The sequence below is a fragment of the Arthrobacter zhaoguopingii genome (assembly GCF_009828605.1).
Taxonomy (GTDB): domain Bacteria; phylum Actinomycetota; class Actinomycetes; order Actinomycetales; family Micrococcaceae; genus Arthrobacter_D; species Arthrobacter_D zhaoguopingii.
This window is the reverse complement of sequence record NZ_WIAE01000005.1, coordinates 167,605-223,095: the sequence shown is the minus strand read 5'-3', so window position 1 is coordinate 223,095 and position 55,491 is coordinate 167,605. Positions and strand designations below refer to the sequence as shown.

The window sequence follows — 55,491 nt, the reverse complement described above, 5'->3', positions numbered from 1 at the left end:
TGGGGTGACCTTCGTCGGACCCGACGTCGCCGAGCTGGTCCAGGCCGCGACCATGATCATCGTCGGCGAGGTCCCCCTTGACCGTCTCTGGCACGCAGTGCCGGCCTACCCGACGATCAGTGAGATCTGGCTGCGCCTGCTCGAAACCTACGGCCGCCCCCAGCCGGTCAAGGCTGGTTAGCAGACCCTTCCCGGTTGCCGGCTCCACCGGTCACCGCATCGCTGTCGGGGGCGGCCCTGTCAGGGTCGTCCCCGCGGCACCTGGTGTGTCGCACCCCGCGGCGCACCCCAATGTGCCGCCCCCGCGGCACCCCTCTATGGCGCCCCGCGGCGCACCCCGGCGCCCCTGCCGGGCCTACTAGGAGAACCCAATGGCGCTTTCGGAACATGAGCAGAAGCTGTTCGACCAGCTGGAGAAACAGCTCGAGGACGAGGACCCCAGGCTTGCAGCCACACTGGCCACGGCCGCGGCGCCCTCCCTTTCAACCCGGCGTATCGTTCTCGGTGTGCTCATCGATTTCGTCGGACTCCTCACCGTGTTCGTTGGAGTGATGCTCTCGGGCCTGGCGCCCAGTATCTTTGTCGGCGTCTTCGGCTTCGCCGTGATGGTCGCCGGCCTGCATGTCGCCCTGAGTGCAGCCGGATCGAAGCCGCCCACCCCTCAGTGGTTGCTCCCCGAACTAAGGAGTTGACCTTTCGACCGGTGCCCGGCTCCGCACTCAGTCGCTGAGCCGGTCCAGAATCGACGCCGCCGACCCCGCAACGCACCGGTTGAAGCCGGTGCCGGCCCACAGATTGATGCGGTGGGGGTCGTTCGCCGCCGCCGCGGCCGCCCGCAGCGGACTCGTCAGGTGATGGATCTCGGGATAGCCGAACGGCGCCACCGGGTCGTACCGCCTCATGAAGTCGTTGGAAAGGCCCCGGGCATACCGGCCCGAGAAGGCCCTGGTGACCGCGGTGGCTGGAAACGCGGGTGAGGCCAGCGCCGCCCGGTGCGCCGCCCGCGTTCCCGCCTCCTCGGCCCGCAGGAAGGCGGTTCCCGCCTGCACTGCCACGGCACCCCGGACCAGGGCCTCCTGAACATCGGCGCGCGTGGCGACGCCGCCCGCGGCGATCAGGGGAATTCCCACCCCGGCCAGGTCTTCGAGGAGCGCGTGAAGGGGCGTTGGATTGCCCGGTGCGGTGGCGTCGAAGGTCCCGCGGTGCCCGCCGGCTTCGGGCCCCTGAACGGAAAGGGAATCCGCCCCTGCCGCGGCGGCCTTCTCCGCTTCGGGCCGTGAGGTGACGGTGACCGTCACGGCCACTCCCCGGTCTTGGAGCGCTTCGATGAGGCCGGCCTCCGGTACGTCGAAGGTGAAGGATGCGACGGCCGGAGCGAGTTCGAGGAGGACACCGATCTTGTTCTCCCAGTCGTCGTCGTCGTATCTCGGCTCACCCGGGTCCACCCCGAGGCGTTCCGCTTCGGGGGCGAGGGCCCGCGCGTACTCGGCCACCTGGTCGGGACGGGCGACCGAGGGCTGGGGGACGAAGAGATTGACGCCGAACGGGGCGTCGGTCGCTTCCCTCACCGCGGTGATCTCGGCGCGCAGTGCGTTGGCCGTCTTGTACCCCGCGGCGAGGAATCCAAGTCCGCCCGCCCCGCTCACCGCGGCGGCCAGCCGCGGCGTGGACGGGCCGCCGGCCATGGGGGCCTGGACCACCGGCCGGGGAATGTGCGTGATAGCAAAACGGTTAGCTCTATTCGTGGAGGCGTTCACAATGCCGGCCCCTTTCGTACGGAAGTGCGTTTGGACGGCGGAGCCCGCGGATGCGGACACTCCGGTTCGCTTCCAGTAATTCACATTTCGTCAAAGTCGACCGCACGTCCGGTTTTTCAGGCCGGAGCCCGTCGACGACGAGCTGCACGGCCACCGTGCGGCGGTCAACATCACCTCGCGGTCAGCCGCGCCACCAGGAGACTCATTTGTCCACCACCCAGTCATCCTTCGACAGCTCAGCACCTGCTGCTCGTTCCCGCTTCACCCTTCCCGCCCCGGTAGCCTTCGTGGGAAGCGCGATCGCCTTCACCAGTCTGTACCTTGCGGCGGGAGCGCCGACACCCCTGCTGCCGCTCTACCAGGAGCAATGGAACTTCCCGGCGGTCGTCCTGACGGCGGCGTTCGCCGCCTACGCCGGAGGTTTCCTCGCGGCCCTCCTGACTGTGGGCTCCCTCTCCGACCATATCGGCCGCCGGCCCGTGCTCATCGGCGCCCTCCTGGTGCAGCTCGTCTCGACCATAATGTTCGTTCTCGCGCCCGACGCCGGCTGGGTGATCGCAGCGCGGGTTGTCCAGGGCATCGCCACGGGCGCCGCGACCAGCGCGTTCTCGGCCTCGCTCGCCGAACTCGCCCCGGCGAACCGCAAGAAGCTCGGGGCCATCCTCGGCAGCGTCGGCGTGACCGGCGGCCTCGCCCTGGGCGCCCTGCTCGCCGGGTTCGCCATCGAGTTCACCCCTTCCCCGAACGGCCTGATCTATACGGTCCTCGCCGTCATCGCGGTCCTGGGGATCATCGTCGTCGCCCTGACCCCCGAGAGTGCGACGCGCCGCCCCGGAGCGTGGCGTTCCCTGATCCCGCGCGTGGCCATCGCTGCCGCTGCCCGGAAGGAATTCGCCGCCGCCGCCCCCGTCATCGCCGCGACCTGGATGCTCGCCGGGCTCTCCCTCGGGCTTGCGCCGACGCTCGTGCGGAACGTCTTCGAGGTTGACAGCGCCCTGCTTAACGGCCTGGTCGGTTTCGTTGCGTCGGGCGCCTCGGCGGTCGCCGGCATCGTGTTCTCCCGCCTGGCCCCGCGCGCCGGAATAAAGCTCGGGATCTACGCCGCGGCCGTCGCTGCCACCGGCATCGTAGTGGGCGTGCTCACCGGGACCCTCGTTCTGATGGTCGCCAGCTTCGTGATCGGGGGCATCGGCTTCGGCAGCGCCTTCTCGGCATCCCTGCGTCTCATCGTGCCGCTGACCGACCCGCAGCACCGCGCGGGAACCATCGCCTCCGTCTTCGTCGTCGCGTACATCGCCTTCGGCCTGCCGGTCGTCCTGGTCGGCCTGCTCGCCGCGCCCCTGGGTCTGCCGACCACGGTTGTGGGATACGGAGCCGTAATCCTGCTCCTCGGGCTGATCGGCCTGATCGCCCAGTTCCGCGTCGCCCGCAAGGCCCGGGCCTAGCCTCGGCCGGCCAGTAACGGGCTCCTGCCGGTCCGCATTGGCCGCCCCGGCAACCCGGGGCAGCAGCTGAACGCACGACGAACGCGCCATCCGGTGAGAACCGGGTGGCGCGTTCTGCATGTGCCGGGCGCCGCACCGGGCCACAGGACAGGACGCCGGCCGGGGCCCTACCCGAAGGTGAAGCAGTAGACCCCCGCTCCCGGGTCGAGGAACTCGATCTCGGCGGTGCCCTCGGTCACGGGACCGCTGCGCCGAAGGAGCTGGTACAGGCCGGGCCCGGTGATCGTGCCGTAGCCGGCTTCATCGATGTCCAGGCCGGAATCGGCGCCGGGTTCCAAGCCGTCCAACAGGACCCGCAGGCGGACCGCCAAGCCCGGTGCGGCCGGAGCCGCAACCAGGTGGAGGTCGCGGGCGTGGAAGCGGCAGAGCAGACGGCCTCCCGGAGCCTCGGACACCGCCGCCTCAGCGCCGGCCGTCCAGGTGCCCGCCAGGGCCCACTGCCCGCGCCGCAGCCGTGAAGGCGCGGAATAGGCGTGCAGGCGGTCGAATGCCAGGCCGCCCGGGGAAGCGAACCCCGAGGTCCGCTGGTATCCCAGGTAGGTTTCGGCCGACCGGAGGGTGTTCCAGTCCGCGGCGGCCTCGATTCCCGCACCGGTGACCGGCCCCACCGCCGGACCGGGATCGGTTGTCCCCGCCTCGGCGAGCAGCCGCCGGAGCGCCGCCTCGGTTTCGTCGTAGTCACCCTCACCGAAGCTGGTATGGCGGAGGCGGCCGCGCGCGTCCAGGAGATACACGGCCGGCCAGTAATGGTTGTCGAAGGAGCGCCAGACCCGAAAGGAGTTATCGACAGCGACCGGATAGCCGATCGACAGGGCCTCCATAGCGGGCCGGACATTCCCGACGTCGTGCTCGAAGGAGAATTCGGGCGAGTGCACCCCGATCACCACCAGGCCGTGGCGCCGGTAGGCCTCCTCCCAGGCGCGCACATACGGCAGAGCCCGGAGCCAGTTGATGCACGTGTAGGTCCAGAAGTTGACCAGAACCACCCGGCTCCGCAGGGCAGCCCCGGTCAGTGGAGGCGAGTTGAGCCATCCGGTGGCACCGGCGAAGGAGAGCGGCTCATCCTCCGGCAGCCGGCCCCCGGGCTCGACGGCCGGGCTCTCGGCCGGACCGACGTCGTTCGACACGTTCTTTGGGAAGTCGTCATCGGAAATCATGATGGAGTTCCTTCGCTCGGTGCGGGCCCCAGTGGACCATTATGGGCACTCCGGACCATTTACCGCACCCGTCCAGCACCCCGTTCAGCCACCCGCCCCACCGCGCCTGCCACGTCGGCCTGCGCGCCCCGCGTTGCACCGCGGTACTGCAACCGGGGAAGGTGGAGGGGACATTTCCGATTGGAACAGTATGGGTCGGAGCAGGCGGGGCGGAAACTGGGTGGATCGTAACAGTGTGGGTCGGAACAGGAGAGAGCGGCATGGATGGTAACCGTGGGTGCACCGGAGTGGTGACGGACGGGGTCATGACAGACCGGTCAACGGGCGGAGGGACCCTGTGGCTTCGCTGATCGGACGCCTGCAGTCCTCCTGGACCGTCGCCGTCCCTGCGGTGGCACTGGTCGTGCTTGTCCTGTCCTGGCAGCGGAACCTGGGCGCCGTGGCGGTCGCCGTTGTCGCCGTCGTCCTGGTGGGGTCGATCCTGGCCGCAGTGCACCATGCCGAGGTGATCGCCCACCGGGTGGGGGAGCCCTTCGGGTCGCTTGTCCTCGCGGTGGCGGTGACGGTGATCGAGGTGGCGCTGATCGTGACGCTGATGATTTCCGGCGGCCCGGAGACCGCCTCCCTGGCGCGGGACACGGTGTTCGCCGCGGTGATGATCACTGTCAACGGGATCGTGGGGTTGTCGCTGCTCGTGGGCGCAGTGCGCTTCGGGACCGTTCGGTTCAATGTCGAGGGGTCTGGCGCCGCCCTTGGGGTGATTGCCATGCTCGCCACCATGACCCTGGTGCTGCCCAGCTTCACCTCCGCCCGCTCCGGGCCGGAATTCTCCCCGGCGCAGCTGGCCTTTGCCGGGATTTCCTCCCTTGCCCTGTATGCCGCCTTCGTCTCCACCCAGACAGTGCGGCACCGCGACTTCTTCCTGCCGGTGCCGGCACACGCGGGCCGGCGCGCTGCGGCCGCCGACGACGCCGAGGAGCACGCCGCACCTCCCACCACGCGCACGGCGCTGCTCAGTCTCGGCCTGCTGGCGGTCGCCCTGGTGGCTGTCGTCGGACTGGCGAAGGCCGTGTCACCCGCCATCGAGGCGGGGGTGAAGGCAGCCGGCATTCCCGAGTCGTTTGTCGGTGTAATCATTGCGCTGCTGGTGCTCACGCCGGAGGGCATCGCCGCCACCCGTGCGGCGCTGCGCGACAGGATTCAGACGAGCCTCAACCTCGGCTACGGCTCGGCGATTGCGAGCATCGGCCTAACCGTTCCCGTGATTGCCCTATCCACCCTCTGGCTTGAGGGCCCCCTGATCCTGGGTCTCGGCTCCACCCAGATCGTGCTGCTGACCCTGACGGTCGTCGTCAGCGTGCTCACGGTGGCGCCCGGCCGTGCGACCCGGCTCCAGGGAACCGTGCACCTCATCCTGTTTGCGGCCTTCATCTTCCTCGCCATCAATCCCTGACTCTCCCGGGAACCTCTAGTCCTTTATTAGGACTGCATGATATTCTTTGAGGACTCATTCCCCACAGAAGGTTTTCCATGCGCATTCAGGGCTCAACCGTTTTTGTCACCGGGGCCAATCGTGGCCTCGGCCGCCTCTTCGTCGAGGAACTCCTCGAGCGCGGAGCAGTGAAGGTCTACGCGGCCTCCCGGTCCGGCATCGAGGTCAGCCAGCCCGGCGTCGTGCCCGTGGCCCTCGACATCACCGACCCCGCCGCCGTCGCCGCGGCCGCCGCCGCCGCGCAGGACGTCAACATCCTGATCAACAATGCGGGCATCCTCACCCCCACCAGCCTCCTGAAGGGCTCCACGGCCGCGGTGCGGCAGGAGATGGAGACCAACTTCTTCGGCACCCTCGAGGTGACGCGGGCATTCGCGCCCATCATCGCCGCGAACGGCGGCGGAGCGATCCACAATGTGCTCTCCGTGTTGTCCTGGGCGCATTTCCCCGACGTCGGAGCGTACGGCGCCGCGAAGGCCGCCTCCTGGGCGATGACCAACGCCACCCGGCAGGAGCTCGCACCCCGGGGCATCGCCGTCTCCGCGCTGCACGTGGGCTGGATGGACACCGATATGGGCGCGCACATCCCGGCCGAGCAGAAGTCCGACCCCGCCGAGGTGGTTTCCGCAGCCCTTGACGCCGTCGAGGACGGCGAGCCGGAGGTGCTCTTCGGCGAGCTGACCCACAATGTGCGTGAGGCGCTCGCCGGCGACCTCTCGCAGCTTTACCCCGACATCACCGTCCGGGAGCTCCAGGTCAGCTAGCCGGCCGCTCCGTCCCGGACGGAGATTCCCTTGACCGAAGCAGCGGGGCCTCCGGCCATGGGGGCCCCGCTGCTTCAGTTAAGGGGCTGCTTCAGCCCCCTGAACGCTCCCAGTCCGGGCGCAGAATGGACATAAGGTCGGCGTCGATGTAGTCGCCGTCGAACTTGAATACCTCCCGCAGGGTTCCCTCCACGACGAAGCCTGCCTTCTCGTAGGCCCGGCGGGCGCGGGGGTTGAATGCGAAAACCTCGAGGGAGATCCGGTGGAGCCTTGTGGCGGTGAAGGCATGGCCGAGGAGAAGGCGGGTCGCCTCGGATCCGATGCCGCGGTCCCGTCCCGCCGGCCCAAGCAGGATGCGGAAGTTGCAGGCATCGTCGTCGGGCTGCCACTCATTGAGCACCGCTTCACCGACGCAGCCGCCAGTCCGGGAATCGACGACGGCAAGGTCCAGCCGGTCCCGCTGATGGGCCCGGGTCTGGTACCAGGTGCGCGTCCGCTCATCCAGCGTTCCAGTCCCAGCTTCCGCCTCGGCGGTGGAATGGACACTTCCGGTGAGGCGGAGCACCTCGGGATCGGCGAGGATGGGCCCCATCGCCTCGATGTCTCCGGAGGTGAAGGGACGAAGCGTGCACAGGGTTCCGTTGAGGGTGGGATGCTCGGAAAAGAGGACCTGTGAGGACATGGTCGAAGTGTAGGTTATCCGGCGGAACCCGGACCGCCGTTCAGCATCCTGGCCACCTTCGCCTCCAGGGAGGCGACCGCCGTGTCCGGCAGCACGATCAGTCCGTCGAGTTCCCGCCGCGCCCGCCGGTACGCGGTCTGCCGCTCGGCCGGGCTGGCAGCGTCGTCGAGCGCCAGGGCGAGCAGTTTCCGTGCCCGGGCCAGCCGCTGGCGTTCCGGTCCGGTGAAGGCCGAGTCCTTGAGCCGGCGTGCCTCCGCCTCGGCGATCTGGAAGGCGACGTCGTAGTCATTGACCGCCGAGCGGTACTCGGCAAATTCGGCGGCGCTCAGGGCCTCCGGTGCGGCCGGGCGGAGTGCGTCGGCCGCGCGCTTGGCGCGGAGGAAGGCGACCGTCAGGGGTTCACGCACGTCGGTCATCAGGGGGTAGTCGATCAGCTTCCCCACGTCGAGTTCGTAGTCCAGCCACTTCCGGTTGACGGCGTCATGGGCGGCGGTCACCGCTTCCACCTCGCCGATCCTCGCCTGCCGGACCTGCTCGCCCTGGTGCTTCAGTGTGTAGAGCTCCACCCTGCGCTGGTGCCTGCGCTCATTGGCCCGGGACCAGGACCGTCCCCAGGCAGCGAACACCCCGCTCAGCGGAAAGATGAGCCACCAGTAGCTGCCGGCGAATTCGAAGAGGGGCTCCACGGCATCATCGTAGTTCCGGTGCCCGCCCCGCGCACTGGAACCGGGCAGCGGAAGACCCGGTGCGGATGTGCCGCACCGGGTCTTTCTGCTGTCACCGTCGGGTGGTGCGGTTCAGCAGCTGCTCCAGGGCGATCGTCCCGTCGGTCTTGGGCAGCACCAGCCACAGCACCCCGTACATCGGAAGGCTCACCACCGGGAGCAGGAAGCTCAGGAGCATTGCGATCCGCACGTAGGACACCGGCCAGTTGAACTGCGCCGCGATCCCCGAGGCGATGCCCCCGAGGATGCCGCCGGGTGCGCGCTTGACGGGGGAGGAGCGGAGGATCCGGAAGAGGGTGTCCATGGTGAGCCTTTCGTTGAGAGGACGGAGTCAGAGGCTTGGGGTTTCAGTATGGCCGTTATCGTCATCGGGGTCGTCGCCCGCCGCGGATGACCGGCGCGTCATCGAGGAGATGCCGCCCACCACGAGGGCGATACCCGCGCCGATGAGCAGTCCCAGGAGCACTATTCCCAGGTCGAAACGGATGCCGGTAAGCAGTGAGACAAGGATCAGGGCCGCGACCGCCAGGATCACCGCTCCCCAGACGACGGTTCCCGTACGCACCCGGCGGGGTGCTGCTGACTTTTCGAAGGTACTCATTGGTCGAATCCATTCTCGTTTTGTGAAACGCTGACCTGGCTGACGGCGCCGCCGACCTCGAGGATGATCGACGGACCGTCGGCTGTTTCGTTCAGCTGGGTGGTTCCGGGCTGCCAGAACCCTTCGGAGACGGAGGCGTCGACGCCTTCGCCCGTGCGCACCGAGCCGAGGGCGACCTCGGAGCGGACCTCGACCGGCACGTCGCTCGGGACGAGGACGTCCACTTTGCTGGCCAGCACCCGCACCGGGACAACGACGTCGGACCTCAGGTTGTCGAGGCTGCGCAGGTCAAGCGTGCTGCGCCCGGCGACAACCGTGTAGCCCTCCTCCGCGGCCCGGACCGAGGATGCCGACAGCGGAGTCTCCCTGCCCACCACCGAGGCGCCGTCGTCGAAGTTGGCGGCTGCCACCGCCGACCCGATGAGGGCGGCGAAGACCATGGCGCCGGCAGCGAAACCGACGAACCCCGAGGACCGCCCGATCAGGCCAAGGATCACCACGGCGAGGCCAAGGACGGCGGCGCCGGAGGCGAGGGCCACGGGAAGCGCTGTCCGGCCGAGGTCGATCAGGGCCGCGTAGTCGAGGGCCAGGATGATGCCGACGGCGAGCACGGCCGCACCCAGGCTGAGTGCCACGCCGCTGCCGGTGGGTCCGGGGGTGCGGGGGCGCGGCGGCGGTACCGGGCGCAGGGCGTAGCTCGGAGGCAGCGACCCCGGGGGAAAGGACCCGCCGGAGAGGTAATCGGACGGCGTGTACCCGGTGGACGGGGAGTACCCGGATCCGGGGAAGTCGGACGGCAACGGGCCGGCCGGGCGGGGAGGGACAGCGCCCGTGCCCAGAGGCTCCGTCGACGGATACTGCTGGCCGGTGGGCGGAGATCCCGCCTGATAGCTCGTGGCCGGAAACTGCTGGGTCGCTCCGGGTGCGCCGTACGCACCCATCATCCCGGGTGCGCCGGCCGGCCTGCCGCCGGCTACCGGGCTGTTCCTGCTGCGCGCGGTCAGCGCCCAGTACACGGCATAGACGGCGGCGCCGACCCAGATCAGGGTCCACAGCAGCTGCCACCCGCCGCCCTCATCGCCGAGGAACGGCAGGTTCGGCCGCCAGAGCCCGGCGATGACCAGGAGCAGCGCCCCGGTCATTCCCGAGGTCCAGTTGCCGCGTCCGGCCGACTCGACGTGGATGCGTCCGTCCGGTTCGGGCAGGAGCGCCCACGCCAGGCCGTACAGCAGGACGCCGATGCCGCCGAAGACCGCCAGCACCACGACAATGCCCCGGACCAGGGCAACATCGAGCCCCGTGCGGTAGGCGATGCCTCCCGCCACCCCGCCGATCCAGCGGGCGGAGGTGCGGGTGATCTGCAGTGAGCGCATCCGGTCGAAGAAGGCGTTCGACGCCGCAGGGCGGGGCGGCGGGGCCGCCGTGGAGCCGGACCGGCTGGAATAGCCTCCGCCCGGGCCGGTGGAGAAACCGGCCGGGTCGGGGACGCCGCCCGGAGGGGCGTCGCCGGTGGGGCGTTCTGGAGGCAGCGGTTCAAGGGGCGGTTCGGAAGTCATAGTCCGATCCTTCCAGCGCTCTGCTGCACCAGCTATCGGGGGCTGCCCTGAATTCGCCCCTGAGGGAACCCCTGATTGTGCGCCCGGGGCATCCCCGAAGCCCGTCGGCGTGCTTGGATTGAGCTATGAAACCGCCCCTGCTGCGTTCGCCCGACGGCCTGGTCGCCGGCGTGTGCGGTGGACTTGCCCTCCACCTCGGCGTGCGGCTGCGCGTCGTGCGGGTCCTCATGGTCCTGCTGGCCCTGGCCGGCGGTGCGGGGGTCTTCCTCTACGCCTGGCTGTGGATCTTCGTGCCTATGGCCTCCGACCGCCTCGCCGCCCCGCTCCGGTTCGTTCCGCCCGCCCCCACCCTGAAGTCCCCTCCCGGTCCTGCGCTGTTCCTGCCGTCTGCCGCCCTGCCTTCCCAGGCCGCGCCCACGGAGCCCGGCAGCGCCGCTCCTCCGGCGGCCGGTGCGTTCGTGCGTCCGGCCCGGCGGACCGGCGGGCGCCTCCGTCCCGGTCGGAAGGAGCTGCTCCTGGGCGTGGCCCTGCTGCTCCTGGCCGGAGTCTTCACCGCGCAGGAGCTCGGCTTCGCCGTGAGCCTGAGACAGGTCCTCCCTGTCGCCGCGGCCGGGGTGGGCGCCGTGCTGGCGTGGAGCCAGCTCGATGAGGCGCGGCGGGAGGGCCTGAGGAATAAGGCAGGAGCCGACCGCGCCGCCGGACTGGCCCGGCTCCTGCTGGGCCTGGTGCTGGTCATGGTCGGCGTCTTGGTCATGGTCTCCGGGGCGATCTCCTGGGACCTGACGTGGGCCACCCTCCTGGCCACCGGGGCGGTCCTCGCCGGGGTGGCGCTGGTGCTCGCCCCCTGGGCGCTGCGGTTCTGGAAGGACTTCGAGGATGAGAGGGCCGGGCGGGTCCGGGAGGCCGCGCGGGCCGAAATCGCCGCCCACCTCCACGACTCGGTGCTGCAGACCCTCGCCCTGATCCAGAACCGCGCAGGCTCCGAACAGGACGTCGTGCGCCTGGCCCGGGCTCAGGAGCGGGAGCTGCGGCACTGGCTCTACGCCGATCCGGCCGGCCATTCCGGCAACCTCACCGAGCGACTCCGGGCCCTGGCCGGAGAGGTCGAGGACAGCTACGGGCATCCCGTCGAGGTGGTCGCCGTCGGGGACGCGCCCCTGACCGCCGGGCAGGAGGCGCTCGCCCAGGCGGCGCGCGAAGCGATCGTCAATGCTGCCAAGCATGCCGGGGGCACCGTCTCGGTCTACCTGGAGGCGGGGCCCTCCGGATCCGAGGCCTTCATCCGCGACCGGGGGCCCGGGTTCGACCCGCTTGCGGTGCCGGCCGACCGCCTCGGAATCCGCGAGTCCATCACTACGCGGATGCAGCGGCACGGGGGCGCCGCCACCATCCGCAGCGGTCCCGACGGGACCGAAGTCCATCTGAGAATGCCCGAGCAGGAGAACCGCAGCCATGACGGATGAGCCCGTACCGAACAATCCGCTTCCAGCGGTGTCCGTCGTCGTCGTCGACGACCACGCCATCTTCCGCTCCGGCCTCCGCTCGGACCTCGACAGCCGGATCCGGGTGGTGGGCGAGGCGGCCACCGTCGAGGAAGCGGTCGCCGTGGTCCGGGCCCGCCGGCCGGACGTCGTCCTGCTCGATGTCCACCTGCCCGGCGGCCGGGGCGGGGGAGGAGCCGAAGTGATCGCCGGCTGCGGCGACCTGGGCGCCTCGACGCGCTTCCTGGCCCTGAGCGTCTCCGATTCCGCCGAGGACGTCGTGGCGGTCATCCGCGCCGGTGCCCGGGGGTACGTCACGAAGACCATTTCCGGCGCGGGGATCTCCGATGCCGTCTTCCGGATCGCCTCAGGCGACGCGGTGTTTTCCCCACGGCTGGCCGGCTTCGTCCTTGACGCCTTCGGCACCGCCGCCGTCGCCTCCACCGGCACCGAGCTGGACCGGCTGTCCGCCCGCGAGCTCGAGGTGATGCGGCTGATCGCCCGCGGCTACAGCTACAAGGAGGTGGCCAAGGAGCTGTTCATCTCGGTCAAGACCGTTGAAACCCATGTGTCGGCGGTGCTGCGTAAGCTCCAGCTCTCCTCCCGCCACGAACTGACCCGGTGGGCCGCCGAACGGCGGCTGCTCTGAGCCGGGCCTACTTCGCGCCGGAGAGGAACTCCTGCAGCCGCGCCACTCCGGTGGCCAGGTCTTCATCGCCGAGGGCGTACGAGAGCCGGAGGAAGCCGCTCGGGCCGAAAGCCTCACCCGGGACCACGGCCACCTCGACCTGCTCCAGGATCAGGGTGGCCAGCTCGGCGGAGGTCCGCGGCGTGGTTCCGGCCAGGCTGCGCCCCAGCAGGCCGCGCACGTCGGCGTAGGCGTAGAACGCGCCGTGGGGCGTGGGGCACTCGACGCCGTCGATGGCGTTCAGCCCCGCCACCATGGCCCGGCGGCGCCGGTCGAAGGCGGTCTTCATCTCCTCGACCGCGGTGAGCGGGCCCGAGACAGCGGCCAGGGCGGCCATCTGCGACACGTTCGCCACGTTCGACGTCGCATGCGACTGGAGGTTCGTCGCCGCCTTGACGAGGTCCTGCGGGCCGACCATCCAGCCGACGCGCCAGCCCGTCATGGCATAGGTCTTCGCCACGCCGTTGACGATCACCACCCGGTCGCCCAGCGCGGGCGCCGCCGAGGCGATTGAGGTGAAGGGAACGCCGTCGTACGTCAGGTGCTCGTAGATCTCATCGGTGACCACCCAGAGTCCCTGGTCCGCGGCCCAGTTGCCGATCTCCCGCACCGCATCCGCCGGGTACACGGCGCCGGTGGGGTTGGACGGCGACACGAACAGCAGCACCTTGGTCCGAGGCGTCAGGGCCGCCTCGAGCTGCTCCACCGACACCAGGTAGCCCTGCTCCGGCCCGGCGAAAACCTCGACGGGAACCCCGCCGGCCAGACGGATGGCCTCCGGGTACGTGGTCCAGAACGGGGTGGGCACGAGCACCTCGTCGCCGGGATCGAGCAGTGAGGCGAAGGCCTCGTAGACGGCCTGCTTGCCGCCGTTGGTCACGAGCACCTGGGCGGGGTCGATGGCGTAGCCGGAGTCACGCTGGGTCTTCGCCGCGACGGCCTGCTTCAGCTCCGGCAGGCCCCCGGCAGGGGAGTAGCGGTGGAAGCGCGGCTGGCGGGCGGCTTCGACGGCCGCCTCGACGATGTAGTCCGGGGTGGGGAAATCGGGCTCGCCGACGCCGAAACCGATCACCGGACGGCCCGCGGCCTTCAGGGCCTTGGCCTTGGCATCGACGGCAAGCGTCGCCGATTCGGCGATCGAGGCGATCCTGCGGGAGACGCGCGGCAGGGAGTGACGGGTGGAAAGCTCGGTCATCGGGTCCCGTTTTCTCGTGAAGAAGTGTGGCAGTCCCAGCTTAGGCTGTTGGCCCGTCCCTGCGCCGATCCGTGACGCCGGAGCCCCCCGACCCCCGCCCCCAAGGCGCCGGTTCGACTCTCCGGCGGGTATTGCGTAGACTTGATCCTCGGTGTTGGATCACTCCAATGGTTCGTGCCCGCGAAACGTCCCCCAGGGATCGCAGCGGAGCGGATCGGACGGTGGTCCGGTTCCATAGGGTAGTGGCGCAATTGGTAGCGCAGCGGTCTCCAAAACCGCAGGTTGCAGGTTCGAGTCCTGTCTGCCCTGCGCGTAACCGTCGAGCAGGACGCGGCGGTGCGGCAGTAGAACATCACGAAGTTTCCGGTACAGGCACAGGACCTGCTCGGCATGACTTATGAGTAGTCGGAGCCGCGTGAACGCGGCCCGGCTGGAAACCCACACAGATTGATGAGGTTGAAGGTGACCGATACGGCCGCGAGCAGCTCCAAGGGTAGCCCCGCCAGCAAGGAGAACCCCAAGCGCGGGTTCTTCGGGCGGATCACTCTCTTTGTGCGGCAGGTCATCGCCGAACTGAGGAAGGTCGTCACCCCGACCCGTCAGGAACTGGTGAGGTTCACCATCACGGTGCTGGCGTTCGTGATCCTGATGATCCTTATCGTCACGGGTCTCGACTACGTCTTTGGAACCGGGGCGGTCTGGGTGTTCGGGGACAGCGGAAGCTGAACCGTCCAGCCGGCAGGTGACGTGATAGCCCAAGCAATACGAAGCTGAAGAAATCCAGAAAGCAGGCAGCTAGGTGTCCGAGCAAGAACTCGAACGGCAGATCACAATTGACGATGGTCTGGAGAACGAGGATCAGGCCGTCGAGGCAGGCGTCGCTGACGACTCCGCCGCCTCGAACGCGCCCGCGGAGACCGCCGCAGAGGATTCCGACGCAGACGGTTCCGGGGTTGAAGGCTCTGAGGTTGAGGCCTCCGAGGCTGAGGCTTCCGGCGAGGCCGGCGACGCCGAGGCCTCCGAATCCGGCGAGGCCGAGGCGCCCGCCGAGGAGGACCCCGTAGAGGCCTTCAAGGCCAAGCTGCGCCGGCAGGAGGGTGACTGGTACGTCATCCACTCCTACGCCGGGTACGAGAACCGGGTGAAGGCCAACCTCGAAACCCGCATCCAGACCCTCGACATGGAGGATTTCATCTTCGAAATCCAGGTCCCCATGGAAGAGGTCGTGGAGATCAAGAACACCACCCGCAAGATCGTGAACCGGGTCCGCATCCCGGGCTATGTGCTGGTGCGCATGGACCTGACCGACGAGTCGTGGGGCGCCGTCCGGCACACCCCGGGCGTCACCGCCTTCGTCGGCAACGCCCACAACCCGGTGCCGCTGAGCCTGGCCGAGGTGTTCTCCATGCTTGAGCACACCGTCGTCCACACGGACGCGGCCTCAGGCAAGCCGGTCAAGCAGCAGTCCACCCCGGTCACCGTCAACTTCGAGGTCGGCGAATCCGTCACCGTCAACGAAGGACCGTTCGAGACCCTGCCGGCCACCATTTCGGAGATCAAGCCCGAATCCCAGCAGCTGGTTGTGCTGGTGTCGATCTTCGAACGCGAAACCCCCGTCACGCTGTCCTTCAACCAGGTCACCAAGATCCAGTAGGACGGCGGCACCAAGCTTCGTTCTCCCCCGGCCCGCTTAGCCGGGGAGGACGGCCGGTCATCACGCCATGATGACCACCAACCCACGGGACGCTCCTGTCCCGGGGGACATAATGCAAGAAAAGGACCCTTTCATGGCCCCGAAGAAAAAGGTCACCGGCCTCATCAAGCTGCAGATCAATGCAGGCGCCGCCAACCCGGCTCCCCCCATTGGTCCCGCGCTCGGTCAGCACGGTGTCAACATCATGGAATTCTGCAAGGCGTACAACGCCGCGACGGAATCCCAGCGCGGAAACGTCATCCCCGTTGAAATCACCGTTTACGAAGACCGTTCGTTCACCTTCATCACCAAGACCCCTCCGGCAGCCGAGCTGATCAAGAAGGCAGCCGGCGTCCAGAAGGGCTCCGGTACGCCGCACACCGTCAAGGTTGCCAAGCTGACCCAGGCCCAGGTCGAGGAAATCGCCACCACGAAGATGGAGGACCTCAACGCCAACGATGTCCAGGCCGCGGCCAAGATCATCGCCGGTACCGCCCGCTCCATGGGCATCACGGTCGAGGGCTAACAGCTCCTCCACCCGGCAGACGCGGCACCCGCCGCCGAAACCACCATCAACCAAAACCGAAACCGTGCGCCCGGCGCGCGGTGGGAGTGTGGCAGGGCCCAGCGCGGTCCGCAGACCACAACTGCATAAGGAGAAAAAGCAGATGGCAAAGCGCAGCAAAGCATATAAGGGAGCTGTCGCCAAGATCGAGGCGGAGAAGCAGTACTCTCCGTTCGAGGCGGTAGTCCTCGCGAAGGACACCAACCCTTCCAAGTTCGACGCGACCGTTGAGGTTGCCTTCCGCCTCGGCGTCGACCCCCGCAAGGCCGACCAGATGGTCCGCGGCACCGTCAACCTGCCCCACGGCACCGGTAAGACCGCCCGCGTGCTCGTCTTCGCGACCGGCGAGAAGGCCGAAGCGGCCATCGCCGCCGGCGCCGACTTCGTTGGCTCGGACGACATGATCGAGAAGGTTTCCGGCGGCTGGGTGGACTTCGACGCCGCCGTTGCCACCCCGGACCTGATGGGCAAGGTCGGCCGCCTCGGCAAGATCCTCGGCCCGCGTAACCTCATGCCGAACCCGAAGACCGGTACCGTCACGGCCGACGTGGCCAAGGCTGTCACCGACATCAAGGGCGGAAAGATCGACTTCCGCGTCGACAAGCACTCCAACCTCCACTTCATCATCGGCAAGGTCTCCTTCGATGTTCAGAAGCTGGCGGAGAACTACGCCGCAGCCCTCGAAGAGGTCCTGCGCCTGAAGCCTTCGGCTTCGAAGGGCCGCTACATCCAGAAGGCCACCGTCTCCACGACCTTCGGCCCCGGCATCTCCGTCGACCCGAGCGTCACGAAGGTCCTCGCCGACGCATAGGCGTCCCGCAGCACCAGACCACCCGGCGGGGGTGGCCGCAGCCAAGGCTGCGGCCACCCCCGCTGCGTTTCATCCTGCCCACCGGCCGCTTCTGGTCGGTGGGCAGTTGTGTTGGGTCCATCGCCTGTGCCGCTTCCCCCACGGCTGGAGGGCGGTCCGTGCGCCGGGGCAAGGCGGAGTCCGCGGCCTACAATCGAGCATGAGCACCGAATCCCTGGAGATCGGGCCGGTACCCGTCCCGCCCGACCTCTCCCCGCCGGACGCCGCGGACTTCCTGGACGTCGTCGAACTGGGCAACCTCGTCCAGCGCGGCGTGTGGGGCAGCGACGACTTCCGCAGGGACGGCAGGCAGGAACACGCAGCATTTCAGTCCAACCCCTATGAAGAGCGGCTTATCCTGGCGGCGCGGCGGGGCGGACGCATCGTGGGCCGGGCCATCATCGACCTTCCGCTGACTGACAACCTCTCGGCCTGCTACCTCGATCTGTCAGTGCACCCCGAGGCACGCAGCGAGGGGGTCGGGGGCGCCCTCTACGCCGAGGCGGAGCGGCATGTCCGCAGCCGGGGCCGGTCCACCGTCATGGGCTGGAGCGAGGTGTCGCTGACAGCTGCCGGCCGCGGGGCAGGGGCGCCAGGCCGGGGGGAGGACCTGGTCCCCGCCACCGGCGCCGGGAGCTACCCTGCGGGGGACCCCGCGGCCCGGATGGCCCGCAGATGGGGGTTCGACCTCGCGCAGGTGGACCGCTGCAGCGTGCTCGATGTCGGCGGAGGGGGCGATGCCGCCGGTGATGCCTTCGCCGCCGCGGAGGCCGCCGCGGGCCCGGACTACGAAGTGCTCCGCTGGGAGGGGCGCTGCCCGGATGACCGCCTCGACCAGTACGCCCGGCTCCGCCAGGCGATGAGCACCGATGCGCCCCTCGGGGACCTGGACCTCGACGAGGAGGACTGGGACGCGGCGCGGGTGCGTGAGGCGGAGAACCGGCTGGAGCGCGGCGGCGGCCGCAGCCTCGTCGCGGCCGTGCTGCACCGGCCGACCGGCGAGCTGGCAGGTCATACCGTCCTGGAGCGGTACGAGGCGGCTCCGGCCGTCGCGAACCAGGAGGACACCCTGGTGCTCCGGGCGCACCGAGGCCACCGGCTGGGCATGCTGCTGAAGGCTGCGAACCTGCTGGCCCTGCAGTCCGCCTGGCCCGGCGTGGAACGGATCTACACCTGGAATGCGGAGGAGAACTCCTTCATGCTGGCGGTCAACGTCGAGCTGGGCTTCGTTCCGGCGGGGTGGGTGGCCGGCTGGCAGAAACGGCTTGACCCCTCCCTTCGGTAGCGGATTTGGAGGCCGCCGCCGCTTCACGTACCCTTGAACTACCAAAGACCGTCGGTCGATGTGCCTCCACCCTTTTCACCAGCAGCAATGCTGCGCGGCAAGGTAAGGAAGTCCATCTGAAAGTTCCCGTCAAGGGCGGCCAACGCAGGTGAACGAAGCTCCTCTCCGCGCAGCACCGAGTGCCGTGCGTCGAGAAAGCCCCGTGCATCTGCGCGGGGCGTTTTTTATTGGGGCTGACAAACCGGCTTTTATTCCCCGGAAGGAGGGTTATGGCAACGCCAACAAAGGTAGATGCGGTGGGAGAAATCACTAACGATTTCAAGGATTCCACCGCCGCTGTCCTGACCGAATACCGCGGGCTCACGGTCGCACAGCTCAAGGAACTGCGCCGTTCACTCGGTGCGGACACCAAGTTCGCTGTCGTCAAGAACACCTTGACGGGCATTGCAGCCAAGGAAGCCGGCATCGACGCGTTCGAAGGCCAGCTCGCCGGACCTACTGCAATCGCTTTCATCAAGGGTGACGCAATTGCTGCTGCTAAGAGCCTTACGGATTTCGCGAAGGCCAACCCGAAGCTCGTTATCAAGACTGGAATCTTCGAGGGTAAGGCCCTCAACGCCTCCGAGGTCGCTGCCCTGGCAGCCCTCGAGTCGCGCGAACTCCAGCTCTCCCGGGTTGCCGGTGTGCTTAAGGCACCCATGGCAGCCCTCGCCCGCACCATCGATGCCCTGCGCATCAAGCTCGACGAGGGCAATGGTGCTGCATCCGCAGACGCCGATGCTCCCGCCGCCGACGAGACCGCTGCTCCGGCAGAGGCTCCGGCCGAAGAAGCTGCGGCACCCGAAGAGAAGTAGTTCTCTTCACCCATTCATCTCGGTGCAGTGCACCACTCACGGAAGGACGCTTTAGCCATGGCGAAGCTTACCAACGAAGAGCTCATTGAAGCCTTCAAGGAACTGTCGATCATCGAACTCTCCGACTTCGTAAAGCTGTTTGAGGAGACCTTCGAGGTCACCGCAGCCGCTGTTGCAGTCGCAGGCCCCGCCGGCGGCGGCGCAGGCGAAGCAGCCGAGGAAGAGAAGGACTCCTTCGACGTTGTCCTCGAAGCTGCCGGCGACAAGAAGATTGCCGTCATCAAGGAGGTCCGCGCGCTGACCTCACTGGGTCTGAAGGAAGCCAAGGACGTTGTCGACAGCGCTCCGAAGGCTGTTCTCGAAGGCGCCACGAAGGAAGCTGCGGAGAAGGCGAAGGAAGCTCTCGAAGCTGCCGGCGCCACCGTTTCCCTCAAGTAGCAGATCCGGCAGCCGGGGGTCCGCCCCCGCTACCAGACAGGAAAGGCCCCGACCTCAGGTCGGGGCCTTCTCCGTTTAAGCCGTGCCGGGTGCTATTCGCGCCAGAGCAAAAGCGCCTCGCCCTGCCCGCCGCCGCCGCACAGCGACACAGCCGCCTTGCCTGAGCCCCGGCGGTGCAGTTCGAAGGCCGCGTGCAGCGCGAGCCGAGCCCCGGAGGCGCCGATGGGGTGTCCGAGCGCGATGGCCCCGCCGTGAAGGTTACACTTCTCGGCCGGGTAGTCGAGGTCCTTGAGGGACTGCACGGCCACCGAGCCGAAGGCCTCGTTGATCTCGATGAAGTCGAGCTCCGAGGCGGTCCAGCCGGCCCGCTTGAGCGCGTGGGTGATGGCATTGGAGGGCTGGGAATGCAGCGAATTGTCGGGCCCGGCAACCTGCCCGGGCTGCCCGGTGACGGCGAGGATCTTCAGGCCCAGCCGTTCGGCGGTGGCGCGGGAGGTCAGCACCAGCGCGGAGGCGCCGTCGGACAGGGGCGACGAGTTGCCCGCCGTGATGGTTCCCTCCTTGTCGAATGCCGGACGGAGCCCGGCCAGGGTGTCCACGGTGGTGGTCGGGCGGACCCCCTCGTCGGTGGTGAGGACGACGTCGTCGCCCCGGCGCTGCGGCACGGTGACCGGCACGATTTCCTCGGCGAAGATGCCCGACTCGATGGCCGCCGCCGCCCGCTGGTGGGACGCCGCCGCCACCTCGTCCTGGGCGGTCCGGTCGATGCCGAGTTTCCGGTTTCCCCGCTCGGTGGAGGCGCCCATCGATTCGTTGTCGAAGGAGTCGGTCAGCCCGTCGTGGGCGACCGAGTCGAGGGCGGAAATATTGCCGTAGGTCCAGCCCTGGCGGGAGCCCGGCAGCAGGTGCGGGCCGCGGGACATCGATTCCTGGCCGCCGGCGACGACGACGGAGGCCTCGCCGCTGCGGATCAGGCGGGCCGCGTCGATCACGGCGGTGAGGCCCGAGAGGCACACCTTGTTAACGGTCACAGCCGGGACGTCCCAGCCGACGCCCGCGCGGAGCGAGGCCTGGCGTGCCGGATTCTGGCCGCAGCCGGCCTGCACCACGTGGCCCATGATCACTGTGTCGACGGACTCGGGCGGCACTCCGGCGTTGGCCAGGGCGCCGGCGACGGCGAAGCCGCCGAGCTCAACGGCGCTGAAGGCCGACAGCTGGCCGTTCAGCTTGCCGGACGGGGTACGTGCGCCGCCGACGATGACTACGTCATCGGGCGCGGTGGTTGGAAGTGCCATGGCGGGGAGTGCTCGCTTTCGTCATTGAAATCCTGAAGAACTCCCCTTAAGGCTACCGCTCCCCGCCCATTTCAGCTAACGGTTATTAACTGGTTATCGGAGGGGTAGAGCAGCGGCAGCTGGAGCGTGAGCCAGGGGCTGAAGGCCCAGGGCGTGGCCTCCACGGCGTTGACCAGGCGGTCAGGCTCGACCCACTGGACGTCCATGACCTCCTCCGGTGACGGAGCGATCGGTCCATCGATCACCGCGGTGAAGACCGGGCAGATTTCATTTTCGACGATGCCCGAGGCATCGACGGCCCGGTAGCGGAAATCGGGTAGCGCAGGCGTGATCGAACGGACCGTCATGCCGAGCTCCTGACGCGCGCGGCGCACCACCGCCTCCTCCGGCGTCTCGCCGGGCCCCGGGTGTCCGCAGAAGGAGTTGGTCCACACGCCGGGCCAGGCCTTCTTGGTCAGCGCACGGCGCGTCACGAGGATCTGCCCGGCCTCGTTGAACACATGGGTGGAGAAGGCGAAGTGAAGGGGAGTGGCCTGGGTGTGCACGCTCGCCTTGTCCTGGGTGCCGATGGGCGTGCCGTCCTCGGCCAGCAGCACCACCAGTTCGGGGCCGGCGGGGTGCTCTTCAAGATGTCGCGCCATTGTCCTCATCCCGATCGTCTCCCGCAAGGATTCCGGAAGGTTTTCCCACGGCGGAGTGCTGCCCGGCCGTGCGGTGGTCCGCCTGGTTAGTTGAAGGCGGCTTGTCCGTGTTTACTTTACCTATGAACATCGACGATCTGTTGGTCGAGCCGGACGGGCTTGAGCAGGTCGAGGACGTGCTCCGGTGTTTCTTTGAGAGGTCCCGCCAGCGGGCCGCAGCGGTGGGCCCCGGCTACCTGGGGCTGTGGGAAACGCTTGAGACGTGCACCGCCGGCGGCAAACGCTTCCGTCCCCGCCTGGTTCTGTCCGCCTACTCCCTGCTGGGTGGAACGGACCTGGCCAGCGCCGCCCTGGTCGGTGCGTCCTTCGAACTGCTGCACACGGCGTTCATCATTCACGACGACGTGATCGACCGGGACTTCGTGCGCCGCGGCGTCCCCAACGTGTCGGGCCGCTACCGAGCGATCGCGCGCGACGCCGGCATGGCGCCCGCCGCGGCCGACCACGTCGGGTTCTCCGCCGGGGTCATTGCCGGGGACCTCGCGCTCTCCAACGCCTACCGGCTCCTCGACCGGGTGCGCACGGGACCGGCGACCCACCGCCGGCTCAACGAGATCCTCGACGAGGCCGTGTTCGCCTCGGCGGCGGGGGAATACCTCGACATCGAAGCGATACTCGCCCCGCGGATGCCACCCCTCGAGGACATCCTGAACATGGCCCGGCTGAAGACCTCCGTCTACTCCTTCGAAGGGCCCCTGCAGGCCGGGGCGGTGCTCGCCGGTGCGGAGGACCCCCTGGTGGACTGCCTGGGCGACTTCGGCCGCGACGCCGGCATCGCGTTCCAGATCGCCGACGACCTGCTGGGCGTCTTCGGCAGTGAATCCCGCACGGGCAAGACGAACTGGGGGGACCTGCGCGAAGGCAAGCGGACGGCCCTGATGTCCTTCGTCGCGGACCGCCCGGAATGGGAGGAAATCTCCTCCCTCGTCGGGTCGCCGGCGATGTCCGCCGCCGACGCCGACTACGTCCGCCGGGTCCTCGAAGACTCGGGGGCCCGCGAGTACTCGGCGGGGCTCGCCGTCGACTACGCCTCCCGCGCCCGGCGCCACCTCGACTCCGACCTCGTGCCGCGCGGGCTGCGCGACGTACTTCAACCGGTGGCCTCAGCGGCCGTGGACAGGACACGGTGACGATGGCAAACACGACAGCGCTCGAGCGGTACAACGCCGCGGCCCTGAAGACCTCGGCCGAGGTGATCCGCTGCTATTCGACGTCGTTCGGCCTGGCCTGCCGGCTCCTCGACGGCCCCACCCGGGCGCGGATCGAAGCCGTCTACGCCCTGGTCCGGGTCGCCGACGAGGTCGTCGACGGGCCGGCCGCCGCCGCCGGGCTCGACGCCGGGCAGGTCGAAGCGATGCTGGACGCGCTGGAGCGTGAGACCGAAACCGCCCTCGACACCGGGTACAGCGCCAACCTCGTGGTCCACGCCTTCGCCGTCACCGCCCGGGCCACCGGCATCGGCACGGACCTCACCCGGCCCTTCTTTGCGTCGATGCGCGCCGACATCACCCAGCGCGAACACACTCCCGAGTCGTTCTCCCGGTACGTTTACGGCTCCGCGGAGGTGGTCGGACTGATGTGCGTCAAGGCGTTCCTGGCCGGGCGCCCCACCGATCCGGCGCAGGAAGAGATCCTTGCGGACGGGGCGCGGCACCTCGGGGCGGCCTTCCAGAAGATCAACTTCCTGCGCGACCTCGCCGAGGACTTCTCCACGCTGGGCCGCAGCTACTTTCCCGGCATCCGGCCGGGCTCCTTCTCCGAGCAGGACAAGCACCGCCTGCTCGACGATATCGACGAGGACCTCCGGATCTCCCTGGCGAGCCTGCCCGGCCTTCCCCCTGCACCGCGCCGGGCCGTCGCCCTGGCCCAGGCCCTCTTCACCGAACTGGCCTTGCGGCTGCGGCGCACCCCGGCCGAGGAGCTGCTCCGGGCCCGCATCCGGGTGCCCAACGCGGTGAAGCTGCGCATCCTGGCGCGGACCCTGGCCGGAAGTTCGGCGCCGGAAAGCTATCTGAAGGAGAGGACACCATGAGCGTCCAGGGAAACACCGGAACGTCCCGCGTCGGCGGCCGGCGGGTCACCGTCATCGGCGGCGGAATCGGCGGGCTCGCCACGGCGGCGCTGCTGGCCGCCGAAGGGCACACCGTGACCCTGCTCGAGAAGCAGGACCGGGTTGGCGGCCGTGCCGGGTCCTGGGAGGCCGGCGGGTTCCGCTTCGACACCGGACCGTCCTGGTACCTCATGCCCGAGGTGATCGACCACTTCTTCAAGCTGATGGGCACCTCCGCCGCGGAGCAGCTCGAGCTGATCCGGCTCGACCCCGGCTACCGGGTGATCTTCGAGCAGAACCGCGAGGCCGTCGACGTCCCGGCCGACCGCCCGGCCGTGGTGAAGCTCTTCGAATCCCTCGAGCCCGGCGCGGGGGAGGCGCTGGAGAAGTACCTGGACTCGGCCGAGGACACCTACACGATCGCCAAGCGGCGCTTCCTGTACTCCACGTTCGAATCCTTCCTGCCCTTGCTTCGACCCGACGTCCTGGTCCGCCTGCCCAAGCTGGTCCGGTTGCTGCTGCAGCCCCTCTCCGGATTCGTGGCCAGCCGGTTCGCCGATCCGCGGCTGCGGCAGATCCTCGGCTACCCGGCGGTCTTCCTCGGCAGCTCCCCGTTCGACGCCCCCAGCATGTACCACCTGATGAGCCACCTGGACCTCGACGACGGCGTGCTCTACCCGATGGGCGGGTTCACCTCCCTGATCTCGGCGATGACGCGGGTCGCCGAGGAGGCCGGCGTGGAGATCCGCACCGGCGCCGACGTCGTCTCCATCGACACCGACCCCATCGATACGGCCGCCGCGCACCCTGGTTCCTCCCGCCGGCGGGGCCCCCGCCGTCCCCGCGCCCGGGTCACCGGGGTCAGCTACCGGTCCGGGGGAGCCGTGCACCGGGTGGAGGCGGACATCGTGGTCTCCGCCGCCGACCTCCACCACACCGAGACGGTCCTGCTCCCCGATGACCGGCAGACCTACCCCGAGAAGTACTGGTCCCGGCGGGTTCCGGGGCCCAGCGCGCTGCTGCTCTACCTCGGCGTGAAGGGCTCCCTGCCGCAGCTCGATCACCACACACTGCTGTTCACCGCCGACTGGAAAGACAACTTCGGGCGGATCTTCGGCGCCGAGACCTCCATCCCGTCCCCGGCCTCGCTCTACGTCTGCCGCCCAAGCGCCACCGACCCGTCGGTGGCCCCGGCGGGCGACGAGAACGTCTTCGTCCTGGTGCCCATCCCCGCCGACGTCGGCGTCGGCGGCGGGGGCGTGGACCGCGGCGGGGACGCGCGGGTCGAGGAGCTTGCCGACGCGGTGATCGCGCAGATCGCCGAATGGGCGCACATACCGGACCTCGCCGAACGGGTCGTGCTCCGGCGCACCTACGGTCCGCGGGACTTCGCCTCCGACCTCAACGCCTGGCGGGGGACCTCCCTCGGCCCGGCACATACGCTGCGGCAGAGCGCGTTCCTGCGCGGATCGAACCGCAGCCGGAAGGTGGAGGGGCTCTACTACGCGGGAAGCTCCACGGTGCCCGGCATCGGCATCCCGATGTGCCTGATCAGCGCCGAGCTCGTGGTGAAGCGGCTGCGCTCCGACACCTCGACCGGTCCGCTGCCGGAGCCGGTGGCCTGACGGCGGGCGAATTCCGGGCGGGCGGGTCCCCGCAGGGGGAGTGCACACCCGCCGCGGATCGGGGAGATGACACTCCGGGGGCGTGGCGAGGTTGACGCGGCATTGGACATTGCGCTAGGAGTCCCGTAGTGTTGGGATTTGCGTCTTCCCTCTAAACCTCAGCCTTCATATAGCGGTGGGCTTTGTTCTGCTCTCGTCATTTAACGGGCCACTTGGTTCAGATGACGCGTGGAGACATCAGGTTAGCACTCGATCCCCGCACCAATCTGCGGCGGTGGTGCTGAGGGCGGATCGCTGACAAGCCTGAAGGTCTGTGGAAGGATCCCTCTTGGTCGCCTCGAGCACCTCTAATAATGCAACCGCTAACAGCCAGGTCGACGCCGACGGCGCCGCACCCCGGCTCTCATTCGCAAAGATTCACGAACCCCTCGATGTTCCGAATCTCCTCGCCCTTCAGACCGACAGCTTTGACTGGCTGGTCGGCAACGAGCGCTGGAAGGCGCGCGTTGAAGAAGCACTGGAGAAGGGACTTCAGGGCGTAGCCACGACCTCCGGTCTGGCCGACATCTTCGAAGAGATCTCACCAATCGAGGACTTCCAGGGCACCATGTCCCTGAGCTTCTCCGAGCCGGAGTTCGCCGACCCGAAGTACACCATGGCCGAGTGCAAGGACCGTGACGCAACGTACTCGGCTCCGCTGTACGTCAAGGCCGAGTTCATGAACAACAACACGGGCGAGATCAAGCAGCAGACCGTGTTCATGGGTGACTTCCCGCTGATGACGGACAAGGGCACCTTCGTGATCAACGGCACCGAGCGTGTCGTCGTCTCGCAGCTGGTCCGTTCGCCCGGCGCCTACTTCGAGCGCACCGCCGACAAGACCAGCGACAAGGACATCTTCAGCGCGAAGATCATCCCGTCCCGCGGCGCCTGGTTCGAGCTCGAGATCGACAAGCGCGACCAGGTCGGCGTCCGCCTCGACCGCAAGCGCAAGCAGTCCGTCACCGTGCTGCTCAAGGCCCTCGGCTGGACCGAAGGCCAGATCCTCGAGACCTTCGGCGAGTACGACTCCATCCGCGCCACCATGGAGAAGGACGCCACGGAAACCCGTGAGGACGCCCTGCTCGACATCTACCGCAAGCTGCGCCCGGGAGAGCCGCCGACGGTTGAGGCTGCCCAGACCCTGCTGGACAACCTGTACTTCAACCCCAAGCGTTACGACCTGGCCAAGGTCGGCCGGTACAAGATCAACCGCAAGCTCGGCATCGACAAGGACCTCACCGACTCAGATGCGTCGGTGCTGAACATCGACGACATCGTCGCAATGATCAAGTTCCTCGTTGCCCTGCACGCCGGTGAGAAGACCATCGGCGGCAAGCGCGACGGCGAAGACGTCGAGCTGCGCGTCGAGGTCGACGACATCGACCACTTCGGCAACCGCCGCATCCGCGCCGTCGGCGAGCTCATCGAGAACCAGGTCCGCACCGGCCTGTCCCGCATGGAGCGCGTCGTCCGCGAACGCATGACCACCCAGGACGTCGAGGCGATCACGCCGCAGACCCTGATCAACATCCGTCCGGTCGTCGCTGCGATCAAGGAGTTCTTCGGAACCTCCCAGCTCTCGCAGTTCATGGACCAGAACAACCCGCTCGCCGGACTGACGCACAAGCGCCGCCTGTCCGCGCTGGGCCCGGGTGGTCTGTCCCGCGACCGCGCCGGCATGGAGGTCCGTGACGTCCACCCGTCGCACTACGGCCGTATGTGCCCCATCGAAACCCCTGAAGGCCCGAACATCGGCCTCATCGGTTCGCTGGCCTCCTACGGACGCATCAACGCGTTCGGTTTCATTGAGACCCCATACCGCAAGGCCGTCGACGGTATCGTCACCGACCAGATCGACTACCTGACCGCCGATGACGAGGTGGAGCGCCTGATCGCACAGGCCAACGCCCCGCTCGACGCCAAGGGCAAGTTCGTCGAGGACATGGTCCTGGTGCGTACCCGCGGCGGCTCCGGCGAGCCCGTGCTCGTCGCCGCCGACGAGGTCGAGTACATGGACGTTTCCCCGCGCCAGATGGTGTCGGTGGCAACGGCCCTGATTCCGTTCCTCGAGCACGACGATGCTAACCGCGCCCTCATGGGTGCGAACATGCAGCGCCAGGCCGTGCCCCTGCTGCGCTCCGAGCGTCCGCTCGTGGGCACCGGCATGGAGAAGTACGCCGCCGTCGACGCCGGTGACGCCGTCACCGCCGCCAAGGCCGGCGTCGTGCGCGAAGTCTCCGCCGACCTTGTCACCGTGCTCAACGACGACGGCACCGAGACCAGCTACCCGATCATGAAGTTCGCCCGCTCCAACCAGGGCAACGCGTATAACCAGCGTGTGCTGGTGGGCGAGGGCGACCGCGTCGAGTACAACTCGATCATCGCCGACGGTCCCTCCACCGACCAGGGTGAACTGGCCCTGGGCAAGAACATGCTCGTCGCGTTCATGTCCTGGGAAGGCCACAACTTCGAGGACGCGATCATCCTCTCGCAGCGCATCGTCTCCGACGACGTGCTGACCTCGATCCACATTGAGGAGCACGAGGTCGACGCCCGCGACACCAAGCTTGGTGCCGAGGAAATCACCCGCGACATCCCCAACGTCTCCGAAGAGGTCCTTGGTGCCCTCGACGAGCGCGGCATCATCCACATCGGTGCCGAGGTCGAGGCGGGCGACATCCTCGTCGGCCGTGTCACCCCCAAGGGTGAAACGGAGCTCACCCCGGAGGAGCGCCTGCTGCGCGCCATCTTCGGTGAGAAGAGCCGCGAGGTCCGCGACACCTCCCTGAAGGTGCCCCACGGCGAGTCGGGAACCGTCATCGGCGTGCGCATCTTCGACCGCGACAACGACGACGAGCTGCCCCCGGGCGTCAACCAGCTCGTCCGCGTCTACGTCGCGCAGAAGCGCAAAATCACCGACGGCGACAAGCTGGCCGGCCGCCACGGCAACAAGGGCGTCATCTCCAAGATCCTGCCGATCGAGGACATGCCGTTCCTCGAGGACGGCACCCCCGTCGACATCGTCCTGAACCCGCTGGGTGTTCCGGGCCGCATGAACGTCGGACAGGTCCTGGAGATCCACCTGGGCTGGGCCGCCAAGCAGGGCTGGAAGATCGAAGGGGAGCCCGACTGGGTCAAGAACCTCCCGAACCTGCCCCGCGAGGTCGCCTCGACCACCGTCGCGACCCCCGTGTTCGACGGCGCCACCGAGGACGAGATAGTCGGTCTGCTCAACTCGACCAACGTGACCCGCGACGGCCAGCGCCTGATCGGCGAGTCCGGCAAGGCGCGCCTGTTCGACGGCCGCTCCGGCGAGCCGTTCCCGGACCCGATCTCCGTCGGCTACATGTACATCCTGAAGCTGCACCACCTTGTCGACGACAAGATCCACGCACGCTCCACCGGACCGTACTCCATGATCACGCAGCAGCCGCTGGGTGGTAAGGCGCAGTTCGGCGGACAGCGCTTCGGTGAGATGGAAGTCTGGGCCCTCGAGGCCTACGGCGCCGCCTACACGCTCCAGGAACTTCTGACGATCAAGTCGGATGACATCCACGGACGCGTCAAGGTCTACGAAGCGATCGTCAAGGGCGAGAACATCCCCGAGCCGGGCGTTCCCGAGTCCTTCAAGGTGCTGATCAAGGAAATGCAGTCGCTCTGCCTGAACGTGGAAGTCCTCTCCACCGACGGCACGACGATTGAGATGCGTGACTCGGATGAAGAAGTCTTCCGGGCCGCGGAGGAACTGGGCATCGACCTGTCACGGGCCGAGCCGAGCTCTGTCGAGGAAGTCTAGGGCGACATCCGGACCCTGTCTGGTCCGGCGCCTGGAGGAAGGCGGCTTTAATATTTCGGAGGCCGTCCGCGGCCGAGGAAATTTCGTTGCCGCCGTTCCAGGCGCCGGGCCGGACACCCGGCCACCGCCAGCACTTCCCACCGCACCCTCACAAGACTTCAAGAATTTAGAGAACAAAGAGAGAACAGGGACCATATGTCCAGCGAATCCTCCTTCGGCCTCATGCGAATCGGCCTTGCCACCGCGGACGAAATCCGCGGCTGGTCTTACGGCGAGGTCAAGAAGCCGGAAACCATCAACTACCGCACGCTCAAGCCCGAGAAGGACGGCCTCTTCTGCGAGAAGATCTTCGGCCCTTCCCGCGACTGGGAGTGCTACTGCGGCAAGTACAAGCGCGTGCGCTTCAAGGGCATCATCTGTGAGCGCTGTGGCGTCGAGGTCACCCGTGCCAAGGTGCGCCGCGAGCGCATGGGCCACATCGAGCTCGCCGCTCCCGTCACGCACATCTGGTACTTCAAGGGTGTTCCCTCACGCCTTGGCTACCTGCTCGACCTTGCACCGAAGGACCTTGAGAAGGTCATCTACTTCGCTGCCTACATGATCACCTCGGTCGACGAAGAGAACCGTCACGCCGAACTGCCGAACCTCCAGGCCGAGCACGACCTTGAGAAGAAGCAGATGATCGACCAGCGCGACTCCGACATCGCCGCGATCGCCAAGGACCTTGAGGACGAGCTTGCCCGCCTCGAGGGCGAGGGCGCCAAGGCCGCCGACAAGAAGAAGGCCCGCGACTCAGCGGACCGTCAGATGGCCAACGTGCGCAAGCGCGCCGACGCCGACATCGAGCGCCTGGTCCAGGTGTGGGAGCGCTTCAAGACCCTCAAGGTCGCCGACCTCGAAGGCGACGAGGGCCTCTACCGCGAACTGCGCGACCGTTACGGCCTGTACTTCGAGGGCTCCATGGGTGCCGAAGCGATCAAGAAGCGTCTTGAGAACTTCGACATGCCCGGCGAGGCCGAGATGCTCCGCGACATCATCCAGAACGGCAAGGGCCAGCGCAAGACGCGTGCCCTGAAGCGCCTGAAGGTCGTCAACGCGTTCCTCACCACCACCAACAGCCCCCTGGGCATGGTGCTCGACGCCGTCCCGGTGATCCCGCCGGAACTGCGCCCGATGGTCCAGCTCGACGGCGGCCGTTTCGCGACGTCCGACCTCAACGACCTGTACCGCCGCGTGATCAACCGGAACAACCGCCTCAAGCGCCTGCTCGACCTCGGTGCCCCCGAGATCATCGTGAACAACGAAAAGCGCATGCTGCAGGAAGCCGTTGACTCCCTGTTCGACAACGGCCGCCGCGGCCGTCCCGTCACCGGGCCGGGCAACCGTCCGCTGAAGTCGCTCTCCGACATGCTCAAGGGCAAGCAGGGACGCTTCCGCCAGAACCTCCTGGGCAAGCGCGTCGACTACTCGGGCCGTTCGGTCATCGTCGTCGGCCCGCAGCTGAAGCTGCACCAGTGCGGTCTGCCCAAGCAGATGGCGCTGGAGCTCTTCAAGCCGTTCGTGATGAAGCGCCTGGTTGACCTCAACCACGCGCAGAACATCAAGAGCGCCAAGCGGATGGTCGAGCGCTACCGCCCGCAGGTCTGGGACGTTCTCGAAGAGATCATCACCGAACACCCCGTGCTGCTGAACCGTGCACCTACCCTGCACCGCCTCGGCATCCAGGCGTTCGAGCCCCAGCTGGTTGAAGGCAAGGCCCTTCAGCTCCACCCGCTGGTCTGCGCCGCCTTCAACGCTGACTTCGACGGCGACCAGATGGCAGTGCACCTGCCGCTGAGCCCCGAGGCCCAGGCCGAGGCGCGCATCCTGATGCTCTCCTCGAACAACATCCTGAAGCCCTCCGATGGCCGCCCCGTGACCCTCCCGTCGCAGGACATGATCATCGGTCTGCACCACCTCACCACCAAGCGTGAGGGCAGTGCGGGCGAAGGCCGCGTGTTCACCAGCCCCGCCGAGGCCATCATGGCGCACGACGCCGGCGAGCTGCACCTGAACTCCGTGGTGCGCATCCGCGTTCCCAACTTCGTCCCCAGCGCGGACACCCCCGCGCCTGAGGGCTGGGAGCCGGGCACCCCGGCGCTGATCGAGACCTCCCTCGGGCAGGTCCTGTTCAACGACACCCTTCCCGAGGACTACCCCTGGGTCGAGAAGGTCGCCGACAAGGGACAGCTCTCCACGATCGTCAACGATCTCGCGGAGCGCTACCCCAAGGTCGTCACCGCCGCGACGCTGGACAACCTCAAGGACGCCGGCTTCTACTGGGCCACGCGCTCCGGTGTCACCGTCGCCATCTCCGACATCTCCGCGCCGATCAACAAGGCCGGAATCATGGAGGGCTACGAGACGCAGGCCGCCAAGGTCCAGTCGCAGTTCGACAAGGGCCTGATCGCCGACGAGGAGCGCCGTCAGGAGCTCATCGACATCTGGAACAAGGCAACCAACGAGGTGGCAGCCTCCATGCGCGAGGCAATGCCGAAGGACAACACCATCAACCGCATGGTGTCCTCCGGTGCCCGTGGTAACTGGCTGCAGGTCCGGCAGATCGCCGGTATCCGCGGCCTGGTGGCGAACCCCAAGGGTGAGATCATCCCGCGTCCGATCAAGTCCTCCTACCGTGAGGGCCTGTCGGTGCTGGAGTACTTCATCGCGACGCACGGTGCCCGTAAGGGCCTTGCGGACACCGCGCTGCGTACGGCGAACTCGGGTTACCTGACCCGCCGTCTCGTGGACGTGTCCCAGGACGTCATCGTCCGCGAGGACGACTGCGGCACCGAGCGCGGCCTGAAGGTCACCATTGCGGTGCCTGACGCCAACGGTGAACTGGTCCTGCACGAAGAGGTCGAGAACTCGGCGTACGCCCGTACGCTGGCCACCGACGTCGTCGATTCCAAGGGCGAGGTGCTGGCGGCTGCCGGCTCCGACGTCGGAGACGTCCTGATCGGCGAGCTGTTCGCCGCGGGTGTCACCGAGATCAAGATCCGCTCCGTGCTGACCTGTGAGTCGAGCGTCGGAACCTGCGCCCTCTGCTACGGCCGTTCGCTTGCGACCGGCAAGACCGTGGACATCGGAGAGGCCGTCGGCATCATCGCCGCACAGTCGATCGGTGAGCCCGGCACGCAGCTGACCATGCGTACCTTCCACACCGGTGGTGTTGCCTCGGCCGAGGACATCACCCAGGGTCTGCCCCGTATCCAGGAGCTCTTCGAGGCGCGCACACCCAAGGGTGTCGCCCCGATCTCCGAGGTTGCAGGGCGCGTCACCATCGAGGATGCCGAGAAGCAGCTTCGCCTGGTGGTCACCCCTGACGACGGCTCGGAGGAGATCGCGTACCCGGTCCTGCGCCGTGCACGCCTGCTGGTCGCCGACGGCGAGCACGTCGAGGTCGGGCAGCAGCTCGTCTTCGGTGCGGTCGACCCCAAGCAGATCCTGCGTATCCTCGGCCCGCGCAAGGCCCAGGAGTTCCTGGTGGACGAGGTCCAGCGCGTGTACCGCAGCCAGGGTGTCGGCATCCACGACAAGCACGTGGAAGTCATCGTCCGGCAGATGCTGCGCCGCGTGACCGTCATCGAGTCCGGTGAATCGGATCTCCTCCCCGGAGAGCTGGCCGAGCGCCGCCGCTTCGAGGACGAGAACCGCCGCGTGGTGTCCGAGGGCAAGAAGCCGGCCTCAGGCCGTCCCGAGCTCATGGGCATCACCAAGGCCTCACTCGCCACCGAGTCGTGGCTGTCGGCCGCTTCCTTCCAGGAGACCACGCGTGTTCTCACGCAGGCCGCCATGGAAGGCAAGAGCGATCCGCTGCTGGGCCTGAAGGAGAACGTGATCATCGGTAAGCTCATCCCGGCCGGAACCGGCCTGGACCGCTACACGAAGATCACGGTCGAGCCCACCGAGGAAGCCAAGGCCAACCTCTTCACCGGTCCGAGCGCGTTCAGCGACTTCGACTACGCCGGCGTCGAGGGCGGAATGAACCCCGAGTTCCACGCCATCCCCCTGGATGACTACGACCTCGGCAACGACTTCCGCTAGGAAGCCCGCGCTGCGCGAGCAGCGGTAGAACACGGCGGAAGGCCCCGGACCCGAAACGGTCCGGGGCCTTCCCCGTTCCCGGTGTCCGGGTCTGGTTTCGGGGGCCCGGGACGCACGCCCGGTTCCGGCAGCAGCCGCCGCGGCCCCCAGCTGCCGCCGTCGTCGTCGCGGCTTCATGCGCCGCCGTCAGCGGAGCATTCCACCGCCTCGATCCGCGTGTTTCCGGGCCAGGGGAGGGGGAGCGGCGCGGCCGCGGCCCAATCTCTGCTAGACTTGACCTCAATTGTTTGTGTGGCAGTGGATTGGCGTTGCGAAACGTATCTCCGTGTTGTAGGGATCTTGTACAACGAATGCCACATTTTTGCACGCCTACGGTCGTTTTGCGGCAGCTAGTCAGGCGGCGCCAAACGACTGAGAACCCCCGCTCACGGGTGGTCCGCTGCCCCCGGGGTTTCGGATGACCGCAGGGTCGGGCTAACAGAGAACTCATCCGAGACATTACGGAGAACACGAAAGTGCCTACGATTAACCAGCTGGTCCGCAAGGGCCGGTCACCGAAGGTCGCCAAGACCAAGGCGCCCGCACTGAAGGGCAGCCCGATGAAGCGCGGCGTCTGCACCCGCGTCTACACGACCACCCCGAAGAAGCCGAACTCCGCGCTCCGCAAGGTTGCCCGCGTGCGTCTCAACGGCGGCATCGAAGTCACCGCCTACATCCCCGGTGTTGGGCACAACCTTCAGGAACACTCCATCGTGCTGGTGCGCGGCGGACGTGTGAAGGACCTTCCGGGTGTCCGTTACAAGATTGTCCGTGGGGCGCTGGATACCCAGGGCGTCAAGAACCGTAAGCAGGCCCGCAGCCGCTACGGCGCAAAGATGGAGAAGAAGTAATATGCCTCGTAAGGGCCCGGCCCCGAAGCGGCCGCTCGTTGTAGATCCCGTCTACGGTTCCCCCCTGGTCACTCAGCTGATCAACAAGGTTCTCGTCGACGGCAAGAAGTCCACCGCCGAGCGCATCGTCTACGGTGCACTCGAAGGCGCACGCGCCAAGTCCGGCGGCGACCCCGTCGCAGCACTGAAGAAGGCAATGGACAACGTCAAGCCGACCCTTGAGGTCCGCTCACGCCGTGTCGGTGGCGCCACCTACCAGGTTCCCGTCGAGGTCAAGCCGGGGCGTTCGACCGCCCTCGCCCTCCGCTGGCTGGTCGGGTACTCCAAGGCCCGCCGCGAGAAGACGATGACCGAGCGCCTGCAGAACGAAATCCTCGACGCCTCCAACGGCCTCGGCGCCGCAGTCAAGCGCCGCGAAGACACGCACAAGATGGCCGAATCCAACAAGGCCTTCGCACACTACCGCTGGTAAAACGAGCTCCCGGCGGGGCCTGCCGATCGGCAGTTCCCGCCCGGGGGTCCAGCAGAACTCCATCTTCGTCAAAAGGGAGACACCGTGGCACAGGACGTGCTTACAGACCTTACAAAGGTCCGCAATATCGGCATCATGGCGCACATCGATGCCGGCAAGACCACTACTACCGAGCGCATCCTGTTCTACACGGGTGTAAACCACAAGATCGGCGAGACCCACGACGGCGCCTCGACGACCGACTGGATGGAACAGGAAAAGGAACGCGGCATCACCATCACGTCTGCCGCCGTGACCAGCTTCTGGCACAACAACCAGATCAACATCATCGACACCCCCGGCCACGTTGACTTCACCGTCGAGGTTGAGCGCTCACTGCGCGTCCTCGACGGCGCCGTCGCCGTGTTCGACGGCAAGGAGGGCGTTGAGCCCCAGTCCGAGACCGTCTGGCGCCAGGCCGACAAGTATGAAGTTCCCCGCATCTGCTTCGTCAACAAGATGGACAAGCTCGGTGCCGACTTCTACTTCACCGTCGACACCATCATTAGCCGCCTCGGCGCCAAGCCGCTGGTCCTCCAGCTGCCCATCGGTGCCGAGAACGACTTCATCGGCGTCGTCGACCTGATCGAAATGCGCGCCCTGGTCTGGCCGGGCGACGCCAAGGGCGACGTGACGATGGGTGCCAAGTACGAGGTCCAGGAGATCCCCGCCGATCTCAAGGAAAAGGCCGAGGAATACCGCGCCGCGCTCGTCGAGACCGTGGCAGAGTCCTCCGACAACCTCATGGGCAAGTACCTCGAGGGTGAAGAACTCACCGTCGAGGAAATCAAGGCCGGCATCCGCAAGATGACGATCGCCTCCGAGGTCTACCCGATCCTCTGCGGCTCCGCGTTCAAGAACCGCGGCGTCCAGCCGATGCTTGACGCCGTCGTCGACTACCTGCCGTCCCCGCTCGACGTTCCCGCCATGGTCGGTCACGACCCCCGCGACGAGACCGTCGAGATGACCCGCAAGCCGAGCACCGACGAGCCGTTCTCGGCCCTGGCGTTCAAGGTTGCGACCCACCCGTTCTTCGGCCAGCTGACCTTCATCCGGGTGTACTCCGGACAGGTCTCCGCCGGCACCCAGGTGGTCAACTCCACCAAGGGCAAGAAGGAGCGCATCGGCAAGCTGTTCCAGATGCACGCCAACAAGGAAAACCCTGTTGACGAGGCGCTGGCCGGCCACATCTACGCAGCGATCGGGCTGAAGGACACCACCACCGGTGACACCCTCTCCGATTCCGGCAGCCAGATCGTCCTCGAGTCCATGAGCTTCCCGGAGCCCGTGATCTCGGTTGCGATCGAGCCCAAGACCAAGGGCGACCAGGAGAAGCTGTCGACGGCTATCCAGAAGCTCTCGGCCGAGGACCCGACCTTCCAGGTCTCCCTCAACGAGGACACCGGACAGACGATCATCGCCGGTATGGGCGAGCTCCACCTGGACATCCTGGTGGACCGCATGCGCCGCGAATTCAAGGTCGAGGCGAACGTGGGCAAGCCCCAGGTCGCCTACCGCGAGACGATCAAGCGCACGGTCGCCAAGCACGACTACACGCACAAGAAGCAGACCGGTGGATCGGGCCAGTTCGCGAAGATCCAGATCGCGATCGAGCCGCTGGACACCGCCGAAGGCGAGCTGTACACCTTCGACAACAAGGTCACCGGTGGACGCGTTCCGCGCGAGTACATCCCCAGCGTTGATGCAGGCATCCAGGATGCCCTCAACGACGGCGTGCTCGCCGGCTACCCGGTTGTCGGCATCAAGGCGACGCTGCTTGACGGCGCCTACCACGACGTCGACTCCTCCGAAATGGCCTTCAAGATCGCCGGTCGCATGGCGTTCAAGGAAGCCGCTCGGATGGCGCAGCCGGTGCTGCTCGAACCGCTCATGGATGTTGAGGTCCGCACGCCCGAGGAGTACATGGGCGAAGTTATCGGCGACCTGAACTCCCGCCGCGGCCAGATGCAGTCCATGGAGGACGCAAGCGGCGTAAAGGTCATCCGCGCCCTCGTGCCCCTGTCCGGAATGTTCGGTTACATCGGCGACCTGCGGTCCAAGACCCAGGGCCGCGCCGTGTACTCGATGCAGTTCGACAGCTACTCGGAGGTCCCCAAGGCTGTTGCCGACGAGATCATCCAGAAGACCCGCGGTGAGTAACTTCGGATCCCCGGTCGGCAACGGCTGAGGCATCCGGCGGGGCCGGCGGACATCCCGTCCGCCGGCCCTCCACCAGCCAACGGCCCCTCGGGGCCGGCAGTACCCTGCAATTTCAAGAAAACCAAAGCCCCCAAGTAGACTTGCATGAGTTTCAGCTGCGAAAAGCGCGGCTGGGAAGCAAATCTTCTCAAACGTTCTAGGAGGAACCCGTGGCGAAGGCAAAGTTCGAGCGGACTAAGCCGCACGTTAACATCGGCACCATCGGTCACGTTGACCATGGAAAGACGACGTTGACGGCTGCCATTTCCAAGGTGCTTTACGACAAGTACCCCACTCTCAACGAGCAGCGTGACTTCGCGTCGATCGACTCGGCTCCCGAGGAGAAGCAGCGCGGCATCACCATCAACATCTCGCATGTTGAGTACCAGACTGAGAAGCGCCACTACGCACACGTAGACGCTCCCGGTCACGCTGACTACATCAAGAACATGATCACCGGTGCGGCACAGATGGATGGCGCCATCCTCGTTGTTGCCGCAACCGACGGTCCGATGGCCCAGACCCGCGAGCACGTTCTGCTCGCCCGCCAGGTTGGTGTTCCCTACCTGCTGGTCGCGCTGAACAAGTCCGACATGGTCGAAGACGAGGAACTGCTTGACCTCGTCGAGATGGAGGTCCGCGAGCTGCTCAGCGCGCAGGGCTTCGACGGTGACGAAGCTCCCGTCGTCCGCGTTTCCGGCCTGAAGGCCCTCGAGGGCGACGCCCAGTGGGTCAAGTCCGTCGAGGACCTGATGGCTGCTGTGGACGAGTCCGTTCCGGACCCGATCCGCGACAAGGACAAGCCCTTCCTCATGCCTGTCGAGGACGTCTTCACCATCACCGGCCGTGGCACCGTTGTAACGGGCCGCGCCGAGCGTGGAACCCTGAAGATCAACTCCGAGGTCGAGATCGTCGGCATCCGTCCGGTCCAGAAGACCACGGTTACCGGTATCGAGATGTTCCACAAGCAGCTCGACGAAGCATGGGCTGGCGAGAACTGTGGCCTGCTGCTCCGCGGCATCAAGCGCGAAGATGTCGAGCGCGGCCAGGTCATCGTCAAGCCGGGTTCGATCACCCCGCACACCGACTTCGAGGCCAACGTCTACATCCTGGCCAAGGACGAGGGCGGGCGTCACAACCCGTTCTACTCGAACTACCGCCCGCAGTTCTACTTCCGCACCACGGACGTAACCGGCGTCATCACCCTCCCCGAGGGTACTGAAATGGTTATGCCCGGCGACAACACTGAGATGACCGTTGCGCTCATCCAGCCGATCGCAATGGAAGAGGGCCTCGGCTTCGCTATCCGCGAAGGCGGCCGCACCGTTGGTTCGGGACGTGTCACCAAGATCATCAAGTAGTCTTCCGACTGCCTGAGTCTTAACGGAAGGGCCCCGCTGCTTCGGCAGCGGGGCCCTTTTGTGTGCACCGCTCCCGGTTGCGTCCCGGGTGCCCGAAATCGACGGCGGCACCGGATTTGTCGGGTCCGCACGTCGCAATCGGGGACGCCGGTCGCCTTCAGGTACGCCGGTCGCAGTGTGCGGCGGCGGTGACCCCGCGGGCCGGCAGCCCCGGAGGAGGTTCCCGGGGACGGTTGCGTCTCGGGTGCCGGAAAGCGACGGCGGCGCCGGATTTATCCGGTCCGCACGTCGCAATCGGGGACGCCGGTCGCCTTCAGGTACGCCGGTCGCAGTGTGCGGCGGCGGTGGCGCTGCCCTCGGGCGGTCATCGGGGGAGGGTTCCCAGGGCCGGTTGCGTCCCGGGTGCCCGAAAGCGACGGCGGCACCGGATTTGTCGGGTCCGCGCGTCGCAATAGGGTCCGCACGTCGCAATAGGGTCCGCCGGTCGCATTCAGGTACGCCGGTCGCAGTGTGCGGCGGCGGTGGCGCAACCGCAGGGCGGTCACCGGGGGAGGTTCCCGGGGGCGGTTGCGTCTCGGGTGCCCGAAAGCGACGGCGGCACCGGATTTATCCGGTCCGTTTGTCGCAATCGGGTACAGAGGTCGCACTCTGTGGCGACGTCGTCGAACGGGAAGGGTACTCGCGAGCAGCACTCCGCCGGCCTCGGAGCGGTTGCCGATCCACATAACGACGGTCACGGCTGGCGGACAGCGGCCCTGCCGTCAATGTTGAGGCATGACGACGTATTCCACGCTCAGAACTTTCGTGCTGTCTACGGCGGAACTCTCGGCTCAGGGCCTGAGCTCCCGATCGCTCCAGCGGAGCTGCGCAGCCGGAGACCTGGTTCGGATCCGGCAGGGGCTCTATGTGACCAGCAAGAGATGGGCCGCCCTCGATCGCTGGGACCGCTATCGAATGAGGGTCCTGGCCGTGCACCTGACAGCGCATCGCCCGCCCGTCTTCTGCCGTGAAACGGCGGCGCTGGTCCACGGACTACCACTTGTCACGGTCCCTTCCCACGTGCATGTCCAGCAAATTCCCGACGGCTCGGCGCACTCGCGCGGAGGGGTCCGGCGTCATTGCAGCTCGATGACTGCGCCCCCGGTGGTCCACATTTCCGGGCTGCAGGTGACCTCGCTCGAGTCGACGATAGTCGCCCTCGCCGTCGGTTCGGGTTTCCCTGCCGGCGTTCTCGCTCTCGATGACGCGCTGCGTCGGGGGACGACTGATCTGGCAAGGGTATCCGAGCTGGCGCAGATGGCGCGGACGGCTGCCGCCCGGACTCGGATCGCAGCGGTGCTCGATTTTGCCTGCGGCGACGCCGAGTCACCGGGGGAGTCTCTGAGCAGGGTGCAGATGATGGTGATGGGATTTCCGGCGCCCGAGCTGCAGCGGGTGTTCGCCGATGCGCGGGGATTCATCGGCCGCGTCGACTTCTATTGGCCGGAGGTGCGTCTCGTGGGGGAATTCGACGGGCTGGTGAAGTACTCGAAGCCGGAGTTCCTCAACGGCAGGACCCCCAGCGAGGTCGTCATCGAGGAAAAGCGCAGGGAAGACCGGCTGCGGGCGCTCGGACTGCGTGTGGTGCGCTGGACCTGGGACGACCTTCGCGATCCTGCACTCCTGCGTGACCTTCTCACCTCGGCAGGCCTTGTTCCGGGGCGGCCTATCATTCCGGGACGTGTACTTCGGGCCCAAAGATAAGAACTACCTGAATCTCTGGAGCGCGCCGGCGCATCAGCCAGCGTGTCAGTGCCCGGCAGGGGTGGTTGCACTCCGCACCGACCGGCGCATTTCGAAAGCGGGGCGATCCGCGGAGCCGAAAACGACAAACTGCCCCGATATCTCCGGTCCGCAGGTCGTTTTCGGGCCTGCTGGTCGGGATCAGGTGCGCGGGTCGTCATCGGGCGCAGCCGGCGACGTCGGCACGCCCGCAGCCGGCGACGTCGGCACGCCCGCCGCCCGGCGCGGCACCCTACGCACTGCTGACGGCCGGGGGAGAGGCTGGTCACACCGCTTACCGGGCGCGACACGCCGCGCAGAGAGCCGCAAATCCCCGCGGATTGGCGTTTGCACGGTATCTCTGCCAGACTAGACAAGTTGTTCAAGTGCTTGCGCGTGCGGTTTGAGACCCGGGTCCCGGTCAGGATAATGCCTGATGCAGGGTCAAGGTTCATCGGTCAGCGTGGCCCAAATATAATCCATCCCGTTCAGCCTGGCTGATATGCGCGGAGTGTGCGTGTCGAGAAAAACGCGACACGCCCGAGCGCGGGGGTCGGAGCCTCAGCAGGGTGAGGAACCCGGAATCGTCCGGATTCAGCCTGTGGGGGAGCGCCGAACAACGGGCGCAGACAATGTACGTACCGGAACTGCCCCCGGCAGTTCTCATGTAGAGAGAGAGTCGAGACGCCATGGCGGGACAGAAGATCCGCATCCGGCTGAAGTCATATGACCACGAGGTCATTGATGTTTCAGCGCGGAAGATCGTTGAGACGGTGACGCGCGCAGGCGCTACGGTAGTTGGCCCCGTGCCGCTGCCGACGGAGAAGAACGTTTTCGTTGTGATCCGGTCCCCGCACAAGTACAAGGACAGCCGTGAGCACTTTGAAATGCGCACTCACAAGCGTCTGATCGACATCATTGACCCCACGCCTAAGGCCGTTGATTCGCTGATGCGTCTCGACCTGCCTGCGGACGTGAACATCGAAATCAAGCTGTAAGGGAGAGCGGATACACATGTCTACTTCACTTACGCGCCAGGTCAAGGGCCTGCTGGGCATCAAGCTCGGCATGACCCAGGTCTGGGATGAGAACAATCTCCTCGTTCCTGTCACCGTCGTCCAGGCAGACTCGAACGTCATCACGCAGCTGCGCACCGCGGACAAGGACGGCTACAGCGCCGTGCAGATCGGCTTCGGCCAGATCGACCCCCGCAAGGTGACCAAGCCGCTGGCAGGCCACTTCGACAAGGCCGGGGTCACCCCGCGCCGTCACGTGGTCGAGCTGCGCACCGCCGACGCCGACACCTACGAGCTGGGCCAGGAACTCTCCGTTGAGATGTTCGCTGCCGGCCAGACGGTCGACGTTATCGGCACCACCAAGGGCAAGGGCTTTGCCGGCGTCATGAAGCGCCACGGTTTCCACGGCGTCGGTGCCTCGCACGGTGCCCACAAGAACCACCGCAAGCCCGGCTCCATCGGTGGTGCGTCCACCCCCAGCCGCGTCTTCCGGGGCATGAAAATGGCAGGCCGCATGGGCGCCGTTCGCCAGACCACGCTGAACCTCACGGTTCACGGCGTGGACGCCGAGAAGTCGCTGCTGCTGATCAAGGGCGCTGTACCCGGCGCCCGCGGCCAGGTCGTCCTCGTACGCACCGCCGTGAAGGGAGCATAGCCAGATGGCTGTCCAAACAGTAAAGGTTGATCTCCCCGCCGAGATCTTCGACGTTCAGACGAACGTGCCGCTGCTGCACCAGGTTGTCGTGGCCCAGCTTGCGGCTGCCCGTCAGGGTACCCACAAGACCAAGACCCGCGCCGAGGTGAGCGGTGCAGGCCGCAAGCCGTTCAAGCAGAAGGGCACCGGCCGCGCCCGCCAGGGTTCGATCCGCGCCCCGCACATGACCGGTGGTGGCGTTGTCCACGGGCCCACGCCCCGCGACTACAGCCAGCGCACCCCCAAGAAGATGAAGGCCGCCGCCCTGCGCGGAGCCCTCTCGGACCGCGCCCGCAACGGCCGCATCCACGTTCTTGAGTCCCTGGTGGCCGGCGACAAGCCGTCGACCAAGGGTGCCATCGAGACGCTGCGTTCGATCTCCGAGCGGCCCAACCTGCTCGTGGTCATCGAGCGCGCCAACGACGTATCGGCTCTGTCGGTACGTAACGTCCCCGGGGTTCACGTGCTGTACGTTGACCAGCTCAACACGTACGACGTGCTGGTTTCCGACGATGTGATCTTCACGAAGGCCGCCTACGACGTGTTCGTCCAGTCGGCTGACGCAACATCGAAGGAGGAGGCCAAGTGAGCGGCAGCATCGCAAAGGATCCGCGCGACGTCGTCATTGCACCCGTCGTCTCGGAAAAGAGCTACGGCCTGATCGACGAAGGTAAGTACACCTTCCTGGTCGACCCGCGTTCCAACAAGGAAGAGATCAAGCTGGCCGTGGAGAAGATTTTCTCCGTCAAGGTCGACTCGATCAACACCATCAACCGTGTCGGTAAGCGCAAGCGCACCAAGTTCGGCTGGGGACAGCGCAAGGGCACCAAGCGTGCCATTGTGTCCCTCAAAGAAGGCACAATCGACATCTTCGGCGGTCCGCTCGCCTAGAGCGGAGACCACTTTAACGAGGAAATGACACATGGGAATCCGTAAATACAAGCCGACAACGCCGGGCCGCCGCGGCTCCAGCGTTGCCGACTTCGCAGAAATCACACGATCGACACCGGAGAAGTCCCTGGTGCGTCCGCTCCCCAAGAAGGGCGGCCGTAACAACACCGGCAAGATCACGACCCGTCACAAGGGTGGTGGACACAAGCGTCAGTACCGTCTGATCGACTTCCGCCGCCACGACAAGGACGGCGTTGACGCCCGCGTAGCTGAGATCGAATACGATCCCAACCGCACGGCGCGCATCGCACTCCTGCACTACGTTGATGGCACCAAGCGCTACATCGTTGCGCCGAACAAGCTCAAGCAGGGCGACTTCGTCGAGGCCGGAGCCGGGGCTGACATCAAGCCCGGCAACAACCTTCCGCTGCGCAACATCCCCGTTGGTACGGTCATCCACGCTGTGGAGCTCCGTCCGGGCGGCGGCGCCAAGATGGCCCGCTCCGCCGGTGCGTCCGTCCAGCTCGTCGCCAAGGAAGGCCGCTTCGCCCAGCTGCGTCTGCCTTCCGGCGAAATCCGCAACGTCGACGTCCGCTGCCGTGCAACGGTCGGCGAGGTCGGCAACGCCGAGCAGTCGAACATCAACTGGGGCAAGGCCGGCCGTAACCGCTGGAAGGGCATCCGCCCGACCGTCCGTGGTGTGGCCATGAACCCCGTCGACCACCCCCACGGTGGTGGTGAAGGTAAGACCTCCGGTGGACGCCACCCGGTCAACCCCAACGGCAAGGCAGAGGGACGCACCCGCCGTCCCAACAAGGAAAGCGATTCACTCATTGTGCGTCGCCGTCGTTCCGGCAAGAACAAGCGATAGGAGCCTGGGAACATGCCACGCAGCCTGAAGAAAGGCCCCTTCGTCGATCAGCACCTTTACGTAAAGGTCGCTCGCGAGAACGAATCGGGCACAAAGAACGTCATCAAGACGTGGTCCCGCCGCTCCATGATCGTCCCCGACATGCTCGGGCATACGATCGCGGTGCACGACGGACGCAAGCACATTCCGGTGTTTGTCACCGAGTCGATGGTCGGGCACAAGCTCGGCGAATTCGCTCCTACGCGGACCTTCCGCGGCCATGTTAAGGACGACCGCAAGGGCAAGCGCCGCTAGGCGCTAGCTTTTACGGCTAAGACGAGAGAAGGAAAGCAATGGAAGCCAAGGCAATTGCGCGTCATATCCGCGTAACGCCTATGAAGGCCCGGCGCGTCGTCAACCTTGTTCGTGGTAAGCAGGCGAATGAGGCTCTGGCTATTCTGAAGTTTGCCCCACAGGTTGCTTCAGAGCCGGTATTCAAGGTAGTTCAGTCAGCAATGGCCAACGCCCGCGTTCTCGCGGACCGCGATGGCGTTGCCTTCGACGAGGGCGACCTGGTCATCAGCGAAGCATTTGTCGATGAAGGCCCCACGATGAAGCGGTTCCGTCCGCGTGCCCAGGGCCGCGCGTTCCGCATCAACAAGCGGACCAGCCACATCACAGTTGTAGTCGCTACCCCTGAGAAAGTGGAGGTCCGCTAAGTGGGACAGAAAGTAAACCCGCATGGGTTCCGACTCGGCATCACCACGGACCACAGGTCTCACTGGTTTGCTGACAGCAACAAGCCGGGCCAGCGCTACAGGGACTTCGTCCGCGAGGACATCAAGATCCGTCAGCTCATGTCCACGGGCATGGACCGCGCCGGCATCGCCAAGGTCGAGATCGAGCGCACCCGCGACCGTGTCCGCGTGGATATCCACACGGCACGTCCGGGCATCGTCATCGGCCGCCGCGGCGCCGAAGCGGACCGCATCCGCGGCGAGCTCGAAAAGCTCACCGGCAAGCAGGTTCAGCTGAACATCCTCGAGGTCAAGAACCCCGAGATCGAGGCTCAGCTTGTCGCCCAGGGCGTCGCCGAGCAGCTTTCCTCCCGCGTGGCCTTCCGCCGCGCGATGAAGAAGGCAATGCAGTCGGCACAGCGCGCAGGAGCCAAGGGCATCCGTGTCCAGTGCTCCGGCCGCCTGGGTGGCGCCGAAATGAGCCGCTCGGAGTTCTACCGCGAAGGCCGTGTGCCCCTGCACACCCTCCGCGCGAACATCGACTACGGGTTCTTCGAAGCCAAGACCACCTTCGGCCGCATCGGCGTGAAGGTCTGGATCTACAAGGGTGACGTCACCGCGAAGGAACTGGCAGCCCAGGCTGCAGCAGCTCCGTCGCGTGGCCGTGGCGGAGACCGCCCGGGCCGTGGCCCCGCCGGTGGCGACCGCGACCGCGGCGGAGACCGCCGCCGCCGTCCCGCCGCCGAGGCGCCGGCAGCTGCACCCGCCGAAACCGCCGCAGCTCCCGCAGCGGCTGAAGGAGGACAGGCTTAAATGCTTATCCCACGTCGAGTCAAGTTCCGTAAGCAGCACCACCCGGGTCGTTCCGGCGCTGCGACCGGCGGCACCGAGGTCAGCTTTGGCGAATGGGGTATCCAGGCTCTGAGCCCGGCATACGTCACCAACCGCCAGATCGAGTCGGCCCGTATCGCCATGACCCGCCACATCAAGCGTGGCGGCAAGGTCTGGATCAACATCTATCCGGACCGTCCGTTGACCAAGAAGCCTGCCGAAACCCGCATGGGTTCCGGTAAGGGTTCGCCCGAGTGGTGGGTGGCCAACGTCAAGCCGGGACGGGTTCTGTTTGAACTGTCCGGTGTTTCCGAAGAGGTAGCCCGCGAAGCCCTGCGCCTCGCGATCCACAAGCTGCCGTTGAAGGCACGCATCGTGCGTCGTGAGGGTGGTGAATAGCATGGCAGTGGGTTCAAAGGAACTAGGAACGGATCAGCTTGACGGGTTCGATAAGGATCGTCTCGTCGAGGAGCTCCGCAAGGCCAAGGAGGAGCTGTTCAACCTCCGCTTCCAGTCGGCCACCGGCCAGCTGGAAAGCCATGGCCGCCTGCGCCTGGTCAAGCGCGACATCGCCCGCATCTACACGGTGCTGCGTGAGCGCGAGCTGGGCATCCGGCCCGACGTCGTTGTGACCGTTGAGGAAGCAAAGACCGAGGAGAAGCCGGCGAAGAAATCCAAGAAGGCCTCCACTAAGGACGCCAAGTCCGTGGACACCGAGGCTTCTGAGGAGGACGCCAAATGAGTGAGCAGAAGAGCGAAGCCGTGACCGACGCAACTGGAACCGACGCCGAGGCTCGCGGGTACCGCAAGGTCCGCCGCGGCTACGTCGTTTCGGACAAGATGAACAAGACCATCACCGTCCAGGTGGAGGACCGCGTCAAGCACGCGCTGTACGGCAAGGTTCTGCGCCGTACGTCGAAGGTCAAGGCCCACGACGAAGAGAACACCGCCGGCATCGGCGACCTGGTTCTCATCTCGGAGACCCGGCCGCTGTCCGCCACCAAGCGGTGGCGCCTGGTCGAGGTCATCGAAAAGGCCAAGTAGCACCAGCTGCGCAGATGCCCCGGACACGATTCGTGTCCGGGGCATTTTCGCGATACGATAAGAATCTTGTCTGTCTGGTGGGCTGGCGCATGCCCTCACACCGGCAAATAGGCAAAAGCCCGATGATCTTGTTCAACACAAATCCGCTCTAAACCGCAGCGCGTTTCGGCGCGCATTTGTGCTGAGTACCAGTATTACGGGGCCCACCCATATCCGTTCCGCAAGGCTCGATGAGAGAACCAGCGCGACGACAGGAGTAATAAGTGATTCAGCAGGAGTCGCGGCTCAAGGTCGCCGACAACACTGGGGCCAAGGAAATCTTGACCATCCGTGTTCTCGGAGGATCCGGACGCCGCTACGCAGGCATCGGCGACGTCATCGTCGCCACCGTCAAGGACGCAATCCCCGGCGGCAACGTCAAGAAGGGCGACGTCGTCAAGGCGGTCATCGTCCGCACCAAGAAGGAACGCCGCCGCGCGGACGGTTCCTACATCAAGTTTGATGAAAACGCAGCAGTGATCCTGAAGAACGACGGCGACCCCCGCGGTACCCGTATCTTCGGCCCTGTCGGCCGCGAACTGCGCGACAAGCGTTTCATGAAGATCATTTCACTGGCGCCGGAGGTGCTCTAGCCCATGGCACAGAAGACTGGAAAGCTCAAGATCAAGAAGGGTGACCTGGTTCAGGTCATCACCGGAGCCAAGCAGGAGCGCGGCGGCGACCGCGGCAAGCAGGGCAAGGTCCTCAAGGTGTTCCCGGAGACCAACCGCGTGCTCGTCGAGGGCATCAACCGGATCACCAAGCACACCAAGGCCACCCAGCATGAGGGTCACAGCCACGGCGGCGGCATCCAGGTCGTCGAGGCACCGCTGCACATCAGCAACGTTGCCATCGTTGACCCCGAGACCAAGAAGCCGACCCGCGTGGGCTACCGCACCGAGACCGTCGAGCGCGACGGCCGGCAGCGCACCGTCCGCATCCGCGTGGCCAAGTCATCAGGGAAGGATCTGTAATGACTGTCGAAACCGCAGAGACCAAGGTTCTCCCTCGCCTCAAGGCCCGCTACGCCGCTGAAATCAAGTCTGCCCTGCAGGAAGAGTTCAGCTACGCCAACGTCAACCAGGTTCCGCGCCTGGTGAAGGTTGTCGTGAACATGGGTGTTGGAGATGCCGCCAAGGACTCCAAGCTCATCGACGGCGCCGTCAAGGACCTCACCGCGATCACCGGCCAGAAGCCCCAGGTGACCAAGGCCCGCAAGTCCATCGCCCAGTTCAAGCTTCGTGAGGGTATGCCCATCGGCGCCCACGCGACGCTGCGCGGCGACCGCATGTGGGAATTCGTCGACCGCCTGGTGTCCCTCGCCCTGCCCCGTATCCGCGACTTCCGCGGCCTCAACGGCAAGCAGTTCGACGGCAACGGCAACTACACCTTCGGCCTCACGGAGCAGTCGATGTTCCACGAGATCGACCAGGACCGTATCGACCGCGTGCGTGGCATGGACATCACCGTCGTCACCACCGCCAAGACCGACGCCGAGGGCCGTGCGCTGCTGAAGGCGCTTGGCTTCCCGTTCAAATCCGAAGATTAATCTAACTACGTTGCAGGTCCGTTCCGGCCGGGGTGAGCGAAAGCCCGCTCCTGACCCGGGATCCGGAAACCGTTACGAGGAAGGGCAAGAGCCCACATGACAATGACAGATCCTGTCGCAGACATGCTCACGCGTCTGCGCAATGCAAACTCGGCGTACCACGACTCCGTGTCGATGCCGTACAGCAAGCTCAAGGCTCGCGTAGCCGACATCCTGAAGGCCGAAGGTTACATCGCCGGCTGGAAGGAAGAGGAAGCGGAGGTCGGCAAGAAGCTGACCATCGACCTCAAGTTCGGCCCGGACCGCCAGCGTTCCATCGCCGGCATCCGCCGCATCTCCAAGCCGGGTCTCCGCGTTTACGCGAAGTCCACCAACCTGCCCCACGTGCTGGGCGGCCTTGGAATTGCCATCCTGTCCACGTCCTCCGGTCTGCTCACGGACCGCCAGGCATCCAAGAAGGGTGTGGGTGGGGAAGTCCTCGCCTACGTCTGGTAGCGGGAAGGGAAAGAAAAATGTCACGTATTGGACGTCTCCCCATCACCGTACCTGCAGGTGTTGAGGTCAAGGTCAACGGCAGTGAAGTCTCCGTCAAGGGATCCAAGGGCGAGCTGAGCCACACCGTGCCCAGCCCGATCGAGGTCTCGCTCGAGGACAGCACCCTCACCGTCAGCCGGCCCAATGACGAGCGCGTTTCGCGCTCACTGCACGGCCTCACCCGCACGCTGATCTCCAACATGATCGTCGGAGTCACCGAGGGGTACAAGAAGAACCTTGAGATCGTGGGCACGGGTTACCGTGTCCAGGCCAAGGGAAGCGACCTGGAGTTCGCTCTGGGCTACAGCCACCCGGTTGCCGTCAAGGCCCCCGAGGGCATCGTCCTGACTGTCGATTCCCCCACCAAGCTTTCGGTGTCGGGCATCAACAAGCAGCAGGTCGGCGAGGTCGCTGCAAACATCCGCAAGCTGCGCAAGCCCGACCCGTACAAGGGCAAGGGCATCCGCTATGCAGGCGAGATCATCCGCCGCAAGGTCGGAAAGGCCGGTAAGTAACCATGGCAATCAGCATCAATAAGAAGCGCTCCTCCAAGAGCAAGTCCGCCTCCCGCGGACGCCGCCACCTGCGCGTGCGCAAGCGCGTCTCGGGGACCGCGGTCCGTCCGCGCCTGGTCGTCAACCGTTCGGCCCGCCACGTATTCGTGCAGGTCGTCGACGACACCAAGGGCATCACCGTGGCTTCCGCCTCGACGCTCGAAGCGGACCTGCGCGCCTTTGACGGCGACAAGACCGCCAAGGCCAAGCGTGTTGGCGGGCTCGTCGCAGAGCGCGCGAAGGCTGCCGGTATCGAAGCTGTCGTTTTCGACCGCGGCGGTAACAAGTACCACGGCCGTGTCGCGGCCATCGCAGACGGCGCACGCGAAGGTGGGCTGTCACTGTGACCGAAGAAAACAAGGCAAAGGAAGCGCCATTGAATACGGCTACAGAGCAGCCAGCAACCGACGCCCCGGCTGCCGGTTCGACTGAGACCGCATCGGCCGACAGCCGAGGCGACCGTGGCTCCCGCGGAAGCGGGCGCGGCGGCGAGCGTGGCGGCAAGAGCGACCGTGGTGGCCGTGGTGGCCGCGACGGGCGCGACGGCGGCCGTGACGACAAGGACAAGTTCATTGAGCGCGTCGTCACCATCAACCGCGTCGCCAAGGTCGTCAAGGGCGGCCGCCGCTTCAGCTTCACCGCCCTCGTGGTGGTAGGCGACGGCAACGGCATGGTCGGCGTCGGCTACGGAAAGGCCAAGGAAGTTCCCTCGGCCATCCAGAAGGCCGTCGAGGAAGCCAAGAAGACGATGTTCCGCGTCCCGCGCATCGGTGGAACCATCCCGCACCTGGTGCAGGGCGAAGCCGCTGCCGGCGTCGTACTCCTTCGTCCCGCATCCCCGGGTACCGGTGTTATCGCCGGTGGTCCGGTCCGCGCGATCCTCGAGTGCGCAGGCATCCACGACGTCCTGTCGAAGTCCCTCGGTTCCTCCAACGCCATCAACATCGTTCACGCGACCGTTGACGCGCTGCAGAGGCTCGAAGAGCCCCAGGCCGTGGCAGCCCGCCGTGGCCTGCCCCTGGACGAGGTTGCCTCGCACCAGATGCTCCGCGCCATCGCAGCACAGAAGGTAGGTGCGTAATGACCGCGATCACTCCCAAGCGCGTGCAGGTGAGCACGGCGAAGCTGCAGATCACTCAGATCAAGTCCGCCATTGGCGGCAAGCAGAACCAGCGCGACACCCTGCGGTCCCTCGGACTGAAGCGGATCGGCCACACCGTGGTCCGTGAAGCCGATGCTGTGACCGTCGGCATGGTCAACACGGTTCCGCACCTCTTGAAGGTTGAGGAGGCCAAGTAATGGCAGAGGAAAAGACAGCGGCTGTAGCCGAAGGAAAGACGGAGCGCGTTCACGCTCTGAAGGTCCACCACCTGCGTCCGGCCCCCGGAGCCAAAACCAAGAAGACCCGTGTGGGCCGTGGTGAAGGTTCGAAGGGTAAGACGGCAGGCCGTGGCACCAAGGGAACCGCAGCCCGCTACCAGGTGAAGGCAGGATTCGCAGGCGGCCAGCTGCCGCTGCACATGCGTCTGCCCAAGCTGCGCGGGTTCAAGAACCCGTTCCGCGTCGAGTTCCAGGTTGTAAACCTGGACAAGATCTCGGAGCTCTACCCCAACGGTGGCGAAGTGACCGTCGAGTCGCTCGTCGCCCTGGGTGCGGTGCGCAAGAACCAGCCCGTGAAGGTGCTGGGGACCGGCGACATCACCGTGGCAGTCGATGTGAAGGCTAACCGCTTCTCCTCGACCGCAGCCGAGAAGATCGCTGCCGCCGGCGGCTCAATCAGCCAGCTTTAGGCAGATCCGCTCGTGATCCGGCTGTGTTCAACCACGGCCAGGAACTAGACTCTTGGTGGGCCGGTGCAATCCGGCCCACCAGGAGTTTTCCGGCTTAAGCGCCGGCTCATCTCCGCCCGGTTCTCAGACATCGGGCTTCGACCGTTAGACTCGGTTGTTGTGTACTGTCCGCTTCGGACATCCAAGACCTTCAGGAGGACGCTTGCTAAGCGCTATTGGCCGGGCATTCCGGACGCCAGACTTGCGGCGCAAGCTGTTGTTCACGCTGGGCATCATCACCATCTTCCGGCTCGGCGCGTTCATCCCGGCCCCCGGAGTCGACTACGGCAACGTCCAGCAGTGCCTGAGCCTTGGCAACACGCAGGGCGGCCTCTACGAGTTCGTCAACCTGTTCAGCGGCGGTGCCCTGCTGCAGGTGTCGGTCTTCGCCCTGGGCATCACCCCCTACATCACCGCGAGCATCATCACGCAGCTGCTGCGCGTCGTGATTCCCCGCTTCCAGGAACTCCATGAGGAAGGCGCCCAGGGCCAGTCACGGCTGACCCAGTACACGCGCTACCTCACGATCGCCCTCGGCCTGCTCAACGCGACGACGCTGGTGTCGCTCGCGCGCTCCGGGGCTCTGCTGGGCGACTGCCCGGTGCCGCTGATCCCGGACGACTCCCTGATCACCATCATCCTGCTGATCATCACCCTTACCGCGGGCACCGGCCTCATCATGTGGATGGGCGAGCTGATCACCGAGAGGGGTGTCGGCAACGGCATGTCCCTGCTGATCTTCACCGCCATCGTGGCAAGCTTCCCCACCTCCCTCGGCGAGATCCTGCGCACCCAGGGCTGGACGGTCTTCCTGGGCGTGATGCTCATGGGCGTGGTGGTCGTGGCGCTCGTCATTTTCGTCGAGCAGTCCCAGCGCCGCATCCCCGTGCAGTACGCCAAGCGGATGATCGGGCGCCGCACCCTCGGCGGCAGCAGCACCTACATCCCGATCAAGGTCAACATGGCCGGCGTGATCCCCGTGATCTTCGCGTCCTCCATGCTGTACCTGCCGACGCTGATCGCGCAGTTCAACACCCCCACGGACGGCCAGACGCCGCCGCCGGAGTGGGTCAACTGGATCACCACCTACCTCGCGACCGGTGACCACCCGCTGTACATGGCGGTGTACTTCCTGATGATCGTGTTCTTCACGTACTTCTACGTGGCGATCACGTTCAACCCGGACGAGGTCTCCGAGAACATGAAGAAGTATGGCGGCTTCATCCCGGGCATCCGGGCCGGCCGCCCCACGGCGGAGTACCTGCAATACGTGCTCTCCCGCATCACCCTGCCGGGCGCGATCTACCTGGGCCTCGTCGCCCTGATCCCGCTGATCGCCCTAGTGGCGATCGGCGCCAACCAGAACTTCCCGTTCGGCGGCACGTCGATCCTGATCATGGTGGGCGTGGGGCTGGAAACCGTAAAGCAGATCGACGCGCAGCTCCAGCAGCGCCACTACGAAGGGCTCCTCCGATGACAAGAATGCTGATTATCGGCCCTCCGGGTTCCGGCAAGGGAACGCAGGCAGCGCGCATCTCCGAGCGCCTCGGCGTGGTCGCCATCTCCACCGGCGACATCTTCCGCGACAACGTCAAGCGCGAGACGCCGCTGGGCGTCGAGGCGAAGAAGTACATGGATGCGGGGGACTTCGTGCCCGACAGCGTCACCAACCTCATGGTGCGCGACCGGCTGAAGGCCGACGACGTGCAGGACGGCTTCCTGCTCGACGGCTACCCGCGCACGGCCGCCCAGGTCGCCGAGCTCGACGACATCCTCGCCGAGAACTCCTTGAGCCTCGACGTGGTGCTTCAGCTCACCGCCGAGGACGAGGAGCTGGTGCGCCGGCTGCTGGGACGTGCGTCCCTTGACGGGCGCAGCGACGACAACCAGGACGTCATCCGGCACCGGCTGCGCCTGTACCACGAGCAGACCGCGCCGGTCGTCTCGCAGTACACCGAGCGCGGCATCGTCACCCAGGTGAACGGGATCGGCAGCATCGACGAGGTCACCGAGCGGGTCATGAACGCGCTCAAGGTCGCCAGCTAGGCCGCCGGACATTTTGCGCCAGCCCAAGATTGAGTACAAGACACCCCGCCAGATCCTGAGCATGCGCGAGGCCGGCCTGGTACTGTCCCGCGGACTCGACGCCGCGGTCGGGGCCGCCCGGGTGGGGGTCAGCACCCGCGAGCTGAATACCGTGTTCGAGGAGGTGCTCCGGGAGGCCGGGGCCACCTCGAACTTCCTGGGCTACCACGGCTTCCCCGCCAGCATCTGCACCTCGGTCAACGAGGAGGTGGTCCACGGCATCCCCGGGGACTACGTACTGCAGGACGGGGACATCATCTCCATTGACGCCGGCGCCGTCGTGAACGGCTGGCACGCCGACTCCGCACGCACCACCATCGTGGGGACGCCGCGGGAGGAGGACGTGCGCCTGTCGCAGGTCACCGAGGAGGCGATGTGGCGGGGGATCGCCGCCCTTGCCGGCGCCAAGCACGTGGGCGACATTGGGGCCGCTATCGACGACTACGTCTCTGAGCTTCCGGGCCAGCGGCTCGGCATCCTTGAGGACTACGTGGGACACGGCATCGGAACCCGGATGCACCAGGAGCCCGACGTCCTGAACTACCGCAGCTCGCACCGCGGGCCGAAGGTCCGCCCCGGGCTCTGCCTGGCCATCGAGCCGATGCTCGTCCTTGGGGGACTCGAGACCAAGGTGCTCGACGACGACTGGACCGTGGTCACCACGGACGGCAAGCGCGCCTCGCAGTGGGAGCACACCGTGGCCGTCCACGACGGCGGCATCTGGGTGCTCAGCGCCGAAGACGGCGGAGCGTCGAAGCTTGAACCGCTCGGCGTAGTCCCGGTTCCCGTCCGCGCCTGAGCTCCCGTCCGACCGCATCCGCAGGACACCGATTTAACTTCTCCGCGGCCATGGCGTAGTGTTGTCTGTTGGTTGTCTCTGCTTTTTGTGCCCATTTCGGGCCGGGCGGCCCGCCGGCTTACGAGCCGTCGCCGCCCCGAGGTCAGACAATCAAAACCCAAACCCGTCCACCGTGCAAGCGGTGGGCATCGACGTTAGCGGAGGATATGGCCAAGAAAGACGGTGTCATTGAGATTGAAGGCACTGTGAACGAGGCGCTGCCCAACGCGATGTTCCGCGTTGAGTTGGCCAACGGTCACATTGTTCTCGCCCACATCTCGGGAAAGATGCGCCAGCACTACATTCGAATCCTTCCTGAGGACCGGGTAGTAGTGGAACTCAGCCCGTACGACCTCACCCGGGGCCGTATTGTCTACCGCTACAAATAAGAATCAACTCGAAGGAAAACCATGAAGGTCAACCCGAGCGTGAAGCGGATCTGTGAAAAGTGCCAGGTGGTTCGCCGCAAGGGCAACGTTCTCGTCATCTGCGAAAACCCGCGCCACAAGCAGCGCCAGGGTTAATCAGCCTCCTAGAGGTCGACCCCACGCGTAGTTCAGTTCATTAAGGCAAAGCAGCATCGCGCTTCCGCGCAGTGCACACCCCCGGCACGGAGGCCGGGGACCGGAAAACCTTCCGGGTACGCTTTGGCTCAGACCTCCGGTATCACCAAAGGAGAACAGCCTCTATGGCACGTCTCGCTGGCGTAGACATCCCCCGCGAAAAGCGGGTTGTCATCGCGCTTACTTACATCTACGGCGTGGGCAAGACCCGTGCAGAGAAGACGATCGCGGATACGGGCATCAGCCCCAACACCCGCGTGAAGGACCTCACCGATGCAGAGCTCGTCCAGCTCCGCGACTACGTTGAAGGAAACTTCAAGGTTGAGGGCGACCTCCGGCGCGAGGTCGCAGCCGACATCCGCCGCAAGGTCGAAATCGGCAGCTACGAAGGCATTCGGCACCGCCGCGGCCTTCCCGTGCGTGGACAGCGCACGAAGACCAACGCTCGTACCCGCAAGGGCCCGAAGCGCACCGTCGCAGGCAAGAAGAAGGCCGGCCGCTAGTTCCCTGACGGCTCCCTAACCGGGCTCGCAAAGCTCGCCCGGCCAGGGGACCCTCGCCATCAGGGGCCCTTTAAGTAGGGTCTCCGGTTGGAACTTCGAGCTGACCCAATGCTTTACCCAATACCTTCGTAGGAGAAGTAATGCCCCCCAAGACTCGTGGAGCGGTGCGCAAGCCGCGTCGCAAGGATAAGAAGAATATCGCGCTCGGCCAGGCGCACATCAAGAGCACCTTCAACAACACCATCGTCTCGATCACGGACCCCAGCGGAGCAGTCATCTCCTGGGCCTCCGCCGGCGAGGTTGGGTTCAAGGGCTCACGTAAGTCCACCCCGTTCGCTGCGCAGCTGGCTGCTGAAGCCGCCGCGAAGCGCGCTCAGGAGCACGGCGTCCGCAAGGTCGACGTCTTCGTCAAGGGCCCGGGATCGGGACGCGAAACCGCAATTCGCTCGCTGCAGGCCACCGGCCTGGAGGTTGGCTCCATCTCGGACGTCACCCCCAGCGCCCACAACGGCTGCCGCCCCCCGAAGCGCCGCCGCGTCTAATCGGCTTTTCGGCCACCGCACCGCCTTGCAGCAGCCCCGGCTGCCGCAGGGCGGTTCGGTGCCGTTATCCAAAGCTTTTGAGCCGGCTCATCAGCTATCCCTTTCCACCATTTGTGTTGCGTCATATAGCGGATGCACCCTGAAAGGAAATGTACGTGCTTATTGCACAGCGCCCCACCCTGACTGAAGAAGTAGTCGCCGACAACCGCTCGCGGTTCGTGATCGAACCCCTCGAGCCTGGCTTCGGCTACACCCTCGGCAACTCGCTCCGCCGTACCCTCCTGTCCTCCATCCCCGGTGCAGCTGTCACAAGCATCCGTATCGATGGAGTCCTTCACGAATTCACGACGGTTCCCGGTGTCAAGGAAGACGTCACCGAGATCATCCTGAACATCAAGAACCTCGCGGTGTCCTCCGAGCACGACGAGCCCGTCGTGGCGTACCTGCGCAAGCAGGGCCCCGGCGTTGTCACCGCGGCAGACATCGCACCGCCGGCCGGTGTGGAGTTCCACAACCCCGACCTGCACATCGCCACCTTGAACTCGAAGGGCAAGTTCGAGCTCGAGCTGACCATCGAGCGCGGTCGCGGCTATGTCTCGGCCTCCCAGAACAAGTCCGGAGACTCGGAGATCGGCCGCATCCCGGTCGACTCCATCTACTCGCCGGTCCTGAAGGTCACCTTCCGCGTCGAGGCGACCCGTGTTGAGCAGCGCACCGACTTCGACCGCCTGATCGTCGACGTCGAAACCAAGGACGCCATCGCCCCCCGCGACGCCGTCGCTTCGGC

Annotated in this window: 62 protein-coding genes and 1 tRNA gene (2 of these 63 cut by a window edge); 53 read left to right on the top strand and 10 right to left on the bottom strand. The window is 66.4% G+C overall.

Features of this window, described 5'->3' with window-relative positions; translation table 11 throughout:
- Positions 1-181, top strand: the 3' end of a protein-coding gene (locus tag GVV77_RS08560; protein ID WP_159617692.1) for a dihydrolipoyl dehydrogenase family protein. Its footprint begins 1,256 nt before the window's first position; only the last 181 of its 1,437 coding nucleotides appear in the window; the start codon falls outside the window, past its left edge; its stop codon occupies positions 179-181.
- Positions 182-371: 190 nt separating this feature from the next.
- Complete coding sequence (locus GVV77_RS08555; protein ID WP_159617691.1) at positions 372-692, top strand: DUF3040 domain-containing protein; 321 nt, start codon at positions 372-374, stop codon at positions 690-692.
- 27 nt (positions 693-719) lie between these two features.
- Here the strand turns inward: GVV77_RS08555 and GVV77_RS08550 are convergent, their stop codons facing one another.
- Entirely contained in the window at positions 720-1,700 is a 981-nt protein-coding gene (locus tag GVV77_RS08550) for a nitronate monooxygenase (RefSeq protein WP_246199707.1), read from the bottom strand.
- A 263-nt stretch (positions 1,701-1,963) separates the two neighbouring features.
- On the opposite strand from GVV77_RS08550, the gene GVV77_RS08545 reads away from it, so the two are divergent.
- Entirely contained in the window at positions 1,964-3,202 is a 1,239-nt protein-coding gene (locus GVV77_RS08545) for an MFS transporter (RefSeq protein WP_201291318.1), read from the top strand.
- 167 nt (positions 3,203-3,369) lie between these two features.
- Here GVV77_RS08545 and GVV77_RS08540 read toward each other — a convergent pair whose 3' ends face one another.
- The gene (locus tag GVV77_RS08540) at positions 3,370-4,419 is read right to left on the bottom strand and encodes a thioredoxin family protein (protein WP_159617689.1); all 1,050 of its coding nucleotides are present in this window, start codon (positions 4,417-4,419) and stop codon (positions 3,370-3,372) included.
- Between the two features lie 346 nt (positions 4,420-4,765).
- On the opposite strand from GVV77_RS08540, the gene GVV77_RS08535 reads away from it, so the two are divergent.
- Together GVV77_RS08535 and GVV77_RS08530 are read left to right on the top strand one after the other, a co-directional pair.
- Entirely contained in the window at positions 4,766-5,872 is a 1,107-nt protein-coding gene (locus GVV77_RS08535) for a calcium:cation antiporter (protein ID WP_159617879.1), read from the top strand.
- A gap of 77 nt (positions 5,873-5,949) precedes the next feature.
- Entirely contained in the window at positions 5,950-6,675 is a 726-nt protein-coding gene (locus GVV77_RS08530; RefSeq protein ID WP_159617688.1) for an SDR family oxidoreductase, read from the top strand.
- A 91-nt stretch (positions 6,676-6,766) separates the two neighbouring features.
- On the opposite strand, the gene GVV77_RS08525 is transcribed toward GVV77_RS08530, so the two are convergent.
- The 5 genes from GVV77_RS08525 to GVV77_RS08505 all read right to left on the bottom strand — a co-directional run bounded on the left by GVV77_RS08525 (position 6,767) and on the right by GVV77_RS08505 (position 10,239).
- Positions 6,767-7,357: a GNAT family N-acetyltransferase gene (locus GVV77_RS08525; protein WP_159617687.1), complete on the bottom strand. Its 591-nt coding sequence runs from the start codon at positions 7,355-7,357 to the stop codon at positions 6,767-6,769.
- 14 nt (positions 7,358-7,371) lie between these two features.
- On the bottom strand, positions 7,372-8,043 hold the full coding sequence (locus GVV77_RS08520) for a hypothetical protein (RefSeq protein WP_159617686.1): 672 nt from the start codon (positions 8,041-8,043) through the stop codon (positions 7,372-7,374).
- A gap of 91 nt (positions 8,044-8,134) precedes the next feature.
- Positions 8,135-8,386: a PspC domain-containing protein gene (locus tag GVV77_RS08515; protein WP_159617685.1), complete on the bottom strand. Its 252-nt coding sequence runs from the start codon at positions 8,384-8,386 to the stop codon at positions 8,135-8,137.
- Between the two features lie 27 nt (positions 8,387-8,413).
- A complete protein-coding gene (locus GVV77_RS08510) occupies positions 8,414-8,683 on the bottom strand; it encodes a hypothetical protein (RefSeq protein WP_159617684.1) in 270 nt (89 codons plus the stop codon).
- Positions 8,680-10,239, bottom strand: coding sequence for a PspC domain-containing protein (locus GVV77_RS08505; RefSeq protein ID WP_159617683.1), 1,560 nt, complete (start codon positions 10,237-10,239; stop codon positions 8,680-8,682). Before GVV77_RS08505 ends, GVV77_RS08510 begins: the two co-directional genes overlap by 4 nt.
- 125 nt (positions 10,240-10,364) lie before the next feature.
- Here GVV77_RS08505 and GVV77_RS08500 point away from each other — a divergent pair, with 125 nt between their 5' ends.
- Positions 10,365-11,702, top strand: coding sequence for an ATP-binding protein (locus GVV77_RS08500; RefSeq protein WP_159617682.1), 1,338 nt, complete (start codon positions 10,365-10,367; stop codon positions 11,700-11,702).
- Positions 11,692-12,369 carry a LuxR C-terminal-related transcriptional regulator gene (locus tag GVV77_RS08495; RefSeq protein WP_159617681.1) on the top strand — a complete coding sequence of 226 codons (678 nt, stop codon included), beginning with the start codon at positions 11,692-11,694 and terminating at the stop codon, positions 12,367-12,369. Before GVV77_RS08500 ends, GVV77_RS08495 begins: the two co-directional genes overlap by 11 nt.
- Before the next feature lie 7 nt (positions 12,370-12,376).
- Here GVV77_RS08495 and GVV77_RS08490 read toward each other — a convergent pair whose 3' ends face one another.
- Positions 12,377-13,603: a pyridoxal phosphate-dependent aminotransferase gene (locus GVV77_RS08490; RefSeq protein WP_159617680.1), complete on the bottom strand. Its 1,227-nt coding sequence runs from the start codon at positions 13,601-13,603 to the stop codon at positions 12,377-12,379.
- 236 nt (positions 13,604-13,839) lie between these two features.
- Here GVV77_RS08490 and GVV77_RS08485 point away from each other — a divergent pair.
- From GVV77_RS08485 to rplL, 8 genes are all read left to right on the top strand, one after another.
- Positions 13,840-13,912: transfer RNA gene (locus GVV77_RS08485), tRNA-Trp, on the top strand.
- Between the two features lie 153 nt (positions 13,913-14,065).
- Complete coding sequence (gene secE, locus GVV77_RS08480; RefSeq protein ID WP_246199706.1) at positions 14,066-14,329, top strand: preprotein translocase subunit SecE; 264 nt, start codon at positions 14,066-14,068, stop codon at positions 14,327-14,329.
- Between the two features lie 73 nt (positions 14,330-14,402).
- Positions 14,403-15,257 (top strand): transcription termination/antitermination protein NusG, encoded by an 855-nt coding sequence (gene nusG, locus GVV77_RS08475; RefSeq protein WP_201293197.1) that lies wholly within the window; start codon positions 14,403-14,405, stop codon positions 15,255-15,257.
- Between the two features lie 133 nt (positions 15,258-15,390).
- Positions 15,391-15,822, top strand: coding sequence for a 50S ribosomal protein L11 (rplK, locus tag GVV77_RS08470; RefSeq protein WP_120164714.1), 432 nt, complete (start codon positions 15,391-15,393; stop codon positions 15,820-15,822).
- Positions 15,823-15,964: 142 nt separating this feature from the next.
- Positions 15,965-16,672 (top strand): 50S ribosomal protein L1, encoded by a 708-nt coding sequence (gene rplA, locus GVV77_RS08465; protein ID WP_159617678.1) that lies wholly within the window; start codon positions 15,965-15,967, stop codon positions 16,670-16,672.
- A 199-nt stretch (positions 16,673-16,871) separates the two neighbouring features.
- Entirely contained in the window at positions 16,872-17,996 is a 1,125-nt protein-coding gene (locus GVV77_RS08460; RefSeq protein ID WP_159617677.1) for a GNAT family N-acetyltransferase, read from the top strand.
- Positions 17,997-18,265: 269 nt separating this feature from the next.
- On the top strand, positions 18,266-18,850 hold the full coding sequence (gene rplJ / locus GVV77_RS08455; protein WP_159617676.1) for a 50S ribosomal protein L10: 585 nt from the start codon (positions 18,266-18,268) through the stop codon (positions 18,848-18,850).
- Positions 18,851-18,907: 57 nt separating this feature from the next.
- Positions 18,908-19,288 (top strand): 50S ribosomal protein L7/L12, encoded by a 381-nt coding sequence (gene rplL / locus GVV77_RS08450; RefSeq protein ID WP_159617675.1) that lies wholly within the window; start codon positions 18,908-18,910, stop codon positions 19,286-19,288.
- 92 nt (positions 19,289-19,380) lie between these two features.
- Here the strand turns inward: rplL and GVV77_RS08445 are convergent, their stop codons facing one another.
- The gene (locus GVV77_RS08445; RefSeq protein ID WP_159617674.1) at positions 19,381-20,583 is read right to left on the bottom strand and encodes an acetyl-CoA C-acetyltransferase; all 1,203 of its coding nucleotides are present in this window, start codon (positions 20,581-20,583) and stop codon (positions 19,381-19,383) included.
- 71 nt (positions 20,584-20,654) lie between these two features.
- Positions 20,655-21,224: an isopentenyl-diphosphate Delta-isomerase gene (idi, locus tag GVV77_RS08440; RefSeq protein WP_159617673.1), complete on the bottom strand. Its 570-nt coding sequence runs from the start codon at positions 21,222-21,224 to the stop codon at positions 20,655-20,657.
- Between the two features lie 122 nt (positions 21,225-21,346).
- On the opposite strand from idi, the gene GVV77_RS08435 reads away from it, so the two are divergent.
- The 38 genes from GVV77_RS08435 to GVV77_RS08250 form a co-directional block, all read left to right on the top strand.
- Positions 21,347-22,414 carry a polyprenyl synthetase family protein gene (locus GVV77_RS08435; RefSeq protein WP_159617672.1) on the top strand — a complete coding sequence of 356 codons (1,068 nt, stop codon included), beginning with the start codon at positions 21,347-21,349 and terminating at the stop codon, positions 22,412-22,414.
- A gap of 2 nt (positions 22,415-22,416) precedes the next feature.
- Positions 22,417-23,316 carry a phytoene/squalene synthase family protein gene (locus GVV77_RS08430; protein WP_159617671.1) on the top strand — a complete coding sequence of 300 codons (900 nt, stop codon included), beginning with the start codon at positions 22,417-22,419 and terminating at the stop codon, positions 23,314-23,316.
- Complete coding sequence (gene crtI / locus GVV77_RS08425) at positions 23,313-24,959, top strand: phytoene desaturase family protein (RefSeq protein ID WP_159617670.1); 1,647 nt, start codon at positions 23,313-23,315, stop codon at positions 24,957-24,959. The genes GVV77_RS08430 and crtI overlap by 4 nt, the downstream gene beginning before the upstream one ends.
- A gap of 328 nt (positions 24,960-25,287) precedes the next feature.
- Entirely contained in the window at positions 25,288-28,797 is a 3,510-nt protein-coding gene (rpoB, locus tag GVV77_RS08420; protein ID WP_159617669.1) for a DNA-directed RNA polymerase subunit beta, read from the top strand.
- Between the two features lie 195 nt (positions 28,798-28,992).
- Positions 28,993-32,883 (top strand): DNA-directed RNA polymerase subunit beta', encoded by a 3,891-nt coding sequence (locus tag GVV77_RS08415; protein ID WP_159617668.1) that lies wholly within the window; start codon positions 28,993-28,995, stop codon positions 32,881-32,883.
- 515 nt (positions 32,884-33,398) lie between these two features.
- The gene (gene rpsL, locus GVV77_RS08410) at positions 33,399-33,773 is read left to right on the top strand and encodes a 30S ribosomal protein S12 (protein WP_120164735.1); all 375 of its coding nucleotides are present in this window, start codon (positions 33,399-33,401) and stop codon (positions 33,771-33,773) included.
- Position 33,774: 1 nt separating this feature from the next.
- On the top strand, positions 33,775-34,245 hold the full coding sequence (rpsG, locus tag GVV77_RS08405) for a 30S ribosomal protein S7 (protein WP_043440595.1): 471 nt from the start codon (positions 33,775-33,777) through the stop codon (positions 34,243-34,245).
- Positions 34,246-34,329: 84 nt separating this feature from the next.
- Complete coding sequence (gene fusA / locus GVV77_RS08400; RefSeq protein ID WP_159617667.1) at positions 34,330-36,444, top strand: elongation factor G; 2,115 nt, start codon at positions 34,330-34,332, stop codon at positions 36,442-36,444.
- A 209-nt stretch (positions 36,445-36,653) separates the two neighbouring features.
- Positions 36,654-37,844 (top strand): elongation factor Tu, encoded by a 1,191-nt coding sequence (tuf, locus tag GVV77_RS08395; protein ID WP_120164739.1) that lies wholly within the window; start codon positions 36,654-36,656, stop codon positions 37,842-37,844.
- Positions 37,845-38,972: 1,128 nt separating this feature from the next.
- On the top strand, positions 38,973-39,587 hold the full coding sequence (locus tag GVV77_RS08390) for a PDDEXK family nuclease (RefSeq protein WP_159617666.1): 615 nt from the start codon (positions 38,973-38,975) through the stop codon (positions 39,585-39,587).
- A gap of 707 nt (positions 39,588-40,294) precedes the next feature.
- Positions 40,295-40,603, top strand: coding sequence for a 30S ribosomal protein S10 (rpsJ, locus tag GVV77_RS08385; protein WP_026531952.1), 309 nt, complete (start codon positions 40,295-40,297; stop codon positions 40,601-40,603).
- Between the two features lie 16 nt (positions 40,604-40,619).
- The gene (rplC, locus tag GVV77_RS08380) at positions 40,620-41,276 is read left to right on the top strand and encodes a 50S ribosomal protein L3 (protein ID WP_159617665.1); all 657 of its coding nucleotides are present in this window, start codon (positions 40,620-40,622) and stop codon (positions 41,274-41,276) included.
- A gap of 4 nt (positions 41,277-41,280) precedes the next feature.
- On the top strand, positions 41,281-41,904 hold the full coding sequence (gene rplD / locus GVV77_RS08375; protein WP_159617664.1) for a 50S ribosomal protein L4: 624 nt from the start codon (positions 41,281-41,283) through the stop codon (positions 41,902-41,904).
- Entirely contained in the window at positions 41,901-42,206 is a 306-nt protein-coding gene (gene rplW, locus GVV77_RS08370; RefSeq protein ID WP_120164745.1) for a 50S ribosomal protein L23, read from the top strand. Before rplD ends, rplW begins: the two co-directional genes overlap by 4 nt.
- 31 nt (positions 42,207-42,237) lie before the next feature.
- The gene (rplB, locus tag GVV77_RS08365; protein ID WP_120164747.1) at positions 42,238-43,077 is read left to right on the top strand and encodes a 50S ribosomal protein L2; all 840 of its coding nucleotides are present in this window, start codon (positions 42,238-42,240) and stop codon (positions 43,075-43,077) included.
- A 12-nt stretch (positions 43,078-43,089) separates the two neighbouring features.
- A complete protein-coding gene (rpsS, locus tag GVV77_RS08360; protein WP_026549122.1) occupies positions 43,090-43,371 on the top strand; it encodes a 30S ribosomal protein S19 in 282 nt (93 codons plus the stop codon).
- 38 nt (positions 43,372-43,409) lie between these two features.
- The gene (gene rplV, locus GVV77_RS08355) at positions 43,410-43,775 is read left to right on the top strand and encodes a 50S ribosomal protein L22 (protein ID WP_120164749.1); all 366 of its coding nucleotides are present in this window, start codon (positions 43,410-43,412) and stop codon (positions 43,773-43,775) included.
- A complete protein-coding gene (gene rpsC / locus GVV77_RS08350) occupies positions 43,776-44,606 on the top strand; it encodes a 30S ribosomal protein S3 (protein WP_120164750.1) in 831 nt (276 codons plus the stop codon).
- Positions 44,607-45,023 carry a 50S ribosomal protein L16 gene (gene rplP, locus GVV77_RS08345; RefSeq protein WP_049829176.1) on the top strand — a complete coding sequence of 139 codons (417 nt, stop codon included), beginning with the start codon at positions 44,607-44,609 and terminating at the stop codon, positions 45,021-45,023.
- Position 45,024: 1 nt separating this feature from the next.
- Positions 45,025-45,366 (top strand): 50S ribosomal protein L29, encoded by a 342-nt coding sequence (gene rpmC / locus GVV77_RS08340; protein ID WP_159617663.1) that lies wholly within the window; start codon positions 45,025-45,027, stop codon positions 45,364-45,366.
- Positions 45,363-45,668, top strand: coding sequence for a 30S ribosomal protein S17 (gene rpsQ, locus GVV77_RS08335; protein WP_159617662.1), 306 nt, complete (start codon positions 45,363-45,365; stop codon positions 45,666-45,668). Before rpmC ends, rpsQ begins: the two co-directional genes overlap by 4 nt.
- A gap of 263 nt (positions 45,669-45,931) precedes the next feature.
- A complete protein-coding gene (rplN, locus tag GVV77_RS08330; RefSeq protein WP_049829173.1) occupies positions 45,932-46,300 on the top strand; it encodes a 50S ribosomal protein L14 in 369 nt (122 codons plus the stop codon).
- Between the two features lie 3 nt (positions 46,301-46,303).
- Complete coding sequence (rplX, locus tag GVV77_RS08325; RefSeq protein ID WP_120164755.1) at positions 46,304-46,681, top strand: 50S ribosomal protein L24; 378 nt, start codon at positions 46,304-46,306, stop codon at positions 46,679-46,681.
- Positions 46,681-47,256 (top strand): 50S ribosomal protein L5, encoded by a 576-nt coding sequence (gene rplE / locus GVV77_RS08320; RefSeq protein ID WP_120164756.1) that lies wholly within the window; start codon positions 46,681-46,683, stop codon positions 47,254-47,256. The genes rplX and rplE overlap by 1 nt, the downstream gene beginning before the upstream one ends.
- A gap of 96 nt (positions 47,257-47,352) precedes the next feature.
- Positions 47,353-47,751 (top strand): 30S ribosomal protein S8, encoded by a 399-nt coding sequence (rpsH, locus tag GVV77_RS08315; RefSeq protein WP_043440638.1) that lies wholly within the window; start codon positions 47,353-47,355, stop codon positions 47,749-47,751.
- Between the two features lie 17 nt (positions 47,752-47,768).
- Entirely contained in the window at positions 47,769-48,305 is a 537-nt protein-coding gene (gene rplF / locus GVV77_RS08310) for a 50S ribosomal protein L6 (RefSeq protein ID WP_120164758.1), read from the top strand.
- Between the two features lie 2 nt (positions 48,306-48,307).
- The gene (gene rplR / locus GVV77_RS08305; RefSeq protein ID WP_120164759.1) at positions 48,308-48,691 is read left to right on the top strand and encodes a 50S ribosomal protein L18; all 384 of its coding nucleotides are present in this window, start codon (positions 48,308-48,310) and stop codon (positions 48,689-48,691) included.
- The gene (gene rpsE, locus GVV77_RS08300) at positions 48,688-49,425 is read left to right on the top strand and encodes a 30S ribosomal protein S5 (RefSeq protein WP_120164761.1); all 738 of its coding nucleotides are present in this window, start codon (positions 48,688-48,690) and stop codon (positions 49,423-49,425) included. Before rplR ends, rpsE begins: the two co-directional genes overlap by 4 nt.
- Entirely contained in the window at positions 49,425-49,643 is a 219-nt protein-coding gene (gene rpmD / locus GVV77_RS08295; protein WP_120164763.1) for a 50S ribosomal protein L30, read from the top strand. The genes rpsE and rpmD overlap by 1 nt, the downstream gene beginning before the upstream one ends.
- Positions 49,643-50,134: a 50S ribosomal protein L15 gene (rplO, locus tag GVV77_RS08290; RefSeq protein WP_159617661.1), complete on the top strand. Its 492-nt coding sequence runs from the start codon at positions 49,643-49,645 to the stop codon at positions 50,132-50,134. Before rpmD ends, rplO begins: the two co-directional genes overlap by 1 nt.
- A gap of 202 nt (positions 50,135-50,336) precedes the next feature.
- The gene (gene secY, locus GVV77_RS08285; protein ID WP_159617660.1) at positions 50,337-51,650 is read left to right on the top strand and encodes a preprotein translocase subunit SecY; all 1,314 of its coding nucleotides are present in this window, start codon (positions 50,337-50,339) and stop codon (positions 51,648-51,650) included.
- Positions 51,647-52,219, top strand: a complete 573-nt coding sequence (locus GVV77_RS08280) for an adenylate kinase (protein ID WP_159617659.1) — start codon at positions 51,647-51,649, stop codon at positions 52,217-52,219. The genes secY and GVV77_RS08280 overlap by 4 nt, the downstream gene beginning before the upstream one ends.
- Positions 52,220-52,229: 10 nt before the next feature.
- Positions 52,230-53,057 (top strand): type I methionyl aminopeptidase, encoded by an 828-nt coding sequence (gene map, locus GVV77_RS08275; RefSeq protein ID WP_159617877.1) that lies wholly within the window; start codon positions 52,230-52,232, stop codon positions 53,055-53,057.
- 206 nt (positions 53,058-53,263) lie between these two features.
- Positions 53,264-53,485 (top strand): translation initiation factor IF-1, encoded by a 222-nt coding sequence (infA, locus tag GVV77_RS08270; RefSeq protein ID WP_019481515.1) that lies wholly within the window; start codon positions 53,264-53,266, stop codon positions 53,483-53,485.
- 21 nt (positions 53,486-53,506) lie between these two features.
- A complete protein-coding gene (gene rpmJ / locus GVV77_RS08265) occupies positions 53,507-53,620 on the top strand; it encodes a 50S ribosomal protein L36 (protein WP_043440658.1) in 114 nt (37 codons plus the stop codon).
- Between the two features lie 164 nt (positions 53,621-53,784).
- Positions 53,785-54,162, top strand: coding sequence for a 30S ribosomal protein S13 (rpsM, locus tag GVV77_RS08260; protein WP_120164771.1), 378 nt, complete (start codon positions 53,785-53,787; stop codon positions 54,160-54,162).
- 140 nt (positions 54,163-54,302) lie between these two features.
- Complete coding sequence (gene rpsK / locus GVV77_RS08255; protein ID WP_120164773.1) at positions 54,303-54,704, top strand: 30S ribosomal protein S11; 402 nt, start codon at positions 54,303-54,305, stop codon at positions 54,702-54,704.
- 155 nt (positions 54,705-54,859) lie between these two features.
- Positions 54,860-55,491, top strand: partial view of a DNA-directed RNA polymerase subunit alpha gene (locus GVV77_RS08250; RefSeq protein WP_120165531.1) — the 5' portion only. Its footprint extends 379 nt past the window's final position; the window shows 632 of its 1,011 coding nt (coding positions 1-632); the start codon lies at positions 54,860-54,862; the stop codon falls past the right edge of the window.

What these genes read in the sequence shown, in the direction of transcription:
- GVV77_RS08555 (WP_159617691.1), top strand. Translation starts at nt 372, where the DNA reads ATGGCGCTTTCGGAACATGAGCAGAAGCTGTTCGACCAGCTGGAGAAA.
- GVV77_RS08540 (WP_159617689.1), bottom strand. Translation starts at nt 4,419, where the DNA reads ATGATTTCCGATGACGACTTCCCAAAGAACGTGTCGAACGACGTCGGT.
- GVV77_RS08530 (WP_159617688.1), top strand. Translation starts at nt 5,950, where the DNA reads ATGCGCATTCAGGGCTCAACCGTTTTTGTCACCGGGGCCAATCGTGGC.
- GVV77_RS08525 (WP_159617687.1), bottom strand. Translation starts at nt 7,357, where the DNA reads ATGTCCTCACAGGTCCTCTTTTCCGAGCATCCCACCCTCAACGGAACC.
- GVV77_RS08515 (WP_159617685.1), bottom strand. Translation starts at nt 8,386, where the DNA reads ATGGACACCCTCTTCCGGATCCTCCGCTCCTCCCCCGTCAAGCGCGCA.
- GVV77_RS08510 (WP_159617684.1), bottom strand. Translation starts at nt 8,683, where the DNA reads ATGAGTACCTTCGAAAAGTCAGCAGCACCCCGCCGGGTGCGTACGGGA.
- GVV77_RS08505 (WP_159617683.1), bottom strand. Translation starts at nt 10,239, where the DNA reads ATGACTTCCGAACCGCCCCTTGAACCGCTGCCTCCAGAACGCCCCACC.
- GVV77_RS08500 (WP_159617682.1), top strand. Translation starts at nt 10,365, where the DNA reads ATGAAACCGCCCCTGCTGCGTTCGCCCGACGGCCTGGTCGCCGGCGTG.
- GVV77_RS08495 (WP_159617681.1), top strand. Translation starts at nt 11,692, where the DNA reads ATGACGGATGAGCCCGTACCGAACAATCCGCTTCCAGCGGTGTCCGTC.
- GVV77_RS08490 (WP_159617680.1), bottom strand. Translation starts at nt 13,603, where the DNA reads ATGACCGAGCTTTCCACCCGTCACTCCCTGCCGCGCGTCTCCCGCAGG.
- rplK (WP_120164714.1), top strand. Translation starts at nt 15,391, where the DNA reads ATGGCCCCGAAGAAAAAGGTCACCGGCCTCATCAAGCTGCAGATCAAT.
- rplA (WP_159617678.1), top strand. Translation starts at nt 15,965, where the DNA reads ATGGCAAAGCGCAGCAAAGCATATAAGGGAGCTGTCGCCAAGATCGAG.
- GVV77_RS08460 (WP_159617677.1), top strand. Translation starts at nt 16,872, where the DNA reads ATGAGCACCGAATCCCTGGAGATCGGGCCGGTACCCGTCCCGCCCGAC.
- rplJ (WP_159617676.1), top strand. Translation starts at nt 18,266, where the DNA reads ATGGCAACGCCAACAAAGGTAGATGCGGTGGGAGAAATCACTAACGAT.
- rplL (WP_159617675.1), top strand. Translation starts at nt 18,908, where the DNA reads ATGGCGAAGCTTACCAACGAAGAGCTCATTGAAGCCTTCAAGGAACTG.
- GVV77_RS08445 (WP_159617674.1), bottom strand. Translation starts at nt 20,583, where the DNA reads ATGGCACTTCCAACCACCGCGCCCGATGACGTAGTCATCGTCGGCGGC.
- idi (WP_159617673.1), bottom strand. Translation starts at nt 21,224, where the DNA reads ATGGCGCGACATCTTGAAGAGCACCCCGCCGGCCCCGAACTGGTGGTG.
- GVV77_RS08435 (WP_159617672.1), top strand. Translation starts at nt 21,347, where the DNA reads ATGAACATCGACGATCTGTTGGTCGAGCCGGACGGGCTTGAGCAGGTC.
- GVV77_RS08430 (WP_159617671.1), top strand. Translation starts at nt 22,417, where the DNA reads ATGGCAAACACGACAGCGCTCGAGCGGTACAACGCCGCGGCCCTGAAG.
- crtI (WP_159617670.1), top strand. Translation starts at nt 23,313, where the DNA reads ATGAGCGTCCAGGGAAACACCGGAACGTCCCGCGTCGGCGGCCGGCGG.
- GVV77_RS08415 (WP_159617668.1), top strand. Translation starts at nt 28,993, where the DNA reads ATGTCCAGCGAATCCTCCTTCGGCCTCATGCGAATCGGCCTTGCCACC.
- rpsG (WP_043440595.1), top strand. Translation starts at nt 33,775, where the DNA reads ATGCCTCGTAAGGGCCCGGCCCCGAAGCGGCCGCTCGTTGTAGATCCC.
- GVV77_RS08390 (WP_159617666.1), top strand. Translation starts at nt 38,973, where the DNA reads ATGACTGCGCCCCCGGTGGTCCACATTTCCGGGCTGCAGGTGACCTCG.
- rpsJ (WP_026531952.1), top strand. Translation starts at nt 40,295, where the DNA reads ATGGCGGGACAGAAGATCCGCATCCGGCTGAAGTCATATGACCACGAG.
- rplC (WP_159617665.1), top strand. Translation starts at nt 40,620, where the DNA reads ATGTCTACTTCACTTACGCGCCAGGTCAAGGGCCTGCTGGGCATCAAG.
- rplD (WP_159617664.1), top strand. Translation starts at nt 41,281, where the DNA reads ATGGCTGTCCAAACAGTAAAGGTTGATCTCCCCGCCGAGATCTTCGAC.
- rplB (WP_120164747.1), top strand. Translation starts at nt 42,238, where the DNA reads ATGGGAATCCGTAAATACAAGCCGACAACGCCGGGCCGCCGCGGCTCC.
- rpsS (WP_026549122.1), top strand. Translation starts at nt 43,090, where the DNA reads ATGCCACGCAGCCTGAAGAAAGGCCCCTTCGTCGATCAGCACCTTTAC.
- rplV (WP_120164749.1), top strand. Translation starts at nt 43,410, where the DNA reads ATGGAAGCCAAGGCAATTGCGCGTCATATCCGCGTAACGCCTATGAAG.
- rplP (WP_049829176.1), top strand. Translation starts at nt 44,607, where the DNA reads ATGCTTATCCCACGTCGAGTCAAGTTCCGTAAGCAGCACCACCCGGGT.
- rpmC (WP_159617663.1), top strand. Translation starts at nt 45,025, where the DNA reads ATGGCAGTGGGTTCAAAGGAACTAGGAACGGATCAGCTTGACGGGTTC.
- rpsQ (WP_159617662.1), top strand. Translation starts at nt 45,363, where the DNA reads ATGAGTGAGCAGAAGAGCGAAGCCGTGACCGACGCAACTGGAACCGAC.
- rplX (WP_120164755.1), top strand. Translation starts at nt 46,304, where the DNA reads ATGGCACAGAAGACTGGAAAGCTCAAGATCAAGAAGGGTGACCTGGTT.
- rplE (WP_120164756.1), top strand. Translation starts at nt 46,681, where the DNA reads ATGACTGTCGAAACCGCAGAGACCAAGGTTCTCCCTCGCCTCAAGGCC.
- rpsH (WP_043440638.1), top strand. Translation starts at nt 47,353, where the DNA reads ATGACAATGACAGATCCTGTCGCAGACATGCTCACGCGTCTGCGCAAT.
- rplF (WP_120164758.1), top strand. Translation starts at nt 47,769, where the DNA reads ATGTCACGTATTGGACGTCTCCCCATCACCGTACCTGCAGGTGTTGAG.
- rplR (WP_120164759.1), top strand. Translation starts at nt 48,308, where the DNA reads ATGGCAATCAGCATCAATAAGAAGCGCTCCTCCAAGAGCAAGTCCGCC.
- rpmD (WP_120164763.1), top strand. Translation starts at nt 49,425, where the DNA reads ATGACCGCGATCACTCCCAAGCGCGTGCAGGTGAGCACGGCGAAGCTG.
- rplO (WP_159617661.1), top strand. Translation starts at nt 49,643, where the DNA reads ATGGCAGAGGAAAAGACAGCGGCTGTAGCCGAAGGAAAGACGGAGCGC.
- GVV77_RS08280 (WP_159617659.1), top strand. Translation starts at nt 51,647, where the DNA reads ATGACAAGAATGCTGATTATCGGCCCTCCGGGTTCCGGCAAGGGAACG.
- infA (WP_019481515.1), top strand. Translation starts at nt 53,264, where the DNA reads ATGGCCAAGAAAGACGGTGTCATTGAGATTGAAGGCACTGTGAACGAG.
- rpmJ (WP_043440658.1), top strand. Translation starts at nt 53,507, where the DNA reads ATGAAGGTCAACCCGAGCGTGAAGCGGATCTGTGAAAAGTGCCAGGTG.
- rpsM (WP_120164771.1), top strand. Translation starts at nt 53,785, where the DNA reads ATGGCACGTCTCGCTGGCGTAGACATCCCCCGCGAAAAGCGGGTTGTC.
- rpsK (WP_120164773.1), top strand. Translation starts at nt 54,303, where the DNA reads ATGCCCCCCAAGACTCGTGGAGCGGTGCGCAAGCCGCGTCGCAAGGAT.